The sequence below is a fragment of the Massilia sp. SYSU DXS3249 genome, from assembly GCF_053668055.1.
This window is the reverse complement of the sequence record NZ_JBSIPX010000008.1, coordinates 110,974-166,858: the sequence shown is the minus strand read 5'-3', so window position 1 is coordinate 166,858 and position 55,885 is coordinate 110,974. Positions and strand designations below refer to the sequence as shown.

Annotated in this window: 53 protein-coding genes and 1 tRNA gene (2 of these 54 running past the window's edge); 9 read left to right on the top strand and 45 right to left on the bottom strand. The window is 65.9% G+C overall.

The features are described from left to right. Positions 1-702: the 5' portion of an ABC transporter ATP-binding protein gene (locus tag ACWCIA_RS12020; protein WP_454163516.1), read on the bottom strand. 222 nt of this gene lie to the left of the window's left edge; the window shows 702 of its 924 coding nt (coding positions 1-702); the start codon lies at positions 700-702; its stop codon lies beyond the left edge, outside the window. 346 nt (positions 703-1,048) lie between these two features. Beyond that, positions 1,049-3,373, bottom strand: coding sequence for an ATP-binding protein (locus tag ACWCIA_RS12015; protein WP_454163514.1), 2,325 nt, complete (start codon positions 3,371-3,373; stop codon positions 1,049-1,051). Positions 3,374-3,568: 195 nt separating this feature from the next. On the opposite strand from ACWCIA_RS12015, the gene ribA reads away from it, so the two are divergent. From ribA to ACWCIA_RS12000, 3 genes are all read left to right on the top strand, one after another. Further along, positions 3,569-4,234, top strand: a complete 666-nt coding sequence (gene ribA, locus ACWCIA_RS12010) for a GTP cyclohydrolase II (RefSeq protein WP_454163512.1) — start codon at positions 3,569-3,571, stop codon at positions 4,232-4,234. 104 nt (positions 4,235-4,338) lie between these two features. After that, the gene (locus ACWCIA_RS12005) at positions 4,339-5,811 is read left to right on the top strand and encodes a S1 family peptidase (protein WP_454163510.1); all 1,473 of its coding nucleotides are present in this window, start codon (positions 4,339-4,341) and stop codon (positions 5,809-5,811) included. 48 nt (positions 5,812-5,859) lie between these two features. Beyond that, complete coding sequence (locus tag ACWCIA_RS12000) at positions 5,860-6,807, top strand: FHA domain-containing protein (protein ID WP_454163508.1); 948 nt, start codon at positions 5,860-5,862, stop codon at positions 6,805-6,807. A gap of 212 nt (positions 6,808-7,019) precedes the next feature. Here ACWCIA_RS12000 and ACWCIA_RS11995 read toward each other — a convergent pair whose 3' ends face one another. From ACWCIA_RS11995 to ACWCIA_RS11865, 27 genes are all read right to left on the bottom strand, one after another. Beyond that, positions 7,020-7,640 (bottom strand): phasin family protein, encoded by a 621-nt coding sequence (locus tag ACWCIA_RS11995; protein ID WP_454163506.1) that lies wholly within the window; start codon positions 7,638-7,640, stop codon positions 7,020-7,022. Positions 7,641-8,071: 431 nt separating this feature from the next. After that, positions 8,072-8,626, bottom strand: a complete 555-nt coding sequence (locus ACWCIA_RS11990; protein WP_454163505.1) for an NADPH-dependent FMN reductase — start codon at positions 8,624-8,626, stop codon at positions 8,072-8,074. A gap of 77 nt (positions 8,627-8,703) precedes the next feature. Beyond that, on the bottom strand, positions 8,704-9,012 hold the full coding sequence (locus ACWCIA_RS11985) for a hypothetical protein (RefSeq protein ID WP_454163503.1): 309 nt from the start codon (positions 9,010-9,012) through the stop codon (positions 8,704-8,706). Positions 9,013-9,014: 2 nt separating this feature from the next. Beyond that, positions 9,015-10,265, bottom strand: coding sequence for an MFS transporter (locus ACWCIA_RS11980; protein ID WP_454163502.1), 1,251 nt, complete (start codon positions 10,263-10,265; stop codon positions 9,015-9,017). A gap of 244 nt (positions 10,266-10,509) precedes the next feature. Further along, positions 10,510-11,016: a 2-C-methyl-D-erythritol 2,4-cyclodiphosphate synthase gene (gene ispF / locus ACWCIA_RS11975; protein WP_454163500.1), complete on the bottom strand. Its 507-nt coding sequence runs from the start codon at positions 11,014-11,016 to the stop codon at positions 10,510-10,512. 4 nt (positions 11,017-11,020) lie between these two features. After that, positions 11,021-11,725, bottom strand: coding sequence for a 2-C-methyl-D-erythritol 4-phosphate cytidylyltransferase (gene ispD / locus ACWCIA_RS11970; protein WP_454163499.1), 705 nt, complete (start codon positions 11,723-11,725; stop codon positions 11,021-11,023). Beyond that, positions 11,722-12,414, bottom strand: coding sequence for a hypothetical protein (locus ACWCIA_RS11965; protein WP_454163497.1), 693 nt, complete (start codon positions 12,412-12,414; stop codon positions 11,722-11,724). Before ACWCIA_RS11965 ends, ispD begins: the two co-directional genes overlap by 4 nt. 2 nt (positions 12,415-12,416) lie before the next feature. Continuing rightward, positions 12,417-12,974 carry an NUDIX domain-containing protein gene (locus ACWCIA_RS11960; RefSeq protein WP_454163495.1) on the bottom strand — a complete coding sequence of 186 codons (558 nt, stop codon included), beginning with the start codon at positions 12,972-12,974 and terminating at the stop codon, positions 12,417-12,419. A 33-nt stretch (positions 12,975-13,007) separates the two neighbouring features. Beyond that, positions 13,008-13,328: a DUF2818 family protein gene (locus ACWCIA_RS11955; RefSeq protein ID WP_454163493.1), complete on the bottom strand. Its 321-nt coding sequence runs from the start codon at positions 13,326-13,328 to the stop codon at positions 13,008-13,010. A 1-nt stretch (position 13,329) separates the two neighbouring features. After that, positions 13,330-14,835: an NADH-quinone oxidoreductase subunit NuoN gene (gene nuoN, locus ACWCIA_RS11950; RefSeq protein WP_454163491.1), complete on the bottom strand. Its 1,506-nt coding sequence runs from the start codon at positions 14,833-14,835 to the stop codon at positions 13,330-13,332. 15 nt (positions 14,836-14,850) lie between these two features. Next, positions 14,851-16,362, bottom strand: coding sequence for an NADH-quinone oxidoreductase subunit M (locus tag ACWCIA_RS11945; protein ID WP_454163490.1), 1,512 nt, complete (start codon positions 16,360-16,362; stop codon positions 14,851-14,853). Positions 16,363-16,384: 22 nt separating this feature from the next. Continuing rightward, the gene (nuoL, locus tag ACWCIA_RS11940) at positions 16,385-18,442 is read right to left on the bottom strand and encodes an NADH-quinone oxidoreductase subunit L (RefSeq protein WP_454163489.1); all 2,058 of its coding nucleotides are present in this window, start codon (positions 18,440-18,442) and stop codon (positions 16,385-16,387) included. A 40-nt stretch (positions 18,443-18,482) separates the two neighbouring features. Next, positions 18,483-18,791 carry an NADH-quinone oxidoreductase subunit NuoK gene (gene nuoK / locus ACWCIA_RS11935; RefSeq protein WP_056333562.1) on the bottom strand — a complete coding sequence of 103 codons (309 nt, stop codon included), beginning with the start codon at positions 18,789-18,791 and terminating at the stop codon, positions 18,483-18,485. Continuing rightward, a complete protein-coding gene (locus tag ACWCIA_RS11930; protein WP_454163487.1) occupies positions 18,788-19,456 on the bottom strand; it encodes an NADH-quinone oxidoreductase subunit J in 669 nt (222 codons plus the stop codon). The genes nuoK and ACWCIA_RS11930 overlap by 4 nt, the downstream gene beginning before the upstream one ends. Before the next feature lie 23 nt (positions 19,457-19,479). Beyond that, a complete protein-coding gene (gene nuoI, locus ACWCIA_RS11925; protein WP_056333554.1) occupies positions 19,480-19,968 on the bottom strand; it encodes an NADH-quinone oxidoreductase subunit NuoI in 489 nt (162 codons plus the stop codon). A gap of 14 nt (positions 19,969-19,982) precedes the next feature. After that, a complete protein-coding gene (nuoH, locus tag ACWCIA_RS11920) occupies positions 19,983-21,065 on the bottom strand; it encodes an NADH-quinone oxidoreductase subunit NuoH (protein WP_454163485.1) in 1,083 nt (360 codons plus the stop codon). After that, positions 21,065-23,401, bottom strand: a complete 2,337-nt coding sequence (nuoG, locus tag ACWCIA_RS11915) for an NADH-quinone oxidoreductase subunit NuoG (RefSeq protein ID WP_454163483.1) — start codon at positions 23,399-23,401, stop codon at positions 21,065-21,067. Before nuoG ends, nuoH begins: the two co-directional genes overlap by 1 nt. 21 nt (positions 23,402-23,422) lie before the next feature. Beyond that, positions 23,423-24,718 carry an NADH-quinone oxidoreductase subunit NuoF gene (gene nuoF, locus ACWCIA_RS11910; RefSeq protein ID WP_454163481.1) on the bottom strand — a complete coding sequence of 432 codons (1,296 nt, stop codon included), beginning with the start codon at positions 24,716-24,718 and terminating at the stop codon, positions 23,423-23,425. Continuing rightward, positions 24,715-25,203 (bottom strand): NADH-quinone oxidoreductase subunit NuoE, encoded by a 489-nt coding sequence (gene nuoE, locus ACWCIA_RS11905; protein ID WP_454163480.1) that lies wholly within the window; start codon positions 25,201-25,203, stop codon positions 24,715-24,717. Before nuoE ends, nuoF begins: the two co-directional genes overlap by 4 nt. 21 nt (positions 25,204-25,224) lie before the next feature. Beyond that, the gene (locus ACWCIA_RS11900; RefSeq protein WP_454163478.1) at positions 25,225-26,478 is read right to left on the bottom strand and encodes an NADH-quinone oxidoreductase subunit D; all 1,254 of its coding nucleotides are present in this window, start codon (positions 26,476-26,478) and stop codon (positions 25,225-25,227) included. After that, the gene (locus ACWCIA_RS11895; protein WP_454163476.1) at positions 26,478-27,071 is read right to left on the bottom strand and encodes an NADH-quinone oxidoreductase subunit C; all 594 of its coding nucleotides are present in this window, start codon (positions 27,069-27,071) and stop codon (positions 26,478-26,480) included. The genes ACWCIA_RS11900 and ACWCIA_RS11895 overlap by 1 nt, the downstream gene beginning before the upstream one ends. 18 nt (positions 27,072-27,089) lie before the next feature. Then, entirely contained in the window at positions 27,090-27,569 is a 480-nt protein-coding gene (locus ACWCIA_RS11890) for a NuoB/complex I 20 kDa subunit family protein (protein ID WP_056333529.1), read from the bottom strand. Positions 27,570-27,572: 3 nt separating this feature from the next. Beyond that, on the bottom strand, positions 27,573-27,932 hold the full coding sequence (locus tag ACWCIA_RS11885) for an NADH-quinone oxidoreductase subunit A (RefSeq protein ID WP_056336180.1): 360 nt from the start codon (positions 27,930-27,932) through the stop codon (positions 27,573-27,575). Positions 27,933-28,104: 172 nt separating this feature from the next. Next, a tRNA-Leu gene (locus tag ACWCIA_RS11880) sits at positions 28,105-28,189 on the bottom strand. 362 nt (positions 28,190-28,551) lie between these two features. Beyond that, the gene (gene secG, locus ACWCIA_RS11875; protein ID WP_454163474.1) at positions 28,552-29,001 is read right to left on the bottom strand and encodes a preprotein translocase subunit SecG; all 450 of its coding nucleotides are present in this window, start codon (positions 28,999-29,001) and stop codon (positions 28,552-28,554) included. A 49-nt stretch (positions 29,002-29,050) separates the two neighbouring features. Continuing rightward, a complete protein-coding gene (gene tpiA, locus ACWCIA_RS11870) occupies positions 29,051-29,797 on the bottom strand; it encodes a triose-phosphate isomerase (RefSeq protein ID WP_454163472.1) in 747 nt (248 codons plus the stop codon). 211 nt (positions 29,798-30,008) lie between these two features. Next, positions 30,009-30,989, bottom strand: a complete 981-nt coding sequence (locus ACWCIA_RS11865) for an NAD(P)H-quinone oxidoreductase (protein ID WP_454163471.1) — start codon at positions 30,987-30,989, stop codon at positions 30,009-30,011. A 271-nt stretch (positions 30,990-31,260) separates the two neighbouring features. On the opposite strand from ACWCIA_RS11865, the gene ACWCIA_RS11860 reads away from it, so the two are divergent. After that, on the top strand, positions 31,261-32,628 hold the full coding sequence (locus ACWCIA_RS11860) for an SGNH/GDSL hydrolase family protein (RefSeq protein WP_454163469.1): 1,368 nt from the start codon (positions 31,261-31,263) through the stop codon (positions 32,626-32,628). 94 nt (positions 32,629-32,722) lie between these two features. On the opposite strand, the gene ACWCIA_RS11855 is transcribed toward ACWCIA_RS11860, so the two are convergent. The 3 genes from ACWCIA_RS11855 to ACWCIA_RS11845 form a co-directional block, all read right to left on the bottom strand. Then, positions 32,723-33,397: a hypothetical protein gene (locus tag ACWCIA_RS11855; RefSeq protein ID WP_454163467.1), complete on the bottom strand. Its 675-nt coding sequence runs from the start codon at positions 33,395-33,397 to the stop codon at positions 32,723-32,725. Between the two features lie 179 nt (positions 33,398-33,576). Beyond that, the gene (locus tag ACWCIA_RS11850) at positions 33,577-34,185 is read right to left on the bottom strand and encodes a tetratricopeptide repeat protein (protein ID WP_454163465.1); all 609 of its coding nucleotides are present in this window, start codon (positions 34,183-34,185) and stop codon (positions 33,577-33,579) included. A gap of 100 nt (positions 34,186-34,285) precedes the next feature. Next, positions 34,286-35,053: a GIN domain-containing protein gene (locus ACWCIA_RS11845; RefSeq protein ID WP_454163463.1), complete on the bottom strand. Its 768-nt coding sequence runs from the start codon at positions 35,051-35,053 to the stop codon at positions 34,286-34,288. Positions 35,054-35,477: 424 nt separating this feature from the next. On the opposite strand from ACWCIA_RS11845, the gene ACWCIA_RS11840 reads away from it, so the two are divergent. Further along, positions 35,478-36,872, top strand: coding sequence for a M16 family metallopeptidase (locus ACWCIA_RS11840; protein WP_454163461.1), 1,395 nt, complete (start codon positions 35,478-35,480; stop codon positions 36,870-36,872). A gap of 11 nt (positions 36,873-36,883) precedes the next feature. Beyond that, positions 36,884-38,302 carry a M16 family metallopeptidase gene (locus ACWCIA_RS11835; RefSeq protein WP_454163459.1) on the top strand — a complete coding sequence of 473 codons (1,419 nt, stop codon included), beginning with the start codon at positions 36,884-36,886 and terminating at the stop codon, positions 38,300-38,302. A 115-nt stretch (positions 38,303-38,417) separates the two neighbouring features. Here ACWCIA_RS11835 and ACWCIA_RS11830 read toward each other — a convergent pair whose 3' ends face one another. From ACWCIA_RS11830 to ACWCIA_RS11795, 8 genes are all read right to left on the bottom strand, one after another. Next, complete coding sequence (locus ACWCIA_RS11830) at positions 38,418-40,640, bottom strand: putative bifunctional diguanylate cyclase/phosphodiesterase (protein WP_454163457.1); 2,223 nt, start codon at positions 40,638-40,640, stop codon at positions 38,418-38,420. Between the two features lie 297 nt (positions 40,641-40,937). After that, the gene (locus tag ACWCIA_RS11825) at positions 40,938-41,903 is read right to left on the bottom strand and encodes a hypothetical protein (RefSeq protein WP_454163456.1); all 966 of its coding nucleotides are present in this window, start codon (positions 41,901-41,903) and stop codon (positions 40,938-40,940) included. A gap of 100 nt (positions 41,904-42,003) precedes the next feature. Beyond that, the gene (locus ACWCIA_RS11820; RefSeq protein ID WP_454163454.1) at positions 42,004-43,893 is read right to left on the bottom strand and encodes a hybrid sensor histidine kinase/response regulator; all 1,890 of its coding nucleotides are present in this window, start codon (positions 43,891-43,893) and stop codon (positions 42,004-42,006) included. A 25-nt stretch (positions 43,894-43,918) separates the two neighbouring features. Continuing rightward, entirely contained in the window at positions 43,919-45,253 is a 1,335-nt protein-coding gene (locus tag ACWCIA_RS11815) for an ATP-binding protein (protein WP_454163453.1), read from the bottom strand. Next, on the bottom strand, positions 45,250-46,329 hold the full coding sequence (locus ACWCIA_RS11810; protein ID WP_454163452.1) for an ATP-binding SpoIIE family protein phosphatase: 1,080 nt from the start codon (positions 46,327-46,329) through the stop codon (positions 45,250-45,252). Before ACWCIA_RS11810 ends, ACWCIA_RS11815 begins: the two co-directional genes overlap by 4 nt. After that, complete coding sequence (locus ACWCIA_RS11805) at positions 46,317-46,781, bottom strand: anti-sigma regulatory factor (protein ID WP_454163451.1); 465 nt, start codon at positions 46,779-46,781, stop codon at positions 46,317-46,319. Before ACWCIA_RS11805 ends, ACWCIA_RS11810 begins: the two co-directional genes overlap by 13 nt. Continuing rightward, positions 46,778-47,137, bottom strand: a complete 360-nt coding sequence (locus tag ACWCIA_RS11800) for an STAS domain-containing protein (protein ID WP_312550807.1) — start codon at positions 47,135-47,137, stop codon at positions 46,778-46,780. The genes ACWCIA_RS11805 and ACWCIA_RS11800 overlap by 4 nt, the downstream gene beginning before the upstream one ends. Positions 47,138-47,151: 14 nt before the next feature. Further along, positions 47,152-48,018: an STAS domain-containing protein gene (locus ACWCIA_RS11795; RefSeq protein WP_454163450.1), complete on the bottom strand. Its 867-nt coding sequence runs from the start codon at positions 48,016-48,018 to the stop codon at positions 47,152-47,154. A gap of 374 nt (positions 48,019-48,392) precedes the next feature. Between ACWCIA_RS11795 and ACWCIA_RS11790 the strand changes: the two genes are divergently transcribed. After that, positions 48,393-48,524 carry a hypothetical protein gene (locus ACWCIA_RS11790; protein WP_454163448.1) on the top strand — a complete coding sequence of 44 codons (132 nt, stop codon included), beginning with the start codon at positions 48,393-48,395 and terminating at the stop codon, positions 48,522-48,524. Between the two features lie 75 nt (positions 48,525-48,599). On the opposite strand, the gene pnp is transcribed toward ACWCIA_RS11790, so the two are convergent. Beyond that, a complete protein-coding gene (pnp, locus tag ACWCIA_RS11785) occupies positions 48,600-50,702 on the bottom strand; it encodes a polyribonucleotide nucleotidyltransferase (protein ID WP_454163447.1) in 2,103 nt (700 codons plus the stop codon). Positions 50,703-50,871: 169 nt separating this feature from the next. Continuing rightward, entirely contained in the window at positions 50,872-51,141 is a 270-nt protein-coding gene (rpsO, locus tag ACWCIA_RS11780; protein ID WP_379744272.1) for a 30S ribosomal protein S15, read from the bottom strand. Between the two features lie 187 nt (positions 51,142-51,328). On the opposite strand from rpsO, the gene ACWCIA_RS11775 reads away from it, so the two are divergent. Next, complete coding sequence (locus tag ACWCIA_RS11775) at positions 51,329-51,823, top strand: hypothetical protein (protein ID WP_454163445.1); 495 nt, start codon at positions 51,329-51,331, stop codon at positions 51,821-51,823. A gap of 18 nt (positions 51,824-51,841) precedes the next feature. Here ACWCIA_RS11775 and ACWCIA_RS11770 read toward each other — a convergent pair whose 3' ends face one another. Then, a complete protein-coding gene (locus tag ACWCIA_RS11770; protein ID WP_454163444.1) occupies positions 51,842-52,723 on the bottom strand; it encodes an alpha/beta hydrolase in 882 nt (293 codons plus the stop codon). Positions 52,724-52,836: 113 nt separating this feature from the next. Here ACWCIA_RS11770 and ACWCIA_RS11765 point away from each other — a divergent pair, with 113 nt between their 5' ends. Next, a complete protein-coding gene (locus tag ACWCIA_RS11765; protein WP_454163442.1) occupies positions 52,837-53,535 on the top strand; it encodes a hypothetical protein in 699 nt (232 codons plus the stop codon). 11 nt (positions 53,536-53,546) lie between these two features. Here the strand turns inward: ACWCIA_RS11765 and ACWCIA_RS11760 are convergent, their stop codons facing one another. Further along, complete coding sequence (locus ACWCIA_RS11760; RefSeq protein ID WP_454163440.1) at positions 53,547-55,091, bottom strand: 2-isopropylmalate synthase; 1,545 nt, start codon at positions 55,089-55,091, stop codon at positions 53,547-53,549. A 57-nt stretch (positions 55,092-55,148) separates the two neighbouring features. Then, on the bottom strand, positions 55,149-55,885 hold the 3' portion of the coding sequence (pssA, locus tag ACWCIA_RS11755) for a CDP-diacylglycerol--serine O-phosphatidyltransferase (protein WP_454163438.1). Its footprint extends 136 nt past the window's final position; the window shows 737 of its 873 coding nt (coding positions 137-873); its start codon lies beyond the right edge, outside the window; its stop codon occupies positions 55,149-55,151.

Here is a 55,885-nt window from a genome sequence, read left to right as displayed (position 1 = left end):
CTGGCTCACCGTGCGGCGCCAGACGTGGTTCTTGAGCGTGTCGATGGCCGCTTGCGGTTCGCCCTGCAGCAGCACCGTGCCCTTCGCGATCATGGCCATGCGCGGGCACAGGTCGGTCACGTCCTCGACGATGTGGGTGGACAGGATGACGACCACCTGCTCGCCGATCTTGGCCAGCAGGTTCAGGAAGCGGTTGCGCTCGTCCGGGTCGAGGCCGGCGGTCGGCTCGTCGACGATCACCAGGCGCGGCGCGCCGAGCAGGGCCTGGGCAATGCCGAAGCGCTGGCGCATGCCGCCCGAGAAGGTGCCGAGGCCGCGCTTGCGCGCTTCCCACAAGTTGGTCTGGTGCAGCAGCGCCTCGACCATCTCCTTGCGCTGGCCCTTGGCGGTGATGCCCTTAAGGACGGCGAAATGGTTCAGCAGCTTTTCCGCACTCACCTTCGGATAGACGCCGAAGTCCTGCGGCAGGTAGCCGAGCTGGCGGCGCAGCGCTTCCTTGTCCTGGAGAACGTCGAGGCCGTGGAAATGGATGCTGCCGCTGTCGGGGTCCTGGAGCGTGGCGATGGTGCGCATCAGCGAGGACTTGCCGGCGCCGTTCGGACCGAGCAGGCCGAACATGCCGTTCGGGATCTCGAGGCTGACATTGTTGATGGCCTTGACGCCGTTCGCATACGTCTTGTTGAGCTGCTTGATCGATAACATCGCTGTTTCTCCAGGGGCTGTTTGATGGTTCGCCGCCCCGTCCGAGCGACATGAACGGAGGGCAATTATTTCCTCTTAGATAATGTATCGTTATTGAACGGCAATGTCTGCCTTTTGTGACAGGCGACAGAAATCCGGGAATGGATGACGTATTTCGCGGTATATGCACCGCTCATAGGCGGACCTGCGCGCCGGCCTCGTTGGCGGTGCGCAGGCGTTCGAACGCCCCGGCTCATGCAAGCGGAATGGGAATCCTCCTGCCGTTGTGGGAATCGGCAGGAGGATAAAACCAGCCACGGGCGATAGCTTGTCCGTTGCTGTGAAGCTACTCAGTCACGCCCCGGCCTCAATCCTGCCCGGCCAGCGGCAGGTCGACGTGGAAAACGGTACCCTGCCCAGGGCTCGTCTCGAAACTGATCCGGCCGCCGTGCTCCTCGACCAGGCTCTTGCTGATGGACAGGCCGAGGCCGGTGCCGCCCTTCTGGCGCGTATCGGCGCCGTCGGCCTGGGCGAAGCGCTGGAACACGCGTGCGTGGAAGGCCGGCGGGATGCCGCCGCCCTGGTCCTGCACCGACAGGCGCGCGCAGCCGTCGGTCGCGGCCAGGTTCAGGATCACGGTCGCGCCGCGCGGCGAAAACTTCACCGCGTTCGACAGCAGGTTGGTCAGCACCTGCACCAGGCGGTCGCGGTCGATCGCGGCGGCCAGCTCGCGCGCCGCCGCCACGCATTCCAGGCGCAGCGCGACGCCGTTTTCCTGCGCGTAGCCCTGCATGCCTTCGAGGGCGTGCTGCGCCACCGGCAGCAGCGGCTGCGGATGGCGTTCCAGCTGCATGCTGCCGGCCTCGATCTTCTGGATGTCGAGCACGTCGTTCACCAGCCGCACCAGGCGCTCGCAGCTCTGGCGGGCGATGCCGACCAGGCCGGCGACATCGGGCGGCAGCTCGCCAGCGAAGCCGTCGTCCAGCATGGACAGCGAGGCTCGGATCGAGGTCAGCGGGGTGCGCAGCTCGTGCGAGACGGTGGCCACGAATTCGCTCTTCAGGCGGTCCACCTTGCGGCGCTCGGAAATGTCGTGGAGGAAGACGGCGAAGAAGGTCTGGTCGCCGCTGCTGGCCAGGCCCGCCGTCATCTCGATCGGGAATTCCTCGCCATGGCGGTCGATCACCAGGCGTTCGACGCGCCGCTCGAGCAGCGGGCTGTAGCCGGTCGCGCGCACGCCCTCGATGGCGCGGTAGGTGCTGGAACGGAAGCGTTCCGGCACGATGATCTCTGTCATCGGCCAGCCCAGCACCTCGCTGCGCTTCCAGCCGAACATGCGCTCGGCCGCCGAGTTCCAGTCGGTCACGAGGCCGCGCAGGTCGACGCCGACGAAGGCGTCCTGGGCCGCCTCGACGATCGCGCCGATGCGCTGCTCGCTCGCGCGCACCGCCACCAGCGCCCGTTCCAGTTCCTTCGTGCGCGCCTCGACCCGCGCTTCCAGGGAGGCGTTCAGGTCCTGCATCTCCTGGCGCCGCTTGACCAGGTCGGTTACCAGCGTGTTGAGCGTGTCGGACAGCTTGCCCACCTCGACATAGCTGCCGGCGCCGGACACCAGCTGCACGCGTTCACCGCGCCCGATGCGTTCGGCGTCGGCCACCAGGCGGCCGAGCGGGCGGGTGATGTAACGGGCCAATACGAAACCGGCCAGCGAGAACAGCAGCGCCAGGCCGACGCCGCTCAGCAACGCGCGCCCGCGCAGCGCGCGCGCGGGGGCATAGGCTTCGTCCACCGCCTGGCGCACCAGCACCGTCCAGCCCAGGCCGGGATAGGCGTCGCGGCCGCGGCTGCGGCTGTAGCCCACCAGGTAGGATTCGCCGTCCGGCCATTCCTCGACCAGGTAACCGGCGTCCTGCCGGCCCGCGTTGCGCAGGCTCGCCAGGTCGAGCTTCTTCCCCTGCAAGTCGTTCGGCCCCAGCAGCACCGTGCCGTCGATTCCGACGATCAGGGCGTCGATCTTGCCGCGCGTGGCCACCGGTGCGATCACCGAGCGTTCGACGGCGCGCGCCCATTTCCAGGACAGGTGCACGCCGAGCACGCCCAGTGTCCTGCCGTCGCGGTCGAGGTAGGGGAAGGCGACGTCCACGAAGCGGCGCGGCTCGCCGCCCTCTTTCGGCAGCAGCTTGGCCAGCAGCACCGCCTCGTGCACGTCGCCGACGTTGATGCCCTGCAGCGCATGGCGGAACCACGGCCGCGCGGCGACGTCGACGCCTTCGAGCAGGCCGCGCCCCGCGACCTGCACCTTGCCGTCGACGCCGGCCATGCCGATCCAGTCGTAGTAACCATACGAGTCCTGGATGCCGTCGAGCACCTCGCGGCGCGCGTCCAGGTCGGCGTTCAGCGGCGACAGGTCGCGCCGCTGCGCCAGCAGGCGCACTTCGCGGTAGCGCTCGAACATGCCGCGGTCGAGCTTGTCGACGGTCTGCAGCGCCAGCTCGCGCAGGCCGTGGCCGATGCTCGTTTCGACCTGGCCGGTGGCGGCGATGTCGACGACTTCGACCAGCAGCACCGTCAGCAGGAGCGAGAGCAGGGTAAAGGCCAGCGCCAGCCAGCTGCCGAGGCTGCGCAGGCCGCGCCGGCGCGGACGGGGAGGAAGACCGGCCGCGGGCTGGCCAGGGCTTGTTTCGTGGTTCATGACATCGAAGAATTTGCTTTGGCGAAAGAGTAGCATGCCGCCCTCGCCCCGGGCGAGCGCCGCGTGGCGCGGCGATGCATCCCGTCCACAGGGCCGTTGCGCGTGCCGCCGAGAGGGGCTGCGCGCCCCGCCCGCACGGCCGCGACCGATTTCTCTTATACTTACCGGTTACAACCACCGCAACAAGACCACAGCATGTCCGATATCACCACGCCTGCCGCCGCTCCAGACTCCGACTCGCTCCTCGACTACGTCACCTCGTGCGCGCTGCCCACGCCCTGGGCCCAGTTCACGCTGCACGCCTTCGTCGAGCACAGCACGGGCAAGGAGCACCTGGCGATGGCGCTGGGCGACATCGGCAACGGCGAGCCGGTGCTGGCGCGCGTGCACTCCGAGTGCCTGACCGGCGACGTGCTGTTCTCGCAGCGCTGCGACTGCGGCGCCCAGCTCGAGGGCGCCCTCAAGCGCATCGCTGCTGAAGGCCGCGGCGTACTGCTCTACCTGCGCCAGGAAGGCCGCGGCATCGGCCTGGTCAATAAAATCCGCGCCTACCGCCTGCAGGAAGCCGGCGCCGACACGGTCGAAGCCAACCTGCAGCTCGGCTTCCACGCCGACGCCCGCAACTACGAACTGTGCCGCCCGATGCTCGATCAGTTCGGCATCAAGCAGGTCAAGCTGATGACCAACAACCCGCGCAAGATCGACGCCCTGGCGCGCCTCGGTATCGAGGTCGTCGAGCGAGTGCCGCTGCTGGTCAACCGCAACGTCTTCAACAACGGCTACCTCGACACCAAGCAGGCCAAGCTCGGCCACATGATGACGCCCCAGCTCGACGCCGTGGCGGAAGATGGCGAACTGTAACGTCCTGCAGATAAGTTAGTGTGATGGCAAGATAGCGATCACCATCGCTCTCTTTCGTCGCGTCCGGGTGCTACAAGCGGCCCCGGCGGGATGCTTGTCCTCACATGAAACGCACCGCCAGCCACGTTGCCAGTCTGCTTCTGCTGTTCTGCCTGAGCGCCTCCGCGGCCGCACCCGGCGCGGGCGAAGCGGGCCGGCAGCCGAACGCGAGGCCGAAAGCCGCGCTCCATCGCACCGCGGCGCCCGAGCCCGCGCGGCCGACCGTCGTTCCTCCCACCGCCGTGCCGCCGGACGCGCCGCCGGCCGCTACGCCGCCCGCGCCCGGGCCGGGCGAAACCGATTCCAGCACGACCCTGCCCCTGCCCTCCTCGGCCGCGCAGGAGCTGTATTCGTCGGCCCAGTCCGACCTGCTGCAGATCCGCATGCTGCTGCGCAACGGCCGCACACAGTCCACCGTCGGCTCGGGCTTCCTCGTCGGCGAGAGCAACCTCGTCGTCACCAACTACCACGTGGTCTCGCAAATGGCGCTCGACCCCGACGTATATGCCGGCGAATACGTCGACACCGACGGCAAGAACGGGCCGGTCGAGCTGATGGCGGTCGACGTGCTGCGCGACCTGGCGGTGCTGCGGGTGAACCGCAGCGGCACCGGCTTCTTCCAGGTGCCGGAACAGCCGGCGCGCCTGCTCCAGGGCCAGAAGCTGTACTCGCTCGGCAACCCCCTCGACCTCGGCTTCGCCATCTCGGAAGGCGCCTACAACGGCGTGGTCAGCCGCAGCTTCTACGACCAGCTGATCTTCAGCGGCCCGATCAACTCGGGCATGAGCGGCGGTCCCAGCGTCACGGCGGCGGGCATGGTCGCCGGCATCAACGTGTCCAAGCGGCGCGACGGCGAGGCGGTCAGCTTCCTGGTGCCGGTGAAATACGCGCAGGAACTGCTGCGCAAGGTGGCCGCCCAGGCCGCGCCGCCGAAGGACTTCAATCCCCTCATCGCCGAACAATTGCTGGCACACCAGCGGGCGATGGTCGGGCGCCTGCTCGACACGCCGCTGTCGATCAAGAACATGGGCCCCTACCGGGTGCCGGTGCGCGAGTCGGGGCAGCTACGCTGCTGGGGCCGCTCGAACGTGAAGGCCGAGGCGAGCTACAGCGCCGACTCGATGAGCTGCGCGACGGAGTCGGCCATCTATGTGTCGGATAACCAGCAAACCGGCAACGTGTCGATGACGCACCAGTACCTGCGCTCGGCCACCCTGCACCCGCTGCGCTTCGCGGCCCTGGCCAGCAGCCAGTTCGGGATCGAACAGCTGGGAAACACGCGCGACGCACGGCTCACCGGGCCGCTGTGCAGCGAGCGCTTCGTGCACTCGAACACGCTGGCGCTGCGCGCCGTGACCTGCGTGCGCGCCTACCGGAAGTTCCCCGGCCTGTACAACTTCACCCTGCTCACGGCCAGCACCGACAACCCGCAGGCGAGCCTGCAGAGCCGGCTGGACGTGGCGGGCGTGTCGTACGAGAACGGCATGCGCGTCACGCGCGCCTTCCTGAACGCGCTCGGGCGCAGTGGGAAGTTATGAGATGGGTATGAAAGCCGCGCATGATGAGCCGTGCATGATGAGGAGCCTATGACGGGGCCGTGGTTCATCGAAACCCTCGCACGCAACGGCGACGTCCTGCACCGTCACCGGGTCGATTCGCTGCCGATCCGCATCGGACGCGGCTACGACAACGACTACATCCTCGACGATGCCTACGCCGCCCCGCGCCACGCGGTGGTCGACGCCGGCCCGGACGGCGAACTGGTGCTGACGGATCTCGGCACCCGCAACGGCGTGGTGCATGCGGGGCGGCGCAGCAGCCGCCTGCCCCTGACGGGAACCACCGTGGTGCGGCTGGGGCACACGACGCTGCGCGTGCGCGCCGCCGATTTCCCGGTGCCGCAGGAGCTGATCGACCGCACCATGCACGGCTGGGAAGGCGCCCTGCCCGGCCTGGCCGGCGCGGTCCTCACGGCGCTGGTCGCGCTGTTCACGATGTGGCTGGCCGACACCCAGGCCTACCGCCCCTTCCGCTACCTGCTGGCGCTCGCCTACGGCCTGGGCGCGGGACTGGTCTGGAGCGGCCTGTGGGCCTTCGGCAACCGCCTGTTCGGACGCCATGCGCGCCTGGGCCGGCACCTGTTCATCTTCGGCTGCGGCATCGCCGCCCTGATGCTGTTCCGGCTGGTGTCGAGCGCGGTCGGCTATGCCTGGTCGATCGAGGTGTTCACGCGCTACGGCTCGCACGTCGCCATCCTGCTGGTGGCGGGCATGGTGTACTTCCACCTGACGACGGTGAAACCCGAGCCGAGGAAACGCTACGCCCTCATCTGCGCGGCGCTGGCGGTGCTCGGCTCGGGCCTGGTACTCATCAGCAACGAGCAGCGCAACGGCCGCCTTGCCGACGAGCTCTACATGTCGGTGCTGCTGCCCCCGGAAATGCGCGCCACGCCGGATGCCAGCGTGGACGAATTCATGGAGGACGTGGCGGCCATGAAGCAGGAACTCGACCGCGAACGGCTGGAAGACGAGTAAGGGCGCCTGCCTGACCGCTGCGCACGCCCACTGACGGATCGGAAGGCTCAAGGTCAAAGGCGCTGCCGGCCGGCTGTCGCGCCTTGTCCTTCGGTCCTTCAGTCCTTCAATGCCGCGCAGGCATGCGATCCCTTGCGGTCGCCTGCGGCCATCTCACAGCTGGCTTACGGCCCCGGCGCTACGCTTGCGAGGCTGCCGGCGGCCTGCCCCGCTCAGTGGGTGCCCTTGGGCGGAGGAGCGGACTCCCCGCGCTGCATGGAAGCGCCCTGAGCACCAGACTGGATCGAGCCGCCCTGGCTGGCGCCCTGGGCCTGGCCCTGGCCGCCGCTTTGCATGGGGGCGCCGGCGCTGCCATTGCCCTGCCTTGCCTGGCCATTCCCGGCGGAAAACGGATCGGTGAAGCGCTGGATGGTTTCCTGCTGCTTGCGCAGGCCGCGCTCTGTTTCCTCGGACGCGGTACGGGCCACCTCGTCGGCCAGCTGGCGGGCGGTGCGGGTGGTGTTCTGCACGTGCTGCTCGGTCACGCGGGTCAGCTCGACCTGGGCGTCGGCGGCCAGGCGCGAGATGTGCTGCTGGTAGGCGCGCAGCTTTTCGGCTGCCGGCTGGGCACGCGATGCAGCGGCGCTCAGCACTTCGGTCTGGCGGTCGGCGGTGATGATCTGCTGGCTCGCCAGCGTGGTTTCCTCGAGCATGGTCTGCACCAGCTTGATGTTCAGGTCGCACATCTGCTGGAAGGACTGGAACAGGGTCTTGGACATGTCGTTCATGAAGGCGGTCTGCGCGTCCAGGTGGGTGCGCACCGCTGGGGTAACCGACTGGGAAAATGGATACATGCGTTGCCTCGCTCATGGGTAATGGTTATAAGGATGAGTCTTCCCGGCGCAGCACGGCGGTGTGCGCACATGGAAGGTTCGCGGGGAAAGTCCTCTTCCCGCCCGGCGGGATTGCCGCTTTCCGCGCGAAGCCTCAAGGCTAGGGCAGCATGCCCTGACGCGTTTGCGCTAAATCAAAGGTGTGCCGCCAAGAGAACCGAGGCGCAGAGGGTGGGTTACGACGCACGCTGCGGCGCAACTGTAGGGTGGAGTAATGGATGCCGGGGGCATCCATTACAACTCCACGCGTTACGGCGGCAATATGGTGCCTGCTTCGCCGCGAGGCCATGTACGTGCGCATCGCGAGTTGGATTTTGGCCATACGAAACGTCAGGCTGCCGCGGGCCCGTCACCTCAGCAACGCGTGGGGTCAGGACCCCACCCTACGAACCTCACCCCGCGTGGCGCTCGACCCAGGCCGCAAAGGTATCGACGAAAGTCTGCAGGAAGCCGCGCAGCGATTCGTCCGTGAGCGTCTCGCCCTCGAACTTGGCGCCGATGCCGCCGAGGTAGGCTTCGGGCGCGGGCATGGCCGGCATGTTCAGGAAAGGCAGCATTTGCCGCAGGTGGTGGTTGGCGCCGAAGCCGCCGAGCGCGCCCGGGGACTGGCTGACGATGGCGCAGGGTTTGCCGGTCCAGGCGGCCTTGCCGTAGGGACGCGAGCCGACGTCGATTGCGTTCTTCAGCGCGCCCGGTACCGAGCGGTTGTATTCCGGGGTGACGAACAGAATGCCATCGGCGGCGCGGATGCGCTCGCGGAAGGCGGCGAAGGCCGGCGGCGGCGATGCCGTCTCGTCATCCTCGTTATACAGCGGCAGGTCGCGAATCTCGACGATCTCCATGTCCAGCTTGCCCGGCGCCATGTCCTTCATCACCATGGCGAGCCTGCGGCTGTAGGATTCCTTGCGCAGGCTGCCCACCACGATTGCGATTTTTTTCGTTGCCATTCAGGGTCCTCTCCTCTTCGATGTAGACGTCGATAGTACCCGTTCGGCCGCGTCCGCCGCGCGCGCAACCCGCCCGCTCAGATGCGGCCGCGCCGGAAGGCCGCCAGGAACTTGCGCGCCTGGGCGCTGCTCAGCACCTGCACCGGGTCGCCATGCCAGGCGAACAGGAAAGGCTCGCCGCCGAGGCGGTCGGTCAGCTTGGCGTTGAGCAGGAAGCGGGTGCCGGCCGGGTAGCGCGCGGTATCGAGCAGCGCACGCGCGCACTGCACCCGCGTGGAAGGCGCGTAGGCCTGGCCCGGCATCGGCTCGATGCGCAGCCTGCCCGTACGCGGGTCGAGGACCGAATGGACGGCCACTTCGCGGTAGGCCCAGACGTCGCGCGCCATGTTCAGGCCTTCGCCGCGGGCAGGCCGGCGCGCACCACCGGCGCCTCGCGGATGGGCAGGTTCGCCGCCGCGGCCGCCAGTGCCAGGACGATGTCGGCGTACCACATCCAGCTGTAGTCGCCGAAGCGCACAAAGGCGAGCCCGCCCAGCCAGGCGCCGAAGAAGCCGCCGACCTGGTGCGACAGCAGGGTCAGGCCGAACAGGGTCGCCAGGTAGCGCGTGCCGAACAGTTTGCCGACCAGCCCGGCGGTGGGCGGCACGGTGGCCAGCCAGGTGAAGCCGAGCGCGGCGGCGAACACGTAAAAGGTCAGCGCTGTCTTCGGCGCGAGCAGGTAGAGCGCGATGATCACGGCGCGGCTGGCGTACATCAGCGCCAGCAGGTTCTTCATGCGGTAGCGCGTCGACAGCGCACCGGCCGCCAGGCTGCCGGCGATGTTGAACAGGCCGATCAGGCCGAGCGCTGTGCCGGCCACGCCGACCGGCAGCCCGCACAGGGCGACTTCGCCCGGCAGGTGGGTCACGAGGAAGGCGATGTGGAAGCCGCAGGTGAAGAAGCCGGCGTGCAGCAGCAGGTAGCTGCGGTCGCGCAGCGCTTCGCGCAGCTGGCTTGTCAGGCTGATGCCGACGATGGGCGCGGCGCCGGCCGCCGCGACGCTGGCTGTCGCCACGCTTTTCTTCCCGCGCATCAGCCAGGCCAGCGGAATGGTCAGCAAGGTGGTGGCCGCCATCGTCAGCATCGCAATGATCCAGCCGGGGCCGGCGATCAGCACCTGCATCAGCGGAGAGAACACGAACTGGCCGAAGGAGCCGCCCGCGTTGATGAAGCCGGAGGCGAAGGGACGGCGGCTTGCGGGCAGGCGCTGGGCGGTGGCGCCGATCAGGATGGAGAAGCTGCCCGCACCGGCCCCGGCGGCCGAGAGCACGCCCATCGTCAGCAGCAGGCCCCATTCCGATTCGACGAAGGGCGTCGCCGCCAGGCCGCCCGCCAGCAGCAGCGCGCCGAGGACGATCACCCGCGCCGGGCCGTACTTGTCCGCGATCGCGCCGAAGATGGGCTGCGAGGCGCCCCACATGAACTGGCCCACGGCCAGCGCAAAGCTGATCGTCGCCACGCCCAGCCCGGTGGCCGTGTTCAGCGGCGACAGGAACAGGCCGGTGGTCAAGCGCGCCCCCATCGTGATCATCAGGATCGCGCTGGCGGCGAGGATCAGCAGCCAGGCGGCGCGCGGCGACATGTCGGTGTGGGTGTTCATCATCATCCCGTTGAACGCCGCGCCAGGATGCGCGGATCGAGGATGGGATTTTAGCAATGATGGGAAACGGCTGCTTGCGGGCCGTTTTTCGTAGGGGTGGAGGAGGCCAATGGTCTCCTCCACGGCTTCACCGGAGTCCCGACTCCACGCGTTACAACGTCGGCATAGCGGCGGCCTCAATTTCGCGGCCACGCAAACCCCAGAACACGTCAGCAACGCGTGGGGTCGGGACCACACCCTACATTCAGGCGCGGATCAGGATGGCCACCGCTTGCGCCTCCATCCCCTCTTCCCGCCCCAGATAGCCAAGCTTCTCGTTCGTCTTGGCCTTGACGTTCACCTGCTGCGGCGACACGCCCAAATCTTCGGCGATGCGCGAGACCATGTGCGGGATGTGCGGAGCCATCTTCGGCTGCTGGGCGACGATGGTGGCGTCGACGTTGCCGATGGTGTAGCCGGTGGCGAGCACGCGGCTGGCGACTTCGCGCAGCAGGGTGCGGGAATCGGCGCCGGCGAACATCGGGTCGGTGTCGGGGAAATGCTTGCCGATGTCGCCGAGGGCGGCGGCGCCCAGCAAGGCGTCGATGATGGCGTGCAGCAGCACGTCGGCGTCGGAGTGGCCGAACAGGCCGAGGCGGTGCGGGATGGTCACGCCGCCGACGATGAGTTTGCGGCCCTCGACGAGCCGGTGGCAGTCATAGCCGGTGCCGACACGAAACGGCGGGGTCGGGTTGTAGGATGCGAGTGCCATAGTCTTACAATAACTCAGGTTGAGCGGTGGCGAGGTACATTTCGGCCAGGCGCACGTCGCCCGGCATGGTGACCTTCATGTTGCGCGGATGGCCTTCGACCAGCTTGGGCGACAGGCCGAGCGCCTCGACGGCCGACGCGTCGTCGGTGACGAGCTTCGGATCACGCGCGGCCGCCAGCGCATCGCGCAGCAGGCGGTAGCGGAACATCTGCGGCGTCTGCGCCAGCCACAGGCCTTCGCGCGAGACGGTGCCGACTTCGCCGGCGATGCTGCGCTTGACGGTATCGACGACCGGCAAGGCCAGCAGGCCGCCGACCGGGTGCTCGCCGGTGCTGGTGATCAGTTTTTCGATGAGCGCTTCGTCCAGTCCGGGACGGGCGGCGTCGTGCACCAGCACCCAGTCGTTTTCGCGCAGCGTGCCGGCCAGCGCGGCCAGGCCGTTCTGCACGGATTCCATGCGTGTTGCACCGCCGCAGCGGAGCACGGTCACGCCGTGGCTGGGCACGATGCTGTCGATGACGGGATCGTCCGCGCTGACCACCACATAGGTGTGCGCGATCAGTTCGCTGAACAGGAAGGCGTCGATGGCATGGCGCAGCATCGGCTTGCCGCCGATTTTCAGGTATTGCTTCGGTCCGCTCGCGGCCATGCGCGCCCCGACGCCAGCGGCCGGAATGAGAGCGAAATATCGTGGTGCTTGGGAATTCATGTCTTTTTCTTACGTTTTGCTGGTCTGATAAGAGACTGTACCTCACCTGCGCAAACTTTGCCGAGGCGTGCGTATTCCTGCGGGGTATCGATTGCTGCCTGCAGACGCTCGACCTTGCCCATCTCGCGCTTGATGAAGGGCATCCAGCCGGTGTCTATTTCGCGCTGCAACAAATCCCTGGCCTGGCCGCGCGGCGCGTACAGCGGCTTGCCTTCGAAACGGCGGGCCAGCGCATCGCCCACGATCTTCTCCGCGCGCGGCAGGAAGCCGAGGTAGATGTCACGGTGGCGCAGCTCGTGGGCGAGGATTTCGCGGTACGCGCAAGTGCCCGGCGCAAACTCGCGCCCGACGTAGACGACGATCGGCAGGTAATGCAGTTTCACGTCCAGGCGCGGCACCACGCATTCGTAGCCGGTTGCCGGGTCGGTCAGCATCCGCCCCTGCACGCCGATCGCCACGCGCGACTCGGTGTGGGTCAGGCCCAGGACATAACTGCCGGGCGCGCGGTTGCCCTTCAGGGCGGAGAGGCCGTGGAAGGAATAGGAATTGTCGACGCGGTAGCCCTCGTGCTTCGAGCTCAAGCGTGAGACGCTCTCGCCGATCGTGTCCTCGCAACGCGCCTGGAAAGCCGTGCGCGCGCTCGCCGGTGCAAGGAAGCACAGGAAGGCCAGCGCGAGCAGGAGCCTCATGGTCAGCCGGGGGACCAGGCCCCGGTAGTGATTTTCTCGAGCCAGAAGGCGCCGATGATGGTCTTCACGTCGGTGATCTCGCCGCGCTTGACCATCTCCAGCAGCTCGGGGACGGTCGTGGTGAAGGTTTCGAGGAATTCGCCGGCGTCGAGTTTCGGCGTGCCGGCGGTCAACCCGCGCGCGAGGAAGATCTCGAGGTGCTCGTCCGAGTAGGCGATCGCATTGTGGATGGTGCAGACGAAACGCCAGTCGGTCGCCGTGTAGCCGGTTTCCTCTTCCAGCTCGCGCCGGGCGCAGGCCAGGTGCTCTTCGCCCGGATCGATCTTCCCGGCCGGGAATTCGATGAAGACCCGGTCGTTCGGATAACGGAACTGGCGCTCGAGCAGCACGCGGCCGTCGTCGAGCAAGGGAAGGATCACGACCGCGCCGGGATGGCGCATGTATTCGCGATAGCTGACGCTGCCGTCGGGCAGTTGGATGCGGTCGCGCGAGACTTTGAGGAACTTGCCGTCGTACACCGTCTCGCCGTCAAGGCGGACTTCCTTCAGGTGCGAATCCATTCGACTCCTGTGTAAAGCGTTGATCGAAAAAAATCAGCGGCGCTTACGCAGGTACTTGATCACGAATCCTGGAAACGCCAGCACAAGGAACAGGCAGCCGGTAATCGCATAGAACTCCCAGCGCTGGGCAAACACGTTGCCGATGCGGGATTCCAGTGCGTAGGCTACTGCGCCGACGAGGAAGTATAAGACAAGGAGCTCGAGCAGGCGCGCGAAGAAGGATTTCTTGCGCTCCTGCCCTGCTTGGGAGGACTTGAGGGGGATAAAGCCGAACACGCGCTCGCTGGCGAACGGCAGGTTCGCCGCCGCGAGCGCGACGGCAATGACCAGCCAGCTTGCCAGCGAAATGTCCATCTTAGCTGCGCAGGGTCATCTGGATCGCCTGCAGGCAGGTGCCCAGCAGTGCGCCCGGGATCAGGCCCAGCACCACGACTGCGACGCCGTTCAGCGACAGCGCGACGCGCATGTCGGCCGGCGTCACGATCGGGCTGGTGTCGACCGCTTCGTCGAACCACATCGTCTTCACGACGCGCAGGTAGTAGAACGCGCCGATCAGCGAGAACAGGACGGCGACCACGGCCAGCCAGACGGCGCCGCTGTTGGCGACCGCCTGCAGGACGGCCCACTTGGCCATGAAGCCCATCATCGGCGGCACGCCGGCCAGCGAGAACATCAGGATCGTCATGACGACTGCGAACCACGGGCTGCGGCGGCCCAGGCCCTTGAAGTCGGCGATCTGCTCGGCCTCGAAGCCCGAACGCGCCAGCATCATGATGATGCCGAAGCTGCCCAGGGTGGTCAGGACGTAGGTGATCGACGAGTACATGGCGGCGGAATACGCTGCCGGTGCGTTGCTCGCGTCCTCGCCCACCACGCCGGCCATCATGCCCAGCAGGACGAAGCCCATCTGCGCGATGGTCGAGTAGGCCAGCATGCGCTTGAGGTTGGTCTGGGCGATCGCGGTCAGGTTACCGATAGCCAGCGACAGCACGGCCAGCACCAGCAGCATCTGTTGCCAGTCGTAGGCCAGGGTCGGCAGCGCTTCGACCAGCAGGCGCATGACCATGGCGAAGGCGGCCAGCTTCGGCGCGCCGCCCAGCAGCAGGGTCACGGCGGTCGGCGAACCCTGGTAGACGTCCGGCGCCCACATGTGGAACGGTGCGGCGCCCAGCTTGAAGGCCATGCCGGCGACCATGAACACCAGGCCGAACACGAGGATCGTCTGGTCGACGGTACCGGCGGCGGCGCGGGCGGCGATGTCGGTCACGTTCAGCGCACCGGTGGCGCCGTAGATCATCGAGATACCGTAGAGCATGAAGCCCGAGGCCAGTGCACCGAGGATGAAGTACTTCATCGCCGCTTCGGTCGAGACCGCGTGGTCGCGGCGCAGGGCCACCAGCGAGTACAGCGACAGCGACATCAGTTCCAGGCCCAGGTAGATCGACAGCATGCTGTTGCCCGAGATCATGATCATCTGGCCCAGCATTGCGAACAGGGCGAGCACGTAGAACTCGCCGCCCAGGTTACCCGAGAGCATGCCGCGCTCGGTCACGTACTGGCGCGAATACACCAGGGTCAGGCCGACGGCCACGTAGGTGAACATCTTGAGCAGGTTCGACATCGGGTCCGACACGTACATACCGTTGAAGGTGTACACGGTCGCGCCCGCGTTGAAGTCGCCGAAGGTCAGGACGGCGCAGCCGACCAGGGCCAGCAGCGACAGGTAGTAGGTCACGTTGCGGCGCGACCCTTTCAGGTACAAGTCGATCAGCAGGATCGCGGAAGCCGCGATCAGCAGGAAGATTTCGGCGTACACCGGCACCAGGTTGGTGTCGACAGCCGGTAGCAAAGTGTTGTTCATGGCGTCTATTTCAATTTATTGAGGCAACTGCGGGAGCTTGCTCACCGAAACGTGTTGCAGCAGGTCGGTCACCGAGGTCTGCAGGGTCTCGGCGATCGGCGCCGGATACAGGCCCATCCACAAGGTGGCGATTGCCAGCACGGCCAGGATCGCGAACTCGCGCTTGTTCAGGTCGACCAGTTCAGCCACGTGCTGGTTGCCGACCGGGCCGAAGACGACGCGCTTGACCATCCACAGCGAGTAGGCGGCGCCCAGGATCAGTGCGGTGGCGGCGAGCAGGCCGGTCCAGAAGTTGAACTGCACGGCGCCCAGGATGACCATGAATTCGCCGATGAAGCCCGAGGTGGCAGGCAGGCCGGCGTTGGCCATCGAGAACAGCACGGCGAAGGCCGCGAACTTCGGCATCGTGTTGACGACGCCGCCGTAGTCGGCGATTTCACGCGAGTGGACGCGGTCGTAGAGCACGCCGATGCAGAGGAACATCGCGCCCGACACGAAGCCGTGCGAGATCGACTGCATCAGGCCGCCCTGCACGCCCATGTCGTTGAAGATGAAGAAGCCGAGGGTGACGAAACCCATGTGGGCGATCGACGAGTAGGCGACCAGTTTCTTCATGTCCTTCTGGACCAGGGCCACCAGGCCGATGTAGATCACGGCGATCAAGGAGAGCACGATGACGACCGGCGCCAGGTAGTGCGAGGCATCAGGCGTGATCGGCAGCGAGAAACGGACGAAACCGTAGGCGCCCAGCTTCAGCATGATCGCGGCCAGCACGACGGAACCGCCGGTCGGCGCTTCCACGTGGGCGTCCGGCAGCCAGGTGTGCACCGGCCACATCGGCACCTTCACGGCGAAGGCCATGAAGAAGGCGATGAAGATCAGGATCTGCTCGCGCATCGTCAGCGCCTGGATGTGCCACTTCTGGATGTCGAAGGTGCCCGAGACGTTGTACAGGTAGATGATCGCGATCAGCGTCAGCAGCGAGCCGAAGAACGTGTACAGGAAGAACTTGAATGCCGCGTACACGCGGTTCGGGCCGCCGAACACGCCGATGATGATGAACATCGGGATCAGCGTGGCTTCGAAGAAGAAGTAGAACAGCACGCCGTCCAGCGCCGCGAACACGCCGATCATCAGGCCCGACAGCAGCAGGAAGGAACCCATGTACTGCGCCACGCGGTCCTGGATGACTTCCCAGGCAGCGAGGATGACGATGACGGTGATGAACGCGGTCAGCGGGATGAACCAGAGCGACAGGCCATCGACACCGAGGCGGTAGAAGATGTTGAAGCGCTCGATCCACGGCGCCACTTCATAGAACTGCATGCCGTGGGCGGCGTTGTCGAAGTTCGTGATCAGCGGGATCGTCGGCAGGAAGCTGACGACGCCGCCGAGCAGCGCCAGCAGGCGCGTGAAACCGCGGTTCGAGTCGCGCCCGACGGCGAGCACGAGCACGCCGAACAGGACCGGGAGCCAGATCGCCAGGCTCAGGTAGGGAGGAAATGTAGAGATCGTAGACTGCATCATTTGTCTTTTTCTTTGCCTGTGATTAGCGCCAGAACGGGAAGAAGTACAGCAGGGTCGCCATGACGCCCACGATCATCACGAACGCGTAGTGATAGATGTAACCGGTCTGGAAGGTACGGGTGAGCATCGAGAACCAGCCCACCAGCTTGGCCGAACCGTTGACCATCAGGCCGTCGATCAGCCCGCGGTCGCCGACTTTCCACAGCCCGCCACCAACGGCGCGCGCGCCGCCGGCGAACACGGCCTGGTTGAACGCATCCATGTAGTACTTGTTGTCCAGCAGCGTGTGCAGGAACTTGAACTTGGAGTAGAACCAGGCCGGGACGCGCGGGTTGACCATGTAGCAGTAGTAGGCCGCGGCCACGCCGGCCAGTGCCAGCCAGAACGGTGCAGTCTGCAGGCCGTGGATCGCCATGGCGGCCGCGCCGTGGAACTCTTCGCTCAGGGTGCGCATCGCGGTGTGGTTCTCGCCGACGAAGATCACGTCCTTGAAGAAGTCGCCGTGCAGCATCGGGCCGATCGCCAGGTAGCCGATGATGACCGACGGGATCGCCAGCAGGACCAGCGGCAGGGTCACGACCCATGGCGACTCGTGCGGCTTGTCGCCAGGCTGCAGGCCGTGGTGATGGTGGTCATCGCCGTGGTCGTCTTCCTCGTTGTGCGCGTCCGAATCGTGGCCGTGGCTGTGCGGGGCCGGGTGGTTCCAGCGCGACTCGCCATGGAACACCAGGAAGTACATGCGGAACGAGTAGAAGGCCGTGATGAACACGCCTGCCAGCACCGCGAAGTTGGCGAAGCCGGCGCCCGGGATGTTGGTCGCGTGCACTGCCTCGATGATCGAATCCTTCGAGTAGAAGCCCGAGAAGAACGGGGTACCGATCAGGGCCAGCGAGCCCAGCAGCGAGGTGATCCAGGTGATCGGCATGTACTTGCGCAGGCCGCCCATGTTGCGCATGTCCTGGTCGTGGTGCATGCCGATGATGACGGAACCTGCGCCAAGGAACAGCAGTGCCTTGAAGAAGGCGTGGGTCATCAGGTGGAACACGGCGACGGAATATGCCGAGGCGCCCAGGGCGACGGTCATGTAGCCCAGCTGCGACAGGGTCGAGTAGGCGACGACGCGCTTGATGTCGTTCTGGATGATGCCCAGGAAGCCCATGAACAGCGCGGTGATCGAACCGATGACGATGACGAACGACAGCGCGCCGTCCGACAGCTCGAACAGCGGCGACATGCGCGCCACCATGAAGATGCCGGCGGTAACCATCGTCGCGGCGTGGATCAGTGCCGAGATCGGGGTCGGGCCTTCCATCGAGTCAGGCAGCCAGACGTGCAGCGGGAACTGCGCCGACTTGCCCATCGCGCCGATGAACAGGCAGATGCAGGCGGCGGTCAGCAGCGGCCAGCCGATGCCGGGCACGGTCATGCCGACGAGTTTATCGGCCTGGGCGAAGGTCTCGCCGTAGTGCATCGTGCCCGAGGCGGCCAGCAGCAGGCCGATACCGAGGATGAAGCCGAAGTCGCCGACGCGGTTGACCAGGAAGGCCTTCATGTTGGCGAAGATCGCGGTCGGACGGGTGTACCAGAAGCCGATCAGCAGGTAGGAAACCAGGCCCACTGCTTCCCAGCCGAAGAACAGCTGCAGGAAGTTGTTGGACATGACCAGCATCAGCATCGCGAACGTGAACAGCGAGATGTACGAGAAGAAGCGGTTGTAGCCTTCGTCCTCGGCCATGTAGCCGATCGTGTAGATGTGGACCATCAGCGAGACTGAGGTGACTACGCACATCATCATCGCCGACAGGGTGTCGATCTGGAAGCCGACTGCCAGTTTCACGGTACCGACCTGCATCCAGGTGTAGATGTCCTGGTTGAAGGTGGCGCCATCGAGCACCGCCATCAGGGTCTGCACCGAGATGATCAGGGCGATCAGGACGCCGAGGATGGTTGCCGTGTGGGAGACCTTGCGGCCGACCACGTTACCAAGGAACTTGGTACCGAGCAGGCCGGCAATTGCCGAGCCTGCCAGCGGCGCCAGGGGCACCGCGAGTAGGAGTGAGGAAGAAAGCTGCTCCGCCATGTTGAACCTTAATCGTTATTGTTTATCGAGCCGAGACCGGTCAGCCCTTCAGGCTGTCGAGGTCTTCCACGTTGATCGTGTCCAGGTTACGGAACAGGACCACCAGGATGGCCAGGCCGATCGCCGATTCGGCGGCGGCCACGGTCAGGATGAAGAACACGAAGATCTGCCCTGCCGCATCACCGAGGTAGTGCGAGAAAGCGATGAAGTTCAGGTTCACGGCCAGCAGCATCAGTTCGATGGCCATCAGCAGGATGATGATGTTCTTCCGGTTCAGGAAGATACCGACGATCGAGATCGCGAACAGGATCGCGCCCAGGACCAGGTAGTGTGCGAGCGATAAAGTCACGAGTTCTGCTCCTTGTTCTGCGCGGCTGCAGTTGCAGCTGCGGCGGCCACGTTGGCCTCGTCGATGGCGCGCTGGTTCACCGCTTCCATCTTGACGATGCGCAGGCGGTCGTTACGCTTGACGCGCACGGCGGCGCCCGGGTCCATTGCCTTGCTGTCCTTGCGCTTGCGCAGGGTCAGCGCCACGGCGGCGATGATGGCCACCAGCAGGATCACGGCGGCAATTTCGAAGCCGTAGATGTACTGGGTGTAGATCAGGCGGCCCAGCTCGCGGGTGCCGCCCAGGTTCAGCGCAGCCGCCTCGGGCGTCTGGGCGAAGCTGCCGTAGCTGTTCCACAGCACCAGGGCCATCTCGATGACGATCACGGCGCCGATGACCAGCGCCATCGGCAGGTAACCCCAGAAGCCTTCGCGCATGCGGTCGACGTTAATGTCGAGCATCATCACGACGAAGAGGAACAGCACCATGACGGCGCCGACATAGACCAGCACCAGCACGATGGCGAGGAACTCGGCCTTCAGCAGCAGCCAGATGCCGGCCGCGTTGAAGAACGCGAGCACGAGGAACAGGGCCGCGTGCACCGGGTTCTTGGCAGTAATGACGCGCAGCGCGGACAGCACCATGACGGCCGCGAAGACGTAGAACAATCCAGTTGTAAATTGCATGACTTTACGAGACCTTATTCTTGTTAACGGTACTTCGCATCGGCCGCGCGAGCGGCGGCGATGTCGGCCTCGTAGCGGTCGCCCACTGCCAGCAGCATCTCTTTCGTGTAGTAGAGATCGCCACGCTTTTCGCCGTGGTATTCCAGCACGTGGGTCTCGACGATCGAGTCGACCGGGCAGGACTCTTCGCAGAAGCCGCAGAAGATGCACTTGGTCAGGTCGATGTCGTAGCGCGTGGTGCGGCGGGTGCCGTCCTCGCGCTGCGCCGATTCGATCGTGATCGCCATCGCCGGGCAGACTGCTTCGCACAGCTTGCAGGCGATGCAGCGCTCTTCCCCGTTCGGGTAGCGGCGCAGTGCGTGCAAACCGCGGAAGCGGTTCGACATCGGGGTCTTCTCTTCCGGATACTGCACGGTGATCTTGCGCGACAAGGCGTAGCGGCCCGTCAGGGCCAGCCCCTTGAACAGTTCGGACAGCATCAGGCTGCCGAGGATATCTTTAATTCGGTTCATTTGAATGTGCTTCCTTACTTCCAGATATTCCAGGACGTCTGCATGACGCCGGCGACCAGCACCAGCCACACCAGCGTGATTGGAATGAACACTTTCCAGCCCAGGCGCATGATCTGGTCATAGCGGTAACGCGGGAAGGTGCCGCGGACCCAGATCATCAGGGACACCAGCAGGAACATCTTCAGGAACAGCCAGAAGAAGCCGCCGAAGGCGCCGCCGAATTCCAGGAAGGAGAACGGTGCGTGCCAGCCGCCGAGGAACATGATCGATGCCAGGGTCGCGATCAGGATCATGTTGGCGTATTCGGCCAGCATGAACATCGCGTAGGACATGCCCGAGTACTCGACCATGTGGCCGGCGACGATCTCCGACTCGCCTTCCACCACGTCGAACGGGTGGCGGTTACATTCGGCCAGGCCCGAGATGAAGTAGATGGCGAACAGCGGCAGCAGCGGCAGCCAGTTCCACGACAGGAAGTTCAGACCATTGCTCGCGGCCATGCCGACGGCCTGGCCGGCGACGATGTCCGAGAAGTTCAGGCTGCCCGAAACCATCAGCACGACGACCATCACGAAGCCCATCGGGATTTCGTAGGAAATCATTTGGGCCGAGGCGCGCATCGCGCCCATGAAGGCGTACTTCGAGTTCGAGGCCCAGCCGGCGATGATGATGCCGTACACCTCGATCGAGGTGATCGCCAGCAGCAGCAGCAAACCGGCGTTGACGTTGGCCAGCGCGGCGTCCGGGCCGAAAGGCACGACCGCCCAGGCAGCCAGCGCCGGCATGATCGTCATGATCGGGCCCAGCACGAACAGCTTGGTGGTGGCCTTGGTCGGGATGACGATTTCCTTGAGCAGCAGCTTGACCGCATCGGCGATCGGCTGCAGCAGGCCGCCGGGGCCGACGCGGTTCGGGCCGACGCGGATCTGGATCCAGCCGATCAGCTTGCGTTCCCACAGGGTCGCGTAGGCGACCAGGCCCATCAGCGGCAGCAGCACGCAGAGGATCTTGGCCACAGTCCAGGCCAGCGGCCAGACCGGACCCAGCAGCGATTCGCCGCCGGTGTAGATGTTATCGATAAAACCGGGCGTTGCCATTACTTGCCCTCCCCTGCTTTTTCAACGTTGATGGCGCCAAACATTGCGCCGAGAGTTGCGGTTGCCGGATGCGCGGCGGCCACGCGCACGACGTTCGCCGGCAGGCGGGCGTCGATGTCGGCGACCAGCAGCGCGCTGCCGTTGCCTTGCGTGACCTTGACGACGTCGCCGGCCTTCACGCCCAGGCGCTCGGCCAGGGCTTTCGGCAGGCGGGCCAGCGGCTGCTGGCCGTCGGCCGTGCGCAGCAGCGGCTCGGAGCGGCGCGCGATGGCGTCGGCGAAGTAGATCGGCACGTCGGCGATACGCTGGATTGCGCCCTGCTCTTCCGAGCGCGAAGCTGCCATTGGTGCCAGTTTCGCCACGTTGTTCAGCTTGCCCGAGAGGTCGGTGACGCCCTTGCCCAGCGCTTCGTCGCGGATCGATTCGGCGGTGTCGTAGTCGAATCCTTGCAGGCCGAGCAGGTTGCCCAGCACGCGCAGCACTTTCCAGGCCGGACGGGTCTCGCCCAGCGGCTTGACGGTGCCGTTGAAGCTCTGTGCACGGCCTTCGCAGTTCACGAAAGTACCGGCGGTCTCGGTAAACGGCGAGATCGGCAGCAGCACGTCGGCGTAGTCGAAGCCATGCTTGAACGGCGACATGGCGACGACCATTTCGGCGCCGGCCAGCGCGGCAACAGCCTGCTGCGGGTTCGCGGCATCGAGTTCCGGCTCGGCGTTAAGCAAGACATAAGCCTTCTTCGGTACGCTGAACAGGTCGGTGTTCGTGGTCGCGCCTACCAGGTAGCCGCCGACGGTGTTGGCCGCTTCCACGAAGGAGCCGAACTTGGCGCCGGTCGCGTTGGCGATCCACTGTGCGGCAGCGTGGATCTTCGACGCTTCAGGGTGGTGCGCAGCAGCGTTGCCCAGCAGGACGGCGCCCGGAACGTCGCCGTCGATGGCGGCGAGCGAGGCAGCGATGGCTTTCGCCACGTCGCCGGCCTGCACGTTCTCGAAGCCCGCAGGGGCGGCGATGTCCTTGGCGGCGGCGACAGCCGACACGACTTCCGACAGCACGGCCAGCCAGTCGCTTGGTGCGGCGATCAGTTTGTTGCTTGTGGGGATCAGGTTGTCTTCGTCCGAGCCGTGCAGGATAGCCAGCTTGGCGCCGGCCTTGACTGCGGTACGCAGGCGGGTGGCGACGAGCGGGTGATCCTTGCGCAGGAAGGAACCGATCACGAAGGCGCGCTTGAGGTGCGACAGTTCGGCGATCGGCATGCCCAGCCATGGCGTGACGCTGCCGTCCAGGGCGAAGTCGCTCTGGCGCAGGCGGAAGTCGACGTTGTTCACGCCGAAGCCGCGCATCGCCTTGTTCAGCAGGTACAGCTCTTCCACGGTCGAGTGGGCGGTCGCGACGGCGGCAATGCTGTCGGCGCCATGCTCGTGGCGGATGTTGCGCAGGCCGTGGGCGACGTATTCGAGCGCGGTCTGCCAGTCGGTCTCTTGCCACTGGCCGCCCTGCTTGATCATCGGGTTGATCAGGCGGTCGGCATTGTCCAGCGCCTCGTAGGAGAAGCGGTCCTTGTCCGACAGCCAGCACTCGTTGATGTTCTCGTTTTCCAGCGGCAGCACGCGCATCACTTTACCGCCCTTGACCTGGACGATCAGGTTGGTGCCGAGGGAGTCGTGCGGCGAGACCGACTTGCGGCGCTGCAGTTCCCATGGACGTGCGGAGTAACGGAAAGGCTTGCTGGTCAGCGCGCCGACCGGGCACAGGTCGATCATGTTGCCCGACACTTCCGAGTCGACGGTCTTGCCGACAAAGGTCGTGATTTCCGAGTGCTCGCCGCGGCCCAGCATGCCGAATTCCATCACGCCGGCCACTTCCTGGCCGAAACGCACGCAACGGGTGCACTGGATGCAGCGGCTCATCTCTTCCATCGAGATCAGCGGACCGGCTTCCTTCGGGGTCACGACGCGCTTTTCTTCGTTGTAGCGCGACTCGCCCTTGCCGTAGCCGACGGCCAGATCCTGCAGCTGGCATTCGCCGCCCTGGTCGCAGATCGGGCAATCGAGCGGGTGGTTAATCAGCAGGAACTCCATGACCGACTTCTGCGCGGCCACGGCCTTGTCGCTGTGGGTGCGCACGATCATGCCCGGCGACACTGGCGTGGCGCAGGCAGGCATCGGCTTCGGTGCCTTTTCGACTTCGACCAGGCACATGCGGCAGTTCGCTGCGATCGACAATTTCTTGTGATAGCAGAAGTGCGGGATGTAGGTCCCGAGTTTGTTTGCGGCGTCCATCACCATGGAACCTGGTGCGACTTCGACTTTCTTGCCGTCTAATTCAATTTCAACCATTTGATCGTTACCTGACCTGGCTTAAAGGTATGTGGGCACGAGACATTGCTTGTGCTCGATGTGATGAATGAACTCTTCGCGGAAGTTCTTGATCATGGCTTCCACCGGCATCGCGGCGGCTTCGCCGAGTGCGCAGATGGTGCGGCCCTTGATGTTGAACGCCACGTTGTTCAGCAGCTCGATGTCTTCCGGACGGCCCTGGCCGTTCTCGATGCGGTGGACCATGCGGTACAGCCAGCCGGTGCCTTCACGGCACGGCGTGCACTGGCCGCAGGATTCTTCGTAGTAGAAGTAGGACAGGCGCAGCAGCGACTTGACCATGCAGCGCGTCTCGTCCATGACGATGACGGCGCCCGAACCCAGCATCGAGCCGGCTTTGGCGATCGAGTCGTAGTCCATGTCGGTTTCCATCATGACTTCGCCGCGGATCACGGGAGCCGAGGAACCGCCTGGAATCACGGCCTTGATCTTCTTGCCGCCGCGCATGCCGCCGGCCAGCTCGAGCAGCTTGGCGAACGGCGTGCCCAGCGGGATCTCGTAGTTGCCTGGACGCTCGACGTCGCCCGAGATCGAGAAGATCTTGGTGCCGCCGTTGTTCGGCTTGCCCATGCCCATGTAGTTCTCCGGGCCGACGTTCATGATGAACGGCACGGCCGCGAAGGTCTCGGTGTTGTTGATGGTCGTCGGCTTGCCGTACAGGCCGAACGAGGCCGGGAATGGCGGCTTGAAGCGCGGCTGGCCCTTCTTGCCTTCCAGCGACTCCAGCAGTGCGGTCTCTTCGCCGCAGATGTAGGCGCCGTAGCCGTGGGCAGCGTGCAGCTGGAAATTGAATTCCGAGCCCATGATCTTATCGCCCAGGAAGCCGGCGGCGCGCGCCTCTTCCAGCGCCTCTTCGAAGCGCAGGTATTCCTGGAAGATCTCGCCGTGGATGTAGTTGTAGCCCACGGTGATGCCCATCGCGTAGGCGCCGATGGCCATGCCTTCGATCAGCGCGTGCGGGTTGTAGCGGATGATGTCGCGGTCCTTGAACGTGCCCGGCTCGCCTTCGTCGGTGTTGCAGACGAGGTATTTCTGGCCAGGGAACTGGCGCGGCATGAAGCTCCACTTCAGGCCGGTCGGGAAACCGGCGCCGCCGCGGCCGCGCAGGCCCGAGGCCTTCAGGTCGGCGATGACCTGTTCCTGGGTGATGCCGCCCTCGAGGATACGGCGCAGGGCCGAATACCCGCCGCGCTTGACGTAGTCTTCGAGATGCCAGTTTTCGCCGTTCAGATCCTTCAGGATCAGCGGATTGATGTGACGGTCGTGCAGGCTGGTCATTGCTTGGCTTCCTTCAGTTCCTCAACCAGGGCGTCGATCTTGTCGTTGCTCATGAACGAGCACATGCGGTGGTTGTTCACCAGCATGACCGGCGCATCGCCGCAGGCGCCCATGCACTCGCCTTCCATGACGGTGAACTGGCCATCTTCGGTGGTGCCGCGGAATTCGACGCCGAGTTTTTGCATCAGGTGATGCGCGGCGCGCTCGCCGCCCGACAGCGCGCACGGCAGGTTGGTGCACACGGTGATCTTGTGCTTGCCGACCGGGCGGATGTTGTACATGTTGTAGAAGGTCGCCACTTCCTGCACGGCGATGGCCGGCATGCCGATGTAGTCGGCGACTTCCTGCATGGTTTCTGGCGACAGCCAGCCCAGTTCGACCTGGGCGTGCGCCAGCGCGGCCATCACGGCGCTCTGGCGCTGGTCGGCCGGGTATTTGGCCAACTCGCGGTCAATCTTTTTATAGCACTGCTCGGATAACAACATAATCTTTTCTGCCTTTCGGACTTATCGGTCAATGGAGCCGAAAACGATGTCTTGGGTGCCGATGATCGTGACGGCGTCGGCGATCATGTGACCACGGGCCATCTCGTCCAGGCTCTGCAGGTGGGCATAGTCCGGGGTACGGATCTTCAGGCGGTACGGCTTGTTGGCGCCGTCCGACACGATATAGATGCCGAACTCGCCCTTCGGGTGCTCGACCGCGGCATAGGCCTCGCCCGGCGGGACGTGGAAGCCTTCGGTGAACAGCTTGAAGTGGTGGATCAGCGATTCCATGTTCGACTTCATCTCTTCGCGCGCAGGCGGGACGATCTTGTGATTGTCGATCATCACCGGGCCCTGGTTCACGCGCAGCCAGTTAATGCACTGCTTGATGATGCGGTTCGACTGGCGCATTTCTTCCACGCGCACCAGGTAGCGGTCGTAGGAGTCGCCGTTGGTGCCGACCGGGATGTCGAACTCGAGCTTGTCGTAGACGGCGTACGGCTGCGTCTTGCGCAGGTCCCAGGCCACGCCCGAACCGCGCAGCATGGCGCCGGTGAAGCCCATCGCCTTCGCGTCTTCCGGCGACACCACGCCGATGCCGACCGTACGCTGCTTCCAGATACGGTTGTCGGTCAGCAGGGTCTCGTATTCGTCGACGTAGCCGTCGAAGCGCTTGGTGAAGGCTTCGATGAAGTCGAGCACCGAACCCTGGCGGTCTTCGTTCAGCTGGGCGATCGCCTTCTTGCTGCGGATGATCGACTCGCGGTGCTGCGGCATGGTGTCCGGCAGGTCGCGGTAGACGCCGCCCGGGCGGTAGTAGGCCGCGTGCATGCGCGCGCCCGAGACGGCTTCATAGACGTCGAACAGGTCTTCGCGGTCGCGGAAGGCGTACAGGAAGGGACCCATGGCGCCGATGTCGAGCGCGTGCGCGCCGAGCCACATCAGGTGGTTCAGCAGGCGGGTGATCTCGTCGAACATGACGCGGATGTACTGCGCGCGGATCGGCGCTTCGATGCCGAGCAGCTTCTCGATCGCCAGCACGTAGCCGTGCTCGTTGCACATCATCGACACGTAGTCGAGGCGGTCCATGTAGGGCACCGACTGCAGGTAGGTGCGGGTCTCGGCCAGCTTCTCGGTGCCGCGGTGCAGCAGGCCGATGTGCGGGTCGGCGCGCTGGATCACTTCGCCGTCGAGTTCCAGCACGAGGCGCAGCACGCCGTGCGCTGCCGGGTGCTGCGGACCAAAGTTCAGGGTGTAATTCTTAAGCTCAGCCATTATTTCATCCCGTAGGTTTCTTCGCGGATCACGCGCGGAATGTTTTCACGCGGCTCGATCGTCACGGGTTGGTAGATCACGCGCTTCTGCTCGGGGTCGTAGCGCATTTCGACATAGCCCGAGATCGGGAAGTCCTTGCGGAACGGGTGGCCGATGAAGCCGTAGTCGGTCAGGATGCGGCGCAGGTCGCCGTGACCGTCGAACAGGATGCCGTACAGGTCGAACGCCTCGCGCTCGTACCAGTTGGCGGCGCGCCAGATGCCGGTGATCGATTCGACGATCGGCATCTCGTCGTCGGGGCAGAACACGCGCACGCGCACGCGCCAGTTGTTCGCCAGCGACAGCAGGTGGCTGGTGACCGCGAAACGCGGGCCGTCCCAGGTGCCTTCGCCGTATTCGGAATAGTCGACGCCGCACAGGTCGATCATTTCTTCGAACGCGAGCGTCGGGTCGTCGCGCAGGATCTGCATCGACCGGAGGTAATCGGCGGCCTTGACCACCACGGTCACTTCGCCGAGCGCAGCGCTAATAGCGGCGCCCTCGCCCAGTGCTTTTTCCAGGGCGAGCTGGAGGACTTCGAGTTTTGTCGTCATGGTGAATCCAGCTTTTTATTAACGCGCGATGGTGTTGGTGCGCTTGATCTTGTTCTGCAGCTGCATGATTCCGTACAGCAGAGCTTCTGCGGTCGGCGGGCAGCCCGGCACGTAGACGTCGACAGGCACGATGCGGTCGCAGCCGCGCACCACCGAGTACGAGTAGTGGTAGTAGCCGCCGCCGTTGGCGCAGGAACCCATCGAGATGACCCAGCGCGGCTCGGCCATCTGGTCGTAGACCTTGCGCAGCGCCGGCGCCATCTTGTTGCACAGGGTGCCGGCGACGATCATCACGTCGGACTGGCGTGGCGATGGGCGGAACACAATGCCGAAGCGGTCGAGGTCATAGCGGGCTGCGCCCACATGCATCATCTCGACCGCGCAACATGCCAGGCCAAACGTCATCGGGAACATCGATCCCGTGCGCGCCCAGTTGATCAGCTTATCGGCTGTGGTGGTAATGAAACCTTCGTTTAGAACGCCTTCATGAATAGCCATGGCTTATTCCCAATCAAGGGCACCTTTCTTCCAGATGTACCAGAACCCGACCACGAACTCGGCGATAAACACCATCATCGTGATGAAGCCGGTCCAACCCAGTTCGCGCATCGAGACGCCCCATGGGAAGAAGAATGCCGTTTCCAGATCAAACAAAATAAAGAGGATCGCGACCAGATAGTACCGGACGTCGAATTTCATGCGAGCGTCTTCGAAGGCTTCGAAGCCGCACTCGTAAGGGGAGAGTTTTGCCGCGTCCGGACGTTGCGGTCCGAGCAGATACCCGAGCACCTGGGGTGCGACGCCGACACCGACGCCAATCAGGATGAAGAGAAGAACGGGGAAGTAATTTTCGAGGTTCACGATGGAGCCTATTTGAACGATCGGTTAATGAAACCACTGCATGCCTGCAGCGCCGTATCGCGCAATCCTGGCCTCGTACTTACACCAGGACCGTACGACTGATCCTCGTGAAAAAGCCAGCTCAGGCATGAGAGCAATTGCTCGTTTGCCCTTGCTGGCTTTTTCTGTATCTTGGTGCCGACGGCGAGACTCGAACTCGCACAGCTTGCGCCACTACCCCCTCAAGATAGCGTGTCTACCAATTTCACCACGTCGGCTGGAGACCAGTATTCTACCCTGCTTTAGCACCTTTTTTCAATGCTCAAATTGATGCATCGCAAGGAAAAACAGGGAATTTCTCAAACTTTCGATCATTGCGTGTTTGAAAACACAGCAAAAGAGGCCTGAGAGCCGGACAAGCACCTAACTGGTGGCGCTGCCGGGGTACTTCAAGAAGGAAATCGACCCGTGGGCCGCCTTCCGCTTACCGCGAGAGGGACGTAGGGTGGACGGCTCTGCCGTCCACGCGCTCAACAGACATCAGCTCAGCCGATTCCGCGAACACCACCGCCCCTCCCTGCCACTATAACTTCACCGAGAGCCAGCCAGGCCAGCTCCCGCATACAACCGAAACGACAAATTACTGCTGGGTAGCCGGAGCCGCCGGTGCCGGAGCAGCCGGAGCAGCAGGCACGGTCTGCGCAGGCGCAGCCGGCACATCGGTTGCCGGTGCGGCCGGCACGCCTGCGGTCGGTGCAGGCACGTCGGTGGTCGTGGTCGTTGCCGGCACGCCGTTCGCAGGCGCCGCCATCCGTTCCATCACGCCGCCGCTCGGTGCGGCGTCGCCGCTGCGGGTGTTGCCCATGTATGCCAGGGCCAGGGTCGAGCCGAAGAAGATGGCCGCGGCGACCGCGGTCGACTTCGACAGGAAGTTCGACGAGCCGCTGGCGCCGAACAGGCTGCCCGACGCGCCGGAGCCGAAAGCGGCACCCATGTCAGCACCCTTGCCGTGTTGCAGCAGCACCAGGGCAATGATGGCCAGCGCGGAGATGACCTGCACGACAATCACAAAATTGGACAACACGTTCATTACAGTTCCATTCCAAGTTTAACTACGTTGCAAATTCTATTCAGACAGCTCAGGCCGCGGCGATGATGGCCAGGAAATCCGCCGCCTTGAGTGCGGCGCCGCCGATCAGGCCGCCATCGATGTCGGCCTGCGCCATCAACTCGAGCGCATTGTCCGGCTTCATGCTGCCGCCGTACAGGATCGCGACCTTCTCGCCCGCCGAGGCATTCCGCTCGCGCAACTGGCTGCGCAGCTGGGCATGCACTTCCTGCGCCATGGCCGGGGTCGCCGTCTTGCCGGTGCCGATCGCCCAGACCGGCTCGTAGGCCACCACGATTCGCTCGATGGCGTTCGCGTCAAGCAGCTCCAGCACGGCAGACAGTTGGCGGCCGACCACCATATTCGTTTGACCTGCCTCGCGCTCGTCCAGCGTTTCGCCGACGCACACGATCGGGGTCAGGCCTGCGCCCAGCGCCGCCAGCGTCTTCTTCGCCACCAGCTCGTCGCCCTCGCCGTGGTAGGCGCGGCGTTCCGAGTGGCCGACGATCACGTAGCTGCACGCAAAATCCGCCAACATCGAGGCTGCCACTTCGCCCGTGTAGGCGCCGCTTGCATGGACCGACACATCCTGCGCACCCCAGGCCAGCTTCGAGCCGGCCAGCGTATCGGCGCATTGCTGCAGGTAGGGAGCCGGCACGCAGACGGCGCAGGTGGCCTTCGCGTTCTCCAGCCCAGCGACAATACCAGCGAGCAGCGTCGCGTTGTTCGCGCGGCTGCCGTTCATCTTCCAGTTACCTACGACGAGTTTGGGACGCATATTACCCCACAGTCAAATAACCCGCTATTCTAGCTGCCGTTCCGGGGACGGTCAAACAAAGGCTGAGCACTCAGTATTAGAAAGACGACAATGGTGTGCTGACGTACGATGAACGCGTGGACGGCAGAGCCGTCCACCCTACCGCCAGCTCAACGTAGGGTGGACGGGTTTCCCGTCCACGCGTTCAACCGCCCGTTGCGCATTTATGCCCTCACACCACCTGCAACACAATCTTCCCCACATGCGTGCTCGACTCCATCAACGCATGCGCCTGTGCCGCCGCCTCCAGCGGAAACACTTGATGGATCACCGGCTTGACCCTGCCGCCCTCGATCAGCGGCCACACCCGCTCGCGCAGGTTGCGGGCGATCGCCGCCTTGAACGCCACCGGCCGCGGCCGCAAGGTCGAGCCGCTGATCGTCAGCCGCCGCCGCAGCACCTGCCCCAGGTCGACATTCGCTTTCGCCCCGCCGAGCAGCGCGATCAGCGCGATGCGCCCGTCGTCCGCCAGGCAATTGATCTCGCGCGCCACGTAGTCGCCCGCCACCATGTCGAGCACCACGTCGACCCCGCGCCCGTCCGTCAGCGATTTGACGACCTCGACGAAATCCTCGGTCTTATAGTTGATGCCGCGCTCGGCCCCCAGCGCCTCGCAGGCGCGGCATTTGTCGTCGCTGCCGGCGGTGGCGAACACCCGGTGCCCCATCGCGGCGGCCAGCTGGATCGCGGTGACGCCGATGCCCGAGGTCCCGCCCTGCACCAGCAGCGTCTCGCCCTCGGCCAGGCCCGCGCGGTCGAACACATTGGTCCACACCGTGAAGAAGGTCTCCGGCAGCGAGGCCGCCTCGACCGCGCTCAGCCCCTGCGGCACCGGCAGGCATTGCGCCAGCGGCGCCGCGCAATACTCGGCGTAGCCGCCGCCCTGCACCAGCGCGCAGACCATGTCGCCCTTGGCGAAACCGCTGCCGGTCAAATCGCCGTCGACGATCTCGCCTGCCACCTCCAGCCCCGGCAAATCGGACGCGCCCGGCGGCACCGGATAGTGGCCGAGGCGCTGCAGCACGTCCGGCCGGTTGATGCCCGCCGCATGCACGCGGATCAGCACCTCGCCCGCCTTCAGTTCGGGCAGCGGACGCTCGCACAGTTGCAGTACCTCGGGCTTGCCGGGCTGGGTGATTTCGATTGCGCGCATGGTTCGGCCTCCGTTGGAAAAAGGACAATTGTACGCCAGCCCACATGGATGCATTTGTTGCCGCAGGGAGAATATATTTCCTATTCCTGTGCTCAAGCGCAAACAAATTCTCTAATGCATGAGCTTTTTGGGGAACTTTAGAGCTAACACAACGAACTCGTCCGTGACCATCTTGTCCGCCCTATTCGCGCCGCATAGATTGGAGGACGCGAGCTCAACTGCTATTTCCACTGCACGGAGCCGTTCCCCCAACTATCGAAGGAGCACGATCATGCACGTGATTTCGCCTTCCCTGCTCGACCTGGCGCGCCGCACCATGTCCGCCTTCCGGCGCCCCACCCCGGCCAACCGTCCGCGCCGCGCCATGCTGCTGGCTACGGCCGCCGTGGCCGTCGCCCTCGCCCTGCCCGGCCAGCCGACCCAGGCCCAGAACTGGACCGGCGAGCGCTGGACCGGCACCTGGGGCACGGCGCCGGCCGGTCCGCCGACGCCGGCCACCGTCCAGACCTTCACCGACCAGACCCTGCGCCTGATCGTCCACACCAGCATCGGCGGCAACCGCGTGCGCATCCGCGTGTCGAACGAGTTCGGCAGCACGCCGCTGCGCATCGGCGCGGCCCGGATCGGCGTGCGCGGCACGGGCGCCGACGTCGCGCCCGGCACCGACCGCGTGCTCACCTTCAGCGGCAACACGTCGATCACGATTCCCGCGGGCGCCCCGGTGCTGTCCGACCCGGTCGAACTGAACGTGCCGGCCCTGGGCGACCTCGCGGTCAGCCTCTACCTGCCGGGCACGGTGCAGGCGACCACCATCCACAACACGGCGCTGCAGACCAACTACGTCTCGCTGCCGGGCGACTTCACGGGCGCCGCGACGCTCCCCGTGCAGCGCACGATCACCAACTGGCCCTTCCTCACCGAAGTGGACGTGGAGAGCGCCGGCCCGGCCATCGTCACCATGGGCGACTCGATCACCGACGGCACCCGCAGCACGGTCGACACCAACAACCGCTGGCCCGACTGGCTGGCGCGCCGCCTGCAGACCGTGCGCGACCCGGTCCAGGGCGTGAACGCGCGCCTGGGCGTGGTCAACCGCGGCATCAGCGGCAACCGCCTGCTGAGCGAATCGACCAATCCGCTGGCCGGCCGCCCCATCCTCGAGCGCTTCGACCGCGACGTCCTGGCCACCGCCGGCGTGCGCTACCTGACCCTGATGATCGGCATTAACGACATCGGCAACAGCCCGAACGAGAACCCGATCTCGCCCGAGGAACTGATCGCCGGCTACCGCCAGGTGATCGCGCGCGCCCACGCCAAGGGCATCGCCGTGTTCGGCGCCACGCTGACGCCCTTCGAAGGCGCGGGCTACTACTCACCGCAGAAGGAAGTGGTGCGCCAGGCGGTGAACAACTGGATCCGCTCGAGCGACGAGTTCGACGGCGTGATCGACTTCGACCTCGCCACCCGCGACCCGGCCCACCCCAGCCGCTTCCTGCCGGCCTACGACAGCGGCGACCACCTGCACCCGAGCGACCTGGGCTACCAGGCGATGGGCAATGCGGTGCCGTTGAGTCTGTTCCGCTCGCTGGGGCTGACGGCGGTGGCGCCGGCCAAGGCGGCTGAGGCGGCGCAGAAGTAAAGCAAGCCGGGCTGGGCGGTGGAAGCATCTCCGCCCAGCCCTGTTCCAGGAACCGGCCGTCCCCGCCCTGGCGGCCCTGTCCGTCCTACGGCCCTCATTTGACGCCGGCTGCCTTTGCCGGAGGCGATGCTTCCTTCGCAGGCTGCTTCCCTGCCGGGGTCGCATTCGCTTTCGCTTTCGTCTCCGGCAGTACTGTTTGCTCCTCCATTTTCGCGCGCTTCTCGTCGGCAGTCGGAACCACAGGCTCCGGGTCCCGGATCGTGGCGATCGCCCTGATTTCCTCGATGAGCACACGCTCCGCCGCGCCCAGTGCTGCCTCCTGCAACTTGATGAACTGGGGGCCGTCGATGGCATCGTTCGCGAACATCTGGCAGTACGAATAGGACGACGACTGGAACAGGATGATCCCCTGCGAGCGCCGGTTCAGGACGAAATTATTGCTCGCAGCGGACGCGGCGGCGGCGACCTCTGCGATCTTCCTGGCCTCACTGCCCTGCAGGCCGGCCGCCAGCTTGGCCGCGGATGCCATGTCGATGCCGACTTCGGTGGGGTTTTCCGCGCAGTACCGTCGAGTTTGGAAGTTGTACAGCACCGCCCTGCGCTCCGGACTCAAGGACAGGATGCCCATGTCGGAGTGCCTCATGGTATTGCGGCGCAGGTTGTCCTCGATCACCGGCTGCTCCATGGGACGCGTGATGAAGGAGCACCCGGAAGTGGCGCAGCATGTGGCGAATACGAGTGCGGAACTGGCGCGAACGGTAGACATCATGCGCTCCTCCTGGCTGAACAGCATGGACCGCAGCGGGGCGGACAACTGCAAGCGTGCGCGGGCCCGAGGACTTCATACTAGCGCCGTGCGCCGGAAAGACCACAGGCACGGCAGCGACGTCGCGCTTTCGCCACCTTTCGTATCGAGGAAGGGTAACCGGAGGAGAAATCGGCAGCCGCCTAGCCCCCGCCCGTCCTCGACTGCGTCGGCAAGGCCGTCCCCACCTTCCACGTCCGCGACAGCGCCTGCGCCTCCTCGATCTGCGCCTGCGTCATCTGCTTGGCGATCGCGGCGCGCTGGCTGACGGCGTTGTGGTTGCCGCCGGCGGCGGCCAGGTTCCACAGCATGTAGGCGATGACGGGGTCGCCGGGCACGCCGGCCACGTGGTAGCGGTACATCAGGCCGAGGGCGTGCTGGGCTTCGCCGTGGCCCTGCTCGGCCGCCTTGCGGAACCAGGTGACGGCGTGCTTCTGGTCTTGCGGCACGGCGTTGCCGGTGTAGTACATCGCGCCGACCACGTATTGGGCGTCGGCCTTGCCCTGCTGGGCCGCCTTCAGGTGCCAGCCGAAAGCCTGCTTGTAGTCGCGCGCGACGCCGCGGCCCATGTAATACATCAAGCCCAGCAGGTGCTGGGCGTCGGCATGGCCGGCGCGCGCGAGCGGCGTGATTTCCTTCAGCGCCAGCGCGTAATTGCGCGCATTGTAGGCGTTCGCTCCTTCGGGAAAGCCTGCCTGCGCCATGCCATGCAGGCCCAGGGCCAGCAGGATCGCTACGGTAAATTTTTTCATTATCTGTGCGTGGAACTGCTCAGGTATCTTCCTGTATCCGCCTGTACCTTCGCGTCTCTCGTTGTCTCTGCCACGAATGCCCCGCCCGCGGCCAGGCTGCTTATTTCCAGCTGACCTTGCCCAGCCCGTCGACGCTCACCCTGCGGTTCTGCGGCTTGCCGTAGACTGTGACCGAGCCCATGCCCGACAGGTTCAGGTTCGCGCTCTGGTGCGCGGTCACCGTCGCGTTGCCCAGGCCCGACAGTTCGATCGACACGCTGTCGGCCGTGAAGCCCTGCGCGTCCAGGCCGCCCAGGCCGCCCAGCTCGGCCTTGAGCAGCTTGCTGCGCCCGGCCAGCGTCACGTAGCCGGCGCCCTGCAGGTCGAGGCTGATGCTTTCGCTGTTCATGCCGGCCAGCTTCATGCTGCCCACGCCGCCCAGGCTGGCGCTGACGATGCGATAGCTGGAGTTGACGTTCATCGAGCCGGCGCCATCCAGCGACAGTTCCAGCTCGTCGCCGCGGAAGCCCGTGATCTCGGTATTGCCCAGGCTCTCGGACGCGACCTCGCGCAGGTTCGGCAGCACCATCTCGGCGCGTACCGGCATCTGGCGCCCCATGCGCATGCCTTCCATGTCGCTCTCGATGACCAGGGTGTCGCCGTTCTGGTGGGTCGTCATGCGTGCCACCCAGCGCGGGTCGCCGCGCAGCACCAGCGCCGCAGGGCTGCCCTGGCGCAGCCGCAGGTCGACCACGCCCTCGATCTTCACGCGCACCACGCGCGCGTCGAGCGGACGGGTTTCGGTCGTCGTCTCCGGCGCGGCCGCGGCCAGGCGCAGCGGCGCCAGCAGGCAGAAGGCCACCAGGCCGAGCTTCAAATAATGGGTCATGCAAAATTCTCCGTGTTCCTGTTCGTGATGGCGCGTACCGACTCTTGCCGTGCCTGCCCTCATGTCAATACAGACCCATCAGGCGGCACCCTACCAGCAAGCTGGGCCGGGCTCCAGTAAAACCGTGCATACCCGACAATTCTTGTACAGTTTGCCGGGTGTGTTTCCAGTGTTGCCACTATAGCGAGCCGGCGCCGGCCGCCGCCCCGGATTGCGACAGACTGCAAAAAACAGGCCCTGGACGACGGATTCGCCCCATCCGTGCCGTGCCGTTTGCCGACATGCATACGTAAAAAATTACTTTTTAACATGCTGTTGCGCTAAGATGAATTGCTCCGCGCGGGTATGCGGACCGGCCATGCCGGCCTGCTCCGCGCGGCTATTTTCATTCGACTCAGCCCTATATTTGAGGTCATCAATGCGCATGCGCCAACTTCCCGTCCTGCTGGCCGGGCTCAGCCTGTCGGTGTCCGCCTTTGCGGCAACCGACCGGTGGGACCTGCCGGTCCATACCAAGAAACTCGACAACGGCCTGACCGTGATCGTGACCCCGGACGCGAGTTCGCCCACCGTCGGCGTCTCGGTCGTGTACCACGTCGGCATGCGCCTCGAGCCGAAGAACCGCACCGGCTTCGCCCACCTGTTCGAGCACCTGATGTTCCAGGGGACGCCCAACGCGCCGAAAGGCGTGTTCGACAAGACGATCACCGCCGGCGGCGGCCGCAACAACGGTTCGACCCGCGCCGACTTCACCAACTACATCGAGACCGCGCCGGTGTCCGCGCTCGAGCCCATCCTGTGGCTGGAAGCGGACCGCATGAAGACCCTGGACTTCAATGCCGCGACGCTGAAGAACCAGCAGGACGTGGTCAAGGAAGAAATCCGCGTCAACGTGAAGAACCAGCCCTACGGCGGCTTCATGTGGATCGACATCGGCCAGCACGCCTTCCAGAAGTGGGAAAACAACCACGACGGCTACGGCAGCTTCGAAGACCTGGAAGGCGCCAGCCTCGACGACGTGCGCGGCTTCCACCGCGACTACTACGGCCCGAACAACGCGGTGCTGGCGATCGCCGGCGACGTGACCCCGGCCCAGGGCTTCGCGCTGGCGCAGAAATACTTCGGCGGCATCGCGGCGCGCCCGGTGCCGAAAGGCGGCGATTTCTCCGAGCCGCTCAACAAGGTCGAAAAACGCGTCGAGCAGAGCGACGCGCTGGCCCAGGTGCCGGCGCTGGCCGCGGCCTGGAAGATGCCGGACCGCGGCAGCCGCGACCAGGCGCCGATGGCGGTGCTCGGCGAACTGCTGGCCGGCGGCGACGCTTCGGTGCTGTACCAGGGCCTGGTCAAGGGCCGCGAGGTGGCGCTGAACGTCGACGTGCTGTTCGGCCTCACCAGCCCATGGGAATACGACGGCCCTACCCTGTTCACCGTCTACTCGATGTACAAGCCGACCAGCAACGCCGACGCCATCCTCGCCGCCATGGACGAGGAAATCGCCAAGATCGTCAAGAACGGCGTCGACGCCGCGACCCTCAAGCGCGTGAAGACCCGCATGCTGGCCGACTGGAACAACGGGCTGGAAAGCTTCATCAGCCGTGCCGACACCCTGGCGCGCCTGCAGACCCTGTGGGGCGACGCCAACGTCGTCAACAAGATCCCGGGCTGGATCGAAGGCGTCACGTCCGCCGACATCCAGCGTGCGGCCGCCACCTACCTGGTCTCGACCAACCGCACCGTTATCGACCGCAAGCCCGTCGCCAAGACCGCCGCCGCGCCTGCCGGCAACCAGACCGCGCCGGCCGCCGGCGCACAGAAATGAGGAGCGCATCGATGAAAAAACTGATGCTGACACTGGCCGTCTCGATGGCCTTCGCACCGGCAGCGTTCGCTGCCGAGGCCCCTGCTGTGGCCAAAGCCAACGCCATGCCGGCCTACGGCCAGGACAAGCCGATCCCGACGCCGAAGATCGTCAAGAAAACCCTCTCCAACGGGATGATCGTCTGGGTCGTGCCGCGTAACGGCCTGCCGCGCGTGGACTACGTGCTGGCCGTGCGCGGCGCCGGCTATGCGGCCGACGACCGCGCCCATCCGGGTTTCGCCAACCTGTTCGCGGGCATGATCAACGAGGGCAGCGCCAAGCGCGACTCGCGTGCGATCGCCGAAGCGGCCCAGGGCCTGGGCGGCTCGGTGGCGGCCGGCGCCGCCGCCGACGGCGTGTATGTCCAGGCCAATGCGGTCGCCTCCCAGGCGCCGGCGATGATGTCGCTGCTGGCCGAAGTGGCGCGTACGCCGAGCTTCCCGGCCAAGGAAGTCGAACTGGCCAAGGCCAACGCGCTGCAGCAGCTGCGCGCCGCCGAGGCCACGCCGCGCTTCCGCGCCGAGCGCGCCATCAGCCAGGCCGTGTACGGCGAACACCCGTACGGCCACACCCAGCCGACCGAGGCGTCGATCACTTCGGTCACGCAGGACATGCTGCGCAGCGAGCACGCGAAGCGCTTCCGTCCCGACCGCGCGCTGCTGGTGATCACCGGCCCGGTCAAGGAAGCCGAGGCCATGAAACTGGCCCAGGCCGCGTTCGGCGACTGGAAAGCCACGGGGCCGGCGCTGGCCGAAGCCGCGCGCCCGGCCGCTCCCGCCAAGCCGGCGCGCCTGCTGCTCCAGCGCGGCGGCAGCGTGCAGTCGACCATCCGCGTCGGCGGCCCGGGCATCGCCGCCAGCGCCGACGAGCAGGTGCCGCTGCGCCTGGCCAGCACCATCCTCGGCGGCGGCTTCTCGAGCCGCGTGAACATCAACCTGCGCGAGCAAAAGGGCTATACCTACGGCGCCTCGGCCGGTGCGCGCATGAACCGCGCCGGCGGTGCGATCGTCGGCGGCGCCGATGTGCGTAACGAAGTCACGGGTGCGGCGCTGACCGAGTACCTGAACGAGTACAAGCGCATCGGCAGCGACCTGGTCGCGGCCGACGAAATGACGATGAACAAGCGTTACGTGGCCGGCGGCTACCTGATCAGCAACCAGCTGCAGGGCGCGGTCGCCCAGACGCTGGCGCAGAACTGGCTGATCGGCCTGCCGCCGGAGTTCCTCGGCCAGTACGTCCCGCTGATCCAGAAGGTGACGCCGCAGCAGGTGCGCGACGTGTCGAAGAAATATTTCGCACCGGAGGCGCAGTCGATCGTGGTGGTGGGCGATCCAGCGGCCGTGGGGGCGCAGTTGAAGCCCTTCGGCGAGTTCACGGTGGTTGAGAAGTAAAAGCGTTTGCACCGCAAGAATGCCCGCCTTGCGCGGGCATTTTTTATTGTCGGGTAGGCATGGGCACGTAGATGCGTGGAGTTGCCTTGGTTGCCCCCGGCATCCAAGGCTCACCCTACAGCGGTGGATATGCGGGATTCCCACGCCTCAGATACAAACCCAACTCCTCCTCCGGCAAGGGCCTGCTGAACAAAAACCCCTGGAACCGCCTGCACCCGCATCCGGCCAGCAAGGTGCGCTGTTCCTCCGTCTCAACCCCTTCCGCGATCACGCCGATCCCCAGCGCATGTCCGAGCGCGATGATGGTGTTGACGATGGCGAGGTCGCGCGGATCGCTCATCAGGTTGCGCACGAAAGACTGGTCGATTTTCAGCTGGTGCAGCGGCAGGCGCTTCAGGTAGGACAGCGAGGAGTAGCCGGTACCGAAGTCGTCCAGCACCAGGCACACGCCGCGCTCCTTGAGCAGGCTGATCTTTTCGATCGCGCTGTCGACGTCGCCCAGCAGCAGGGTTTCGGTCAGTTCGATCTTCAGGCATTGCGGGTCGGCCCCGGCCTGGGCCAGCGCCGCCAGCACCTCGGCCACGAAGCCGGGCTGGCGAAACTGCAGCGCGCTGACGTTGACCGCCACGCTGATGTGCTTCGTGGCCTCGTCCCGCGCCAGGCGCGCCAGCTTGGCGCAGGCCTGTTCCAGCACCCAGCGTCCCAGCGGCAGGATCAGGCCGGTGTCCTCGGCCAGCGGGATGAACTGCGCCGGCGAGACCATGCCACGCGCCGGGTTCTGCCAGCGCAGCAGCGCCTCGACGCCGGTCACCTGCCCTTCGCTGTCGAGTTGCGGCTGGTAGTGCAGCAGGAATTCGCCGCGCTGCAGGCCCTGGCGCAGCTCGTATTCGAGGCCGGCGCGCGCCACGGCCGCCGCCTGTATCTTCGGGTCGAAGAAGCGCACCGTATTGCGCCCGGCCGCCTTGGCCTGGTACATCGCCAGGTCGGCGCGCTTGAGCAGCTCGGTGATGTGCAGCCCGTTGCTGCCGTGCGCCGCGCCGCCAAACAGGGTCATGCCGATGCTGGGCGTGATGTGGCGTTCGTAGCCGGCCAGGTTGAAGGAGCCCTTCAGTCCGTCGAGGACGCGCCGCGCGACGGCGGACGCATGCCCGACTGCCGTCTCTTCGGCAAAGCCCAGGTCTTCGAGGACGATGACGAATTCGTCGCCGCCCAGCCTGGCCACGGTGTCGCGGTCGCTGACGCTGGCGGCCAGGCGCTGGGCCACCAGGTCGAGCAGCAGGTCACCCTTGTCGTGGCCGATGGTGTCGTTGATGGTCTTGAAATTGTCGAGGTCGATCAGCATCACGGCGCCGATGCGCCCACGCCGCGCGTGCGTGGTCACCGCGTGCCCGAGGCGGTCGACCAGCAGCTGGCGGTTCGGCAGGCCGGTCAGCGTGTCGTAGAAGGCCAGCCGCCCGATCTCCTCGTGGGCCAGCTTCATGTCGTGGATGTCCATGGTGGTGCCGTACCACTTGACGATCGCGCCATGGCCGTCGCGGATCGGCATGCCCTTGGCCAGGTGCCAGCGGTAGTGCCGATCGGCCGCGCGCAGCAGGCGGTATTCGCAGGAAAACACCTCGCCCGTGTTCACCGAGCGGGCCCAGGCCGTCATCGTGTGGTCGACGTCGTCCGGGTGCAGCAGCTCGATCCATTGTTCGGCGATGCGCTCGATGCCGGACAGCCCGCCATAGTCGACCACGGTCTTGTTGGCGTAATCGATCAGACCGTCGGGATTGGCCGACCAGACAATGTAGGGCATGGCGTCGGCCAGCTGGCGGAAACGCAGGTCGTTCGCCGGTTCGCCGGCCCCGGCCGCCGCAGCCGCCGCGGCTTCCCTGCGCTGGCGCTGCAGCGCCAGCTGCGCCATCACCTGGACGGCGAGCGTGCGCAGCGCCTCGATCTGCGCGTCGGCCAGGCGGCGCGGGACGCTGTCCATCACCGCCAGGGCGCCGAGCACGAAGCCGTCCGGGGTCTCGATCGGCACGCCGGCGTAGAAGCGCGTTACGTGCGCATCTTCCCCCACTGCGTGCGCATCCGTGATGACGAGTTCGCGGCGGCCCGCGACGACCTGCCGGCCCCATGCCGCGTGTTCCCCCAGCCGCGCCGGGTCGAGGCCGGCCGCGCACACGCAGCGCTCGCCTTCGCGCCCGACGAAGCTGAGCGCGGCCATCGGCACGGCGCAGGCATGGGCCGCCAGGCGCACCAGGCGGCCGAGCTCGCCCTGCGCATCGCCGGCGCCGGCCTGGTAGGCATCGAGGGACCGCAAGCGGCACTCGTCGAGGGAGGTGTCACCTGCCATATTCGCTCGTGGGAAGGTGCTGGGTGGAGGCTGCCGCAGGGATCCTGCTGGCTGCCAACCCATTCTAGCTAAAAAGACTGGATCGCTTTGGGGATTTCCGTGCTGCAATCCCAGAGCAAGGCGCAAATGTAGGGTGGACTCCCGAGTCCACGCGTTTTCGTGTCCAAGTAAACCCGACGATTCGCTCTCGCCAAGACAGCCGAGCAATCGTCAGCGAAACGAGTGGCGGCAAGAATGGAAGGCCGGGTATGCGACCGCACGTAAACGCGTGGAGTCGGGACTCCACCCTACGCCCCCTCAATGCAGCAGGCTGCTCCCGCGCTCGCGCCGGATCGCGCTCATGGCCTCGCACACGGGCAGGTGCCAGCGCAGCTCCGTATTCGTGTGATGTCCCGCATCGCGCAGGCGGTATTCGACGCCGATGCCGAGGTTCGAATTGAGCATGCCGAACCAGTCCGCGTCGCCCATCACGTCGATGATGTTGCGGTAGCGCGGCGGCATGGCGATGGCCGCCGAGACGGTGACGATGGAGAGGTCCAGGTGGCCGTCGGCCTGGGCGTCGCGCAGGGCGTACAGGGCTTCGGAGATGACGAGGTTGCCTTTCGAATGCCCGGTCAGGAGGTCGAAGCGGAAGCGGCGGTCGGTCAGCAGCGCGCACAGGGTGCGGGTGTCGCAGCTGAGGTGGGCCAGGCCCGGCATCCCCATCAGGCCCGCGTAATGGGCCGTGAAGGAACTCGCGCGCAGCATGTCGCCGAACCCCTCGGCCAGGTGGCGCAGGCGGTTCAGGGCCCCGAACCAGAACCAGCCGCCGGCCGCCTCGGCCAGCATGTCGGCCAGGCCGTAGCCGGAGACCAGCGCCCCTACCGGCTCGTCGAAGGCATCGGCCACGTTGCGGGCAAAGGCGGCGGTGCCGAGCGCGGAACTGCCGACGCCGGCCACCGTCAGGATGCGGGTGCGGGCGCCGCCCCGGGCGGCGAAGTCGTCGAGGCCGGCGCAGACGCGCAGGCTGCCGCGCCCGCTCGGCGGCACCACCAGCAGCGCGCCTTCGTGCGCCAGCCAGGGCGCGAGCGTGGCGGTTTCAGGCGCGCTGATGACCTTGACGTCGTAGAAGATGGCGTCGAGCACGGCGTTGCGGCGCCGGCAGCCCTCGAGCACGGCCTCGCGCAGCGGCCGGTCCGAGTGCGCCACCTCGGCCGCCGAGTTACGCTGCATCTGGACGGAGGCAAGCACGAAGGGGGTGCTCGCCCCCGTTGTCTGTTCCATGTCGTTCCTCCCTGGAAGCGGGGCCCGGGGATCGGGCCGCCAGTTCCGTTAAGAGGGTGAGCGCGCCGGAAAGTTCAGACGGCGCTCGGAGCCAGGCGGCTCAGCCGCGCAGCGCCTTCTCCAGGTCTTCCAGCTCGGCCGGCTTGACCAGGTGGGCGTCGAAACCGGCCTCCTGCGCCTTGCGGCGGTCTTCGGGCGAGCCGTAGCCGGTGTGCGCCACCAGGCGGATATGCTTCAGTTGCGGGTGGTTCTTGAGCATGCGCGCCAGTTGGTAGCCGTCCGCGCCCGGCAGGCCGATGTCGAGCACGATTACCTGCGGCCGATGCTGCAGCGCCATCTCTTCGATCCGCGCCGCATCCGAGGTGGTCCAGGTTTCGTGGCCCATCTCGGCCAGCAGGAAGCCCATCATCTCCATCGCGTCGACGTTGTCGTCGACCAGCAGCACGCGCAGGCCGGCGCTTGCCGTCTCCTCTTCCTGCGCCGCGCCGGATGCGCACTCGGCGCCGGTGGTGCGCAGTACCGGCAGCTCCACCGTGAAGGTCGAGCCCATGCCGATGCCGGGGCTCTCGGCGCGCAGGCTGCCGCCATGCATCTCGAGCAGGCGCGACACTAGCGACAGGCCGATGCCCAGGCCTTCCGGGGCGCGGTCCGGCGGCACCGCGGCCTGCGCGAACATGCCGAAGATGCGCGACAGGTTGTCCTCGGCGATGCCGATGCCGTTGTCGATGACGGCGATCCGCACGGTCTCCCCGTGCAGCGTGACCGCCAGGCGGATCTCGCCGCCGATCGGGGTGAACTTGGCCGCGTTGTGCAGCAGGTTGCCCATCGATTGCGCCAGGCGCACCGGGTCGCCCGCGACCCAGACCTGGCAATCGGCCTGCTGCACGTCCAGGCGGTGGCTGCGCGCGGCGATCAGCGGGCCGGCGGTCTCGATCGCCTGCTCGATGACGGCGCCGAGGTTGACTTCCTCGCGCCGCAGCACGATCTTGCCTTCCGAGATGCGGGCGACGTCGAGCAGGTCGTCGACCAGGTGGGCCAAGTGCTCGACCTGGCGCAGGATGACTTCGCGCGCGCGGCCCTGGCGCTCGCTCGTGTTCTCGCCCGCCACCCCGAGCAGGGCCGCGGCGTTGCGGATCGGGCTCAGGGGATTGCGCAGCTCGTGCGCGAGGGTCGCCAGGAACTGGTTCTTGTTGGCGTCGGCCGCGCGCAGCAGCGCTTCCATTTCCTTGCGCGCCGAGACGTCGCTGGTGACGCGCGCGACCCGATAGACTTCGCCGCGCGCATTGCGCACCGCGAACACCCGGTCGCGCACCCAGCGCGTGGCGCCGTCGGGCATCACCAGCCGGTATTCCTCTTCGTAGTGCGGCCGCGTGGCCAGCGCCGCCCAGCGCCCGGCCAGGCGCGCGCGGTCGTCCGGGTGCACGGCCTCGAGCCAGCTGGCGTGGCTGCGCTTGAGGGAATCGGTGCTGCGGCCCCAGATGGTGGCATAGGCCGGGCTCACGTAGGCCAGCACGCCGTCCGGCGCCGAGAACATCCAGAACACGTCCTCGACGTTGTCGGTCAGCTGGCGAAAGCGCTCTTCGCTCTCGCGCAGCTCGTCCTGGGTCTGGCGCATGCGCAGCAGCGCATTCACGTTGGCGATCAGCTCGTCCGCCTCGATCGGCGCGGCCAGGTAGTTGTCGGCGCCGCCCTCCAGGCCCCGGATCTTGTCGGCGCGGTTGGTCAGCGCGGCCGAGGTCTGCAGCACCAGCACGCCGCTGGTGTCGGGATTGGCCTTGATGCGCCGGCACACCTCGATGCCGTTAATGTCGGGCAGCTTCACGTCCAGCAGCACCAGCGCCGGCTCCTCGTCGCGCACCATGGCCAGCGCGTCGGTGCCGTTCGCCGCCTCCAGCACGTTGAAGCCGGCGCTACGCAGGATACGCGTCTTGGCGTAGCGCGCACCATCGTTGTCGTCGACGTTGAGGATAGAGATAGGATTGGCAGTCATGGTTCAGTGTGTGGGCGCGGTATCGTCAGGCGCTCTCGCTCGCCGGTAGGGGAAACTGGCGCGGCAGCGTCAGCAGGAAGGTGGAGCCGATTCCAGGCTGGCTGGTCACGTCGACCCGCCCGCCCAGCAACTCGGCCAGGCGCCGGCACAGCGGCAGGCCCAGGCCGGTGCCCTTGCTGCGCCGCTGCAGCGGGTTCTCGACCTGGGTGAATTCCTCGAAAATCAACTGCAGGTGCTCGGCGTCGATGCCGATGCCGGTGTCGGTGACGGCAAAGCTCAGCATGCCGGCCGCCGCATCCTCGGATGCGCTCACGCGCACCGAGCCCTGCTCGGTGAACTTCAGGGCGTTCGAGATGAAGTTGCGCAGGATCTGCGAGAGCATGCCCTCGTCCGACTCGAAAGGCGTGGCGATGCCGCCGTCGTCGAACACCAGCTCGACGCGCTCGGCATCCACCAGCGGGCGCATCATGCCCTTCAGGGCGCGGAACAGGTTCTCGACCACCACCGGGGCCGGGTGCGCCTCCACCCGGCCGGCCTCGATCTTGGCCAGGTCGAGCAGGTCGTTGACCAGGTCCGACATCTCGGTGGCGGTGCGCTCGATCAGGAACACCTGGCGCTCCTGCTCTGACGTCAGTTCGCCGTCCATGCGGTCGAGCAGGAGCTTGGACAGCGCCCGGATCGAGGACAGGGGCGTGCGCAGTTCGTGGCTGGTATTGGACAGGAAGCGCGACTTCATCTCGTCGGCGCGGCGCAGGCGCTCGGCCTTGTCCTCGATCTCGGCGTACAGCGCGACGATGCCGCGGTTGGTGTCCTCGAGTTCGCGGGTGAGCGAGAGCAGGTCTTCCTGGCGCTCGCGCAGCTCGGCCAGGGTTTCGACCAGCTCGCGGTTCTGCTGCTGGACTTCCTCGTACGAATTGGCAGCCGGCGTCGCGGCCAGTTCGGCGCTGAGCTGGGCCAGCCGCGCCGGGGTGACCGGCTGCTGCTGCGGCAGCGCCTTGCGCATCCGGACGACCGGCCCGCCCTGCCCCGCCTCGACCTCGCAGCCGTCCATCAGGCGATGCGCGGTCACCAGCGCCAGGTCGGCCATCGCGGCGGCCTCGCTGCCTGCCGGCGCGGCGCGGGTGGCGCTGACGGTCACCTCGAGCTGCTGGCGGCCGCGGCCCTCGTCCAGCACGAAGGCGGCGCGTGCACCGGCGCCGCCGTGGCAGGCGGCGCGCGCCACTTCCGACACGGCGGTGGCGATGCGCACCTGGTCCTGCTTGGCGAAGCCGAGCAGGCTGGACACCTCGCGCGCGCGCTGGCGCACCAGCACGACGCCCTTGTCGCCCTCGAGGGCGACGGTGAGGATGCGCTGGGTCATGACTGCACCCCGGACTGCACCCCGGACTGTACCCCGGACCGGGCCCCGGCGCGTCCGTGGCGGCGGCGCACCACCAGCACCATCGCGTCGTCGCGGCGGCGGATGTAGTCGCGCATCAGCGCCGCCGCGATCAGCGCCGGGCTGCGCGCCAGCAGGCCCGGGTATTTGTCGAGGTCCCACTGGGTCTGGATGCCGTCCGAATGCAGGATGCACAGCGCGCCCGGCGGGCATGGCGCGGTAAATTCCTGCACCTTGCGCATGTTGTGGCCGACGATGCCGTTGTGCGAAATCAGCGCGCGCCGGCTGTCGCCGTCGATCACGTAGGCGCCGATGTTGCCGACGCCGGCAAAGCGCACCACGTCGGCCTCGAAATCGATGCGCGCGGCCGCCAGCGCCGCGCCGCGCGTGATGCGCAGCGCCGCGTGGGCGGAGTCGACCAGCGGGCCGGGCTCGGACGCGGGACGGTGCTCGAGCTCGCGGATGGCGGCGTGCGCGGCGGCTGCCGCCTCAGGGCCGTGGCCGAGGCCGTCGGCCGCCAGCAGGGTCGCGCCCTGGCCGTCGCAGGCGACGCCCCAGCCGTCGCCGCAGGCGTCTTCGCCCGCCAGCGGTACCGCCAGCGCGCCCACCTCGACCTTGCACAGGGCCGGCGCCGCCTCGTCGCGCCACAGGCGCATGAAGAACAGGGCGCCGTTGCCGGGCGTCGAATAGACGTCGAATTCGTCGGACAAACGGCGCAGCGCGCCCAGTCCGGTGCCGGAGGTGCCGGCGGTGGACATGCCGTCGCGCAGGCAGGCATCGAGGTCGGCGATGCCGGGGCCGTTGTCGACCGCCAGCACATCGACCCCGGGCACGCCTTCGGACTGGGCCACGTTCAGGTAGAGCGTGCCCTCGCCCGCGTGCTTGAGCAGGTTGGTGCCGGCCTCGGTGACGATCAGGGCCAGCTGGCCGGCCCGGGTTTCGTTGAAGCCCAGGTCGGTCGCCAGCTTCTGCCCGGCACGGCGTGCCGCCGCAATGTCGCTCGCATGGGTGATCGCAAACGCCAGCTGGGTGTTCAGGGAGCTGATCAGCGTTTCCATTTCACGACCGCGATCGCGGTCCCCTCTCCCGGACGGGTGTCGATGTCGAATTCGTCGACCAGGCGCCTGGAGCCGCCCAGGCCCAGGCCGAGGCCGCCGCCGGTGGTGAAGCCGTCGCGCAATGCCTGCTCGAGGTCGGGAATGCCGGGGCCGGCGTCCACGAACACCAGGCCGACGCCCTGGCGCAATCCGTCGACCAGCTTGTCGAGGTAGACCGCGCCGCCGCCGCCGTACTTGATGGTGTTGCGGGCCAGCTCGCTCGCTGCCGTGATCAGTTTGGTCTGGTCGACCAGCGACAGGCCGATCCCGACCGCGCGCTCGCGCACGTGCCGGCGCAGGCCGACCACGTCCTCGTCGCCGCGCAGCGGCAACTGGGCCCGTTCCGCGCGCAGCCGGGCATGGCGTTCGACCAGTTCGGTCTCGAATCCGACTGAATCAGTCGTAGTGCTCATCTGTTGAGGTTCTTCCCGAGCAGGGCCATGCCCTTTTCGACGTTCAATGCGGTTTTCACGCCGTGCAGGGTCAGCCCCAGCTCGACGAGCGTAATGGCAACAGCCGGCTGCATGCCGACCACCACCGTCTGGGCGTCGAGCACGCGCGCCATGGCGGCGGTGTTGCTGATCATGCGGCCGATGAAGGAGTCGACCAGGTCGAGCGCCGAGATGTCGATCAGCACGCCCTTTGCGCTATCGCGAACGATACGCTCCGTCAGGTCGTCCTGCAAGGTCATGGCCAGGCGGTCGTGCATGTCGACCTGGATGGTGACCAGCAGCAGGTCGCCCATCCGCAGGATAGGAATACGTTCCATCGTGGTCCCGGTTCTCAGTTCTTGTTGGTGACGACGACCGAGGTGCCGGTGCGTTCCAGCGCGACCAGGAAGGCGTCGGCCAGGGTGGCCTTGGTGACCACGTCTTCCAGGTTCACGCCCAGGTGCACGATGGTCTGCGCGATCTGCGGACGGATGCCGCTGATGATGCAGTCGGCGCCCATCAGGCGCGCGGCGGCGATGGTCTTCATCAGGTGCTGGGCGACCAGGGTGTCGACCATCGGCACGCCGGTGATGTCGATGATGGCAATGATGGCGCCGGTGTCGACGATCTTTTGCAGGATGTTTTCCATCACCACCTGGGTGCGCGCCGAATCCAGGGTACCGATCAGCGGCAGCGCCAGGATGCCGTTCCACAGCTTGACGACCGGGGTCGACAGCTCGAGCAGTTCCTGCTGCTGGCGCACGATGATCTGGTCCTTGGCCTTCTGGAACACTTCGATGGTGTACAGGCCGAGCTTGTCGAGCAGCGCGCTGATCGACCACGAGGCGGCGGCAAGCGCTTCCGCATCGCCGGCAAAACCGGAAGTCAGCTGGGCGAACACCGGCTGCTTGAGCGAGAACACGAAGGTGGCCGTCTCGGCCGGGGTCGACCCGCTCTTCGCGCGGCTCGAGGAAATCTCGCTCAGCAGGTCGCGCACTTCGTCCCACGAACGGTGCTCGATGTTCTCCAGCTCGCCACCGCGGGTCGCTGCCGCAAACGCGGCCAGGAACTGCTGGCAATGGGTGCGCAGTTGCTCCTTCGAGCTGGCGGTGCCACGCACCATCAAGGCGTCGAGCTGGTCGATCCACTGCGAACCGATTTCGGCTTCGTGTTCCTGGATGAGCTGGCTGATGCGGGCGGCGTTGTCCTTCGTGGTCATCGGTACTTTCCTTGTTTTGGTCGACAGTGTGGTGGATGCGCCCGAATTTTGTCCGAGCTGCTCCAGCATTGGAGAATTATTAACTATAACACCTATTGCATTGAATCCATGTAACGCTTGAGTAGCGTGCGGGGTCATTCGCACCACCTTGGCGCAGGCGGCAGGCATACGCGGCCGGGTTCGCGCCTTCTTCGCGGCACACGGGCGCGCTAGCGCGCGTTTGCGTCCAAAACTTTGATTTCGAGCAATGATCTGCCATGAAGAGATGGGTAGCCTGATGTCTTGCGCCAATACAATGGCCAGCCTTGATGTGCAAGGCAGCGGGTTTTCACGGCCTGGCCAGCGCAACACTTATTGTTTCAGGGAGAAGACCCATGAAATTCATGTTCGGTCGGCGCGAGAAGTTTCTCTACAAACGCAACCCGCTGTTGACCAGCTTTTTATCGGGCACCAAATTCGGCATGGTGGTTGCGGTGCTGGTGTTCATCATCATCAAACTGAACTGAGGACCGCGGGCAACCGGGACACAAAAAAACCGCCAGGCTCACGCACTGGCGGTTTTTTATTAGAGCAGGCAGTAATTACTGCGCCGCGCCTTCGACCGGATCCGCAGCCTTCATCGACAGCTTCAGGCGGCCGCGCTCGTCGGTTTCCAGAACCTTCACGCGCACTTGCTGGCCTTCCTTCAGGTAGTCGGCAACGGCGTTGACGCGCTCGTTGGCGATCTGCGAGATGTGCAGCAGGCCATCTTTACCAGGCATGACCTGCACGATGGCGCCGAAGTCCAGCAGCTTCAGGACGGTGCCGTCGTAGGTCTTGCCCACTTCGACCGAAGCGGTCAGTTCTTCGATGCGGCGCTTGGCTTCCTGGCCGGCGGCAGCGTCGACGGACGCGATGGTCACGACGCCTTCGTCGGTGATGTCGATCTGGGTGCCGGTCTCTTCGGTCAGCGCGCGGATGACGGCGCCGCCCTTGCCGATGACGTCACGGATCTTCTCAGGATTGATCTTGATCGTGATCAGGCGTGGAGCGAAGTCCGACAGTTCGGTCTTCACGGTCGGCACGGCCTTCTGCATCTCGACCAGGATGTGCTGGCGGGCTTCCTTGGCTTGCGCCAGCGCCACCTGCATGATCTCCTTGGTGATGCCCATGATCTTGATGTCCATCTGCAGCGCGGTGATGCCTGCGGTGGTACCGGCGACCTTGAAGTCCATGTCGCCGAGGTGGTCTTCGTCACCCAGGATGTCGGTCAGGACGGCGAACTTGCCGCCTTCCTTGATCAGGCCCATCGCGATGCCGGCGACGTGCGCCTTCATCGGGACGCCGGCGTCCATCAGTGCCAGGCAGCCGCCGCAGACCGATGCCATCGACGAGGAACCGTTCGATTCGGTGATTTCCGACACCAGGCGCACCGAGTAGCTGAACTCTTCCGGCGACGGCAGGGCCGCGACCAGGGCGCGCTTGGCCAGGCGGCCGTGGCCGATTTCGCGGCGCTTCGGGGTGCCTACGCGGCCGGTTTCGCCGGTGGCGAACGGAGGCATGTTGTAGTGCATCATGAAGTCGTCGGTGTACTCGCCCATCAGCGCGTCGATCTTCTGGCTGTCGCGGGCGGTGCCGAGGGTGGCGATGACCAGCGCCTGAGTTTCGCCGCGGGTGAACAGGGCCGAACCGTGGGTACGCGGCAGCACGCCGGTGCGGATCGCGATCGGACGCACGGTGCGGGTGTCGCGGCCGTCGATGCGCGGCTCGCCGTCCAGGATCTGCGAACGAACGACCTTGGCTTCCATGTCGAACAAGATATTGCCGACTTCTGCCGAGTCGGCGCTGACGCCCTGCTCGGCCAGCTGGGCCATGACTTCGCTCGACAGCGACTTGAGCTTTTGCTGGCGTGCCGATTTTTCGCGGGTCTGGTAGGCGTCGCGGATCTTGGCGCCGGCCAGTTCGCCGACCTGGGCGATCAGGGTTTCGTTCTTGGCAGGTGCGGTCCACTCGACTTCCGGCTTGCCGCCTTCTTCGACGAGGGCGTGGATGGCGTCGATCACGGCGCGCATCTGGTCGTGGCCGAAGACGACTGCGCCCAGCATGACTTCTTCCGACAGCTGCTGCGCTTCGGATTCGACCATCAGCACGGCCGTTTCGGTACCGGCGACGACCAGGTCCATCTGCGAGGTCTTGAGCTGGGTGGTGCTCGGGTTCAGGATGTACTGGCCGTTGGCGTAGCCGACGCGGGCGGCGCCGATCGGGCCGTTGAACGGGATGCCGGCGACGCACAGGGCGGCCGAGGCGCCGATCATCGCAGGGATGTCCGGATCGATTTCAGGGTTGACCGACAGCACGTGGATGATGACCTGGACTTCGTTCAGGTAGCCTTCCGGGAACAGCGGGCGGATCGGACGGTCGATCAGGCGCGAGGTGAGCGTCTCTTTTTCGGAAGGACGGCCTTCGCGCTTGAAGAAACCGCCCGGGATTTTACCGGCAGCGTACGTTTTCTCGATGTAATCGACGGTCAGCGGGAAGAAATCCTGGCCAGGCTTGGCGTCTTTTTTGGCGACGACAGTAGCCAGCACGACGGTGTCTTCGACCGACACCATGACGGCGCCGGAGGCCTGACGGGCGATTTCACCGGTTTCCAGGGTGACGGTGTGTTGGCCATACTGGAAGGTCTTCGTAACTTTGTTAAACATTGGTAATCCCTTTCTATTTGCCGACAGATTTTCAGGAGCTGTCGTTCACCTCACCGCTGACAGCCTCGACGACTGCCTTTACTACGTGTTTGCTACGGATGAAACAAAAAATGCCCGCGACAGTGAACTGGCGCAGGCATTTCCTTGACTAAACCGTCTGGCGCAAAAATTACTTACGCAGGCCGAGTTTGGCGATCAGGTCGCGGTAACGGTTCAGGTCTTTGCTCTTCAGGTAAGACAGCAGGCTCTTACGACGGTTGACCATCATGATCAGGCCGCGGCGCGAGTGGTGGTCTTTCTGGTGGGCTTTGAAGTGGCCGTTCAGTTCGTTGATGCGTGCGGTCAGCAGTGCGACCTGGACTTCCGGCGAGCCGGTGTCGTTCTGGCCACGTGCGTTGTCGGCGATGATCGCCGCTTTGTTGATGTTTTCTACGGACATGATGTTACCTTTCACATGCGGTGCAAGAGTCGCAACCCAGCGCACCGTGATTTGTTTAAAAAAACCTGCCCTAGCGGACAGACCCGCCAGTATATGCGAAAACAGTTGGCGTCACCAGCATTTGCTGCGCCATCTCTGGGGCATGATGAGGTTTTTGGCGCTTTTCGAGAGGTCTTCCATGCGCACCATGATCAAAATTGCAAGCTTCTGCGCGGCCTTGATGTTAGCCGGCTGCGCCGGGCCGCTGTTTCGCGAAGCCCCGAAGGTCGGCGAACCGCTCGCGTCCGTGACCGCCAAGCTCGGCCAGCCGACGGGCGTGTACCCGGCCCCGGACGGCCAGGTGCTCGAGTACGCGACCGGCCCGATGGGCCAGTTCACATGGATGGCGCGCATGGGGCCGGACGGGCGCCTGGTCTCCTACGAGCAGGTGCTGGCCGGCGAAAAATTCGCAACGATCAAGATCGACCAGGCGACCAAGGAAGATGTGCTGCGCACCATCGGCCGCCCCGCCGAACGCTCGCGCGTCGCCATGCGTGACTACGAGGTCTGGTCCTATCGCTACAAGGAAGCGGGCGTGTGGAATTCGCTGATGCACGTGCATTTCGACCAGAACGGGGTCGTGCGGCAGATGCTCAATGGGCCGGATCCGTTGTTCGAACCGAAGGAACGCAACGGCTGGTGAGCGCGGCAACGCCCTCGCCTACCTGGCGGCCTCAGGCGACCGGACGGCGGTCGTGCGGACGAAAGCCTCGACCGTGTCGAGCGTCGGCGCCAGCCTCTGCAGCGAGGTCGACAGCGACGCCACCAGTGTCGTGTGGGTCACGCCGTCGTAGTAAACCTCGCGCACCGGCACCTGCGCCGCGCGCAGCCTGGCCGCTATGCCGCCCGTATTACGCGCCGGGTCGACCAGGTTGTCGCTATTGGCCGCGATCAGCAGCGCAGGCGGCGAGGAGGCTGTCACGTGCCTGACCGGCTGCGAGTCGGGGGGCGTGTCTGGCGCGCTGAACACGGGCTGCGTGGTGCGGTTCTGCACCGGCAGGAAATCGTAAGGGCCGGCCAGCCCGATCCAGCCGCGCAGCATGTCCGGCTTCATGCCTTCGCCGCCCAGCCAGCGCGGGTCGAGCGCCAGCATGGCAGCGTTGTAGGCGCCGGCGCTATGGCCCATCACAAAGATATTCCTGGGATCGCCCCCGTAAGCCGCCGCCTCGCGCGCGGTCCAGGCAACGGCGCCCGCCGCGTCGAACAGGAAATCCGGGTAGCGCACTTGCGGATAGAGGCGGTAGTCCGGTATGACCACCACAAAGCCGCGTGCCGCCAGCGCGCGGCCGACGAATGCATAGTCCTCGCGTTTGCCGCTGACCCAATTGCCGCCGTAAAAGAAGACGACTACAGGGGCCTTCCCGTCTTGCGCGGCCGGACGGTAGACGTCGAGGATGGTGCGCGGGTTGTCGCCGTAGCGGATCGCCGTCGTGGATTGCACGGCGCCCGCGGGCGAAACGGCGTTCAGGACGCCCAGGGGCGAGCACGCCGCCAGGGTGGTGGCGACGAGCAGCGCGCCCGCGCAGTAGATGAGCTTGGTCATGGCCCGAGTATAGGGCGCAGGGCTGAGAGCGCGGCGCACCCGAGCGGGAAGGCGCCGGCATGCATATGCGATTGTTACCGCAAGGACAATAACGTTCAATATACTGTTGCGATATGAATATCGCACAGCCGTCCCTGCAGCAACCGCGCTACCTTGCCGGGATCGGCGTTTCGCTGGCGGTGCACCTGCTGCTGGTCGCGCTGTGGCAGGCGTCGCGGCCCATTGCCGATGTCGACGAGGCGCCGCGCGAAATGGAGCTGATGCGGGTGCGGATTGTGCCCGAGGCGGTGGTCGGCATCCCCCTGCCCTTGCCCGTCCCGGCATCGCGACGAAGGCAGGCCGCACCAAGCGTCCCGCAGGCGACGACGACAGCCGAAACGCCGCCGAGCCCCGTGCCGCCGGCCGACCCGGTCGAGCAGGTCCCCGCCCCGCCCTCCCCGGCCGCCGACCTGCTCGCACGCGCCAGGGCCTCCGTCGGCGGCATCGACCGCACCCTGCGCCAGGAAAACCCGCGGCGCGGCATCCAGGTGCCGATCGTCACCCCGGCGATGAAGCTCGAGCGCGGCATCGCCCGCGCCGCCGAGCTGGCGCCCAACCGGTGGTACGAGGCGCCGAAGACGGAGGAGATCCTCGACCCGGGCGGCTACGGCCGCCGGCGCTACCGCGTGACGACGGCCTTGGGCACTTACTGCGTCACCTACGAGTCGAACCACGCGCCGGACGGCCGCGACTCGATGCGCGACGGCATCCCTCCGAAGAGGACGAATTGCGACGGGGACGAGCAGCCGGCCACGATCCAGAAATGGAATTAAAACGGGCCTGACTACAACTGCGGGTGCGCCTTCTCCACCTTCGAGTGCAGCTTGTTCAGCCCCGACAGATACGCCTTGGCCGAGGCCACGACGATGTCCGGATCGGCCCCGACGCCGTTCACGATCCGCCCCTGGCGCGACAGCCGCATCGTCACCTCGCCCTGCGACTCGGTGCCGTTGCTGATCGCGTTGATCGAGAAGAGGATCAGCTCGGCGCCGGTTTTCGCCTGGCTCTCGATGGCGTTCACGGTGGCGTCGACCGGGCCGTCGCCGGTGCCCTCGCAGGCATGCTCCTGGCCGTCGATCGCGAACACGACGCGCGCATGCGGCAGGCTGCCGGTTTCCGAGCGCTGGGCCAGCGACACGAAGCGGAAGGTCTCGCCCTCCTGCGCGTGGTCGGCGTCCGACACCAGCGCCATGATGTCCTCGTCGAAGATCTCGCTCTTGCGGTCGGCCAGTTCCTTGAAGCGGGCAAAGGCGTCGTTCACCTCCGCTTCCGAGTCAAGCTCGATGCCGAGTTCTTCCAGGCGCGCCTTGAAGGCGTTGCGGCCCGAGAGTTTACCCAGCACGATCTTGTTGGCGTGCCAGCCGACGTCTTCGGCGCGCATGATCTCGTAGGTTTCGCGCGCCTTCAGGATGCCGTCCTGGTGGATGCCCGAGGCGTGCGCAAAGGCGTTGGCGCCGACCACCGCCTTGTTCGGCTGCACCGCGAAGCCGGTGATCTGCGAGACCATCTTCGAGGCCGGGACGATTTGCGTGGTGTCGATGCCGACCGTGAGCTTGTAGTAGTCGGCGCGGGTGCGCAGCGCCATCACGACTTCTTCCAGCGCCGTGTTGCCGGCGCGCTCGCCCAGGCCGTTGATCGTGCATTCGATCTGGCGCGCGCCGCCGATGGCCACGCCGGCCAGCGAGTTCGCCACGGCCAGGCCGAGGTCGTTATGGCAGTGCACCGACCAGATGGCCTTGTCGGAATTGGGCACGCGCTCGCGCAGGCGGCGGATGGTCTCGCCGAACACTTCGGGCGTGGCGTAGCCGACCGTGTCGGGGAAGTTGATGGTGGTGGCGCCCTCGGCGATCACGCCTTCGAGCACGCGGCAGAGGAAGTCTTCTTCCGAGCGGCTGCCGTCTTCCGGGGAGAATTCGATGTCGTCGGTATGGTTGCGCGCGTAGCGGATGGCGAGCTTCGCCTGCTCCAGCACCTGCTCGGGCTCCATGCGCAGCTTCATCTGCATGTGCAGCGGCGAGGTGGCGATGAAGGTGTGGATGCGCTTCCTTGCCGCGGGCTGCAGGGCCTCGGCGGCGCGCGCGATGTCGCGGTCGTTGGCACGCGAGAGCGAGCAGATGGTGGAGTCGCGTACCGCGCTTGCGATCGCGCGGATGGCCTCGAAGTCGCCGGGCGAAGCGGCGGCGAAGCCGGCCTCGATGACATCGACCCGTAGCCGCTCCAGCTGGCGCGCGATGCGCACCTTTTCGTCCTTGGTCATCGAGGCGCCCGGCGATTGCTCCCCGTCGCGCAGGGTGGTGTCGAAAATAATCAGGCGGTTAGGGTCAAACATGGCACAGCTCCAGTCAGCGCTTGTTAATCAAGAGCGCCGCCTGGACCTGCCAGGTTTTTACCGGCGCTCGACTTTATCGATATCGATCGGATCGTCGTCGGTCGGGATGATGGAGACCCGCTTGCCCTTGGCGCGCTGGATCAGGAAGACCACATACCCCGACAATCCATACACTACAAAAATCGGCCACAGGACTTTCGGCGGGTCGATCGCGACCAGGGCAAAGGCCAGCGCGATCAGGAACACCACGATGAACGGCACCGACTTGCGGAAGTTCACGTCCTTGAAGCTATAAAACGGCACGTTCGACACCATCGTCAGGCCGGCGAACACGGCCAGGCCCCAGCTCACCCAGTCCACCTGGCGTGCGCTGATGTTGATGTCCGGGTCGGTCATCATCATGATGAAGCCGACCACCAGCGCCGCCGATGCCGGACTGGGCAGGCCCTGGAAGAAGCGCTTGTCCACCACCTCGATGTTGGTGTTGAAGCGCGCCAGGCGCAGCGCCGCACCGGCGCAGTACACGAAGGCGGCGATCCAGCCCAGCTTGCCCATGCCTTTCAGCGACCATTCATACAGCACCAGCGCGGGCGCGGCGCCGAAGGACACCATGTCCGACAGGCTGTCGTACTGCGCGCCGAACTCGGATTGCGTATTGGTCAGGCGCGCAATCCGTCCATCGAGTCCATCGAGCACCATCGCGATGAACACGGCCCAGCAGGCGTGCTCCCAGCGATGGTTCATCGCCATCACGATCGCGTAGAAACCGCAGAACAGGGCCCCGGTCGTGAACG

Bases quoted from the DNA above. Each gene is read 5' to 3' on its own strand.
- ACWCIA_RS12015 (WP_454163514.1), bottom strand. From the start codon at position 3,373: ATGAACCACGAAACAAGCCCTGGCCAGCCCGCGGCCGGTCTTCCTCCC.
- ribA (WP_454163512.1), top strand. From the start codon at position 3,569: ATGTCCGATATCACCACGCCTGCCGCCGCTCCAGACTCCGACTCGCTC.
- ACWCIA_RS12005 (WP_454163510.1), top strand. From the start codon at position 4,339: ATGAAACGCACCGCCAGCCACGTTGCCAGTCTGCTTCTGCTGTTCTGC.
- ACWCIA_RS12000 (WP_454163508.1), top strand. From the start codon at position 5,860: ATGACGGGGCCGTGGTTCATCGAAACCCTCGCACGCAACGGCGACGTC.
- ACWCIA_RS11995 (WP_454163506.1), bottom strand. From the start codon at position 7,640: ATGTATCCATTTTCCCAGTCGGTTACCCCAGCGGTGCGCACCCACCTG.
- ACWCIA_RS11990 (WP_454163505.1), bottom strand. From the start codon at position 8,626: ATGGCAACGAAAAAAATCGCAATCGTGGTGGGCAGCCTGCGCAAGGAA.
- ACWCIA_RS11985 (WP_454163503.1), bottom strand. From the start codon at position 9,012: ATGGCGCGCGACGTCTGGGCCTACCGCGAAGTGGCCGTCCATTCGGTC.
- ACWCIA_RS11980 (WP_454163502.1), bottom strand. From the start codon at position 10,265: ATGAACACCCACACCGACATGTCGCCGCGCGCCGCCTGGCTGCTGATC.
- ispF (WP_454163500.1), bottom strand. From the start codon at position 11,016: ATGGCACTCGCATCCTACAACCCGACCCCGCCGTTTCGTGTCGGCACC.
- ispD (WP_454163499.1), bottom strand. From the start codon at position 11,725: ATGAATTCCCAAGCACCACGATATTTCGCTCTCATTCCGGCCGCTGGC.
- ACWCIA_RS11965 (WP_454163497.1), bottom strand. From the start codon at position 12,414: ATGAGGCTCCTGCTCGCGCTGGCCTTCCTGTGCTTCCTTGCACCGGCG.
- ACWCIA_RS11960 (WP_454163495.1), bottom strand. From the start codon at position 12,974: ATGGATTCGCACCTGAAGGAAGTCCGCCTTGACGGCGAGACGGTGTAC.
- ACWCIA_RS11955 (WP_454163493.1), bottom strand. From the start codon at position 13,328: ATGGACATTTCGCTGGCAAGCTGGCTGGTCATTGCCGTCGCGCTCGCG.
- nuoN (WP_454163491.1), bottom strand. From the start codon at position 14,835: ATGAACAACACTTTGCTACCGGCTGTCGACACCAACCTGGTGCCGGTG.
- ACWCIA_RS11945 (WP_454163490.1), bottom strand. From the start codon at position 16,362: ATGATGCAGTCTACGATCTCTACATTTCCTCCCTACCTGAGCCTGGCG.
- nuoL (WP_454163489.1), bottom strand. From the start codon at position 18,442: ATGGCGGAGCAGCTTTCTTCCTCACTCCTACTCGCGGTGCCCCTGGCG.
- ACWCIA_RS11930 (WP_454163487.1), bottom strand. From the start codon at position 19,456: ATGCAATTTACAACTGGATTGTTCTACGTCTTCGCGGCCGTCATGGTG.
- nuoI (WP_056333554.1), bottom strand. From the start codon at position 19,968: ATGAACCGAATTAAAGATATCCTCGGCAGCCTGATGCTGTCCGAACTG.
- nuoH (WP_454163485.1), bottom strand. From the start codon at position 21,065: ATGGCAACGCCCGGTTTTATCGATAACATCTACACCGGCGGCGAATCG.
- nuoG (WP_454163483.1), bottom strand. From the start codon at position 23,401: ATGGTTGAAATTGAATTAGACGGCAAGAAAGTCGAAGTCGCACCAGGT.
- nuoF (WP_454163481.1), bottom strand. From the start codon at position 24,718: ATGACCAGCCTGCACGACCGTCACATCAATCCGCTGATCCTGAAGGAT.
- nuoE (WP_454163480.1), bottom strand. From the start codon at position 25,203: ATGTTGTTATCCGAGCAGTGCTATAAAAAGATTGACCGCGAGTTGGCC.
- ACWCIA_RS11900 (WP_454163478.1), bottom strand. From the start codon at position 26,478: ATGGCTGAGCTTAAGAATTACACCCTGAACTTTGGTCCGCAGCACCCG.
- ACWCIA_RS11895 (WP_454163476.1), bottom strand. From the start codon at position 27,071: ATGACGACAAAACTCGAAGTCCTCCAGCTCGCCCTGGAAAAAGCACTG.
- ACWCIA_RS11890 (WP_056333529.1), bottom strand. From the start codon at position 27,569: ATGGCTATTCATGAAGGCGTTCTAAACGAAGGTTTCATTACCACCACA.
- secG (WP_454163474.1), bottom strand. From the start codon at position 29,001: ATGAACGTGTTGTCCAATTTTGTGATTGTCGTGCAGGTCATCTCCGCG.
- tpiA (WP_454163472.1), bottom strand. From the start codon at position 29,797: ATGCGTCCCAAACTCGTCGTAGGTAACTGGAAGATGAACGGCAGCCGC.
- ACWCIA_RS11865 (WP_454163471.1), bottom strand. From the start codon at position 30,989: ATGCGCGCAATCGAAATCACCCAGCCCGGCAAGCCCGAGGTACTGCAA.
- ACWCIA_RS11860 (WP_454163469.1), top strand. From the start codon at position 31,261: ATGCACGTGATTTCGCCTTCCCTGCTCGACCTGGCGCGCCGCACCATG.
- ACWCIA_RS11855 (WP_454163467.1), bottom strand. From the start codon at position 33,397: ATGATGTCTACCGTTCGCGCCAGTTCCGCACTCGTATTCGCCACATGC.
- ACWCIA_RS11850 (WP_454163465.1), bottom strand. From the start codon at position 34,185: ATGAAAAAATTTACCGTAGCGATCCTGCTGGCCCTGGGCCTGCATGGC.
- ACWCIA_RS11845 (WP_454163463.1), bottom strand. From the start codon at position 35,053: ATGACCCATTATTTGAAGCTCGGCCTGGTGGCCTTCTGCCTGCTGGCG.
- ACWCIA_RS11840 (WP_454163461.1), top strand. From the start codon at position 35,478: ATGCGCCAACTTCCCGTCCTGCTGGCCGGGCTCAGCCTGTCGGTGTCC.
- ACWCIA_RS11835 (WP_454163459.1), top strand. From the start codon at position 36,884: ATGAAAAAACTGATGCTGACACTGGCCGTCTCGATGGCCTTCGCACCG.
- ACWCIA_RS11830 (WP_454163457.1), bottom strand. From the start codon at position 40,640: ATGGCAGGTGACACCTCCCTCGACGAGTGCCGCTTGCGGTCCCTCGAT.
- ACWCIA_RS11825 (WP_454163456.1), bottom strand. From the start codon at position 41,903: ATGGAACAGACAACGGGGGCGAGCACCCCCTTCGTGCTTGCCTCCGTC.
- ACWCIA_RS11820 (WP_454163454.1), bottom strand. From the start codon at position 43,893: ATGACTGCCAATCCTATCTCTATCCTCAACGTCGACGACAACGATGGT.
- ACWCIA_RS11815 (WP_454163453.1), bottom strand. From the start codon at position 45,253: ATGACCCAGCGCATCCTCACCGTCGCCCTCGAGGGCGACAAGGGCGTC.
- ACWCIA_RS11810 (WP_454163452.1), bottom strand. From the start codon at position 46,329: ATGGAAACGCTGATCAGCTCCCTGAACACCCAGCTGGCGTTTGCGATC.
- ACWCIA_RS11805 (WP_454163451.1), bottom strand. From the start codon at position 46,781: ATGAGCACTACGACTGATTCAGTCGGATTCGAGACCGAACTGGTCGAA.
- ACWCIA_RS11800 (WP_312550807.1), bottom strand. From the start codon at position 47,137: ATGGAACGTATTCCTATCCTGCGGATGGGCGACCTGCTGCTGGTCACC.
- ACWCIA_RS11795 (WP_454163450.1), bottom strand. From the start codon at position 48,018: ATGACCACGAAGGACAACGCCGCCCGCATCAGCCAGCTCATCCAGGAA.
- ACWCIA_RS11790 (WP_454163448.1), top strand. From the start codon at position 48,393: ATGAAATTCATGTTCGGTCGGCGCGAGAAGTTTCTCTACAAACGCAAC.
- pnp (WP_454163447.1), bottom strand. From the start codon at position 50,702: ATGTTTAACAAAGTTACGAAGACCTTCCAGTATGGCCAACACACCGTC.
- rpsO (WP_379744272.1), bottom strand. From the start codon at position 51,141: ATGTCCGTAGAAAACATCAACAAAGCGGCGATCATCGCCGACAACGCA.
- ACWCIA_RS11775 (WP_454163445.1), top strand. From the start codon at position 51,329: ATGATCAAAATTGCAAGCTTCTGCGCGGCCTTGATGTTAGCCGGCTGC.
- ACWCIA_RS11770 (WP_454163444.1), bottom strand. From the start codon at position 52,723: ATGACCAAGCTCATCTACTGCGCGGGCGCGCTGCTCGTCGCCACCACC.
- ACWCIA_RS11765 (WP_454163442.1), top strand. From the start codon at position 52,837: ATGAATATCGCACAGCCGTCCCTGCAGCAACCGCGCTACCTTGCCGGG.
- ACWCIA_RS11760 (WP_454163440.1), bottom strand. From the start codon at position 55,091: ATGTTTGACCCTAACCGCCTGATTATTTTCGACACCACCCTGCGCGAC.